A 56,942-nucleotide genomic window follows, 5' to 3' on the forward strand; every position below is an offset into this window, starting at 1 on the left:
CGCACGAGCACGGCGCGAAACTGCACCTGCACCACGGTGAGCTCACCGATTCCTCGCGCCTGGTCTCGCTGCTCTCCGAGATCGCGCCCGACGAGGTCTACCACCTCGCCGCCCAGTCGCACGTGCGCGTCAGTTTCGACGAGCCGGAGTTCACCGCGAACACCACCGGCATCGGCACCATCCGGCTGCTCGAGGCCATTCGCATGATCGGGCTCGACGTGCGCTTCTACCAGGCGTCGAGTTCGGAGATGTTCGGCGCGACGCCGCCGCCGCAGCGCGAGGACACCCCGTTCCACCCGCGGTCGCCCTACGGGGTGTCGAAGGTCCTGGGCTACTGGACCACCCGCAACTACCGCGAGGCGTACGACCTGTTCGCCGTCAACGGCATCCTGTTCAACCACGAGTCCCCGCGCCGCGGCGAGACCTTCGTGACCCGCAAGATCGCGCGCGCCGCCGCCCGCATCGCCCTGGGTCACGAGTCCGTGGTGCACCTCGGGAACCTCGACGCCGTCCGCGACTGGGGCTTCGCGCCGGAGTACGTCGAGGGCATGTGGGCGATGCTGCAGGCCGACGAGCCCGACGACTACGTGCTCGCCACCGGCACCGCCCACACCGTCGAGGACTTCGCGCGGATGTGCTTCTCCCACGTCGGGCTCGACTGGACCCGCCACGTCCGCTTCGACGAGCGCTACGTGCGCCCCACCGAGGTCGACGCGCTGATCGGCGACCCGTCGAAGGCCGCCCGCGAACTCGGCTGGCGTCCGCGCACCTTCGCCCCCGAGATCGCCCGCATCATGGTCGACGCGGAGCTGTCGATGCTGCAGGGCCCCGCCGCGCACGTCGCGCCGTTCCCGAACGCGTCCGGGTACGCCGGCCGCTCGATCGCGGGCTGACGATGTCGACAGCCCCGGGATGGTCGGCCGCCGCCGACGAGGACGCCACGCAGCGCGCCCGCCGGCGCCGCCGGTCACGGCAGGCGTGGCGGGCCGCCCTCCTGCGGACCCTCGATCGCCTGCCCCGCCCCCACCCGTTCGTCCGGCTCGACCCGCCGCGGTCGGGTCGGCGGTGACCGTCCCCCTCTCCCGACGGCGGGCCCTCGCCGGGCTCGCGCTCGGGGTCCCGGCCCTCGTGCTCGCGACGGCGTGCTCGGCGTCGGAGGCCTCGGAGGCCTCGGAGGCCTCAGCCGGTGGGCCCGACGTCCGGCTGCACACCGACTGGACGGCCCGGCCGGACGGCAGTGCCCCCGACCTCGGGGACGACGGCGTGCCGTTCCGGGTGGTCCGTGACGGTGCCGGATCGGCGCCGTCGGTCGTCGCGGGCGCACTCGTGCCGGCCCTGCCGGACCGGCTGTCCTCCTCCTCGATCGCGCAGGAGATGCGGGCGCGCGTCCGGCGGATCGGGGCCTCCTTCACCTTCGGCCCGGGGTCGGCCCAGGGTGCGCTCACCCTCGCGGCGTGGACCGCCGTGCCGTTCGTGAACGCGCACTGCCACCTCGTGCTCACCCCGGCGCAGTGGCTCCTCGGGGTGGTCGAGGAGGGGACGCTGCGGGTGGTCACCCAGGGCACCTTCCGGACGCCGCTGCCGCAGGGGCCGACCCCCTCGAGCGTCGACGTCACCGTCGCCGGCGACACCGCCACGGTGCGGCTCCCCGACGGCGGATCGACGGTGGCGCGCGACCCGCGGTTCGCCACCACCCTCGGCACCGTGCCGTGCTGGGGCTTCTACAAGACCGCGCCGGGCGGTACCGACGCCCGGCTCCTGCGCTCCTGGGCGGGCTGAACCATGACCTCGTTGTTGCAGGTGCTGCCGACCTACGACCCCGCCTTCGGCGGGCCGGTCTCCGCGGCGCTCGGCGTCTCCGCGTCCTACGAGGGCGTCGAGGACGTCACGCTGACCACCGTCGCCTGCGGCCCGGCCGGGACGGGCTGGTCGCGGCACGACACCGTGTCCTGTCGGGCGTACGCCCCGCCGGTGGCCCGGCACGTCCTGTCGGTCTCGCCCGGCCTCGTGGCGTGGCTGGTGCGGCGGCTGCGGCGCTTCGACCTCGTGCACGTCCACTACAACCGTGGCCTGGTCATGATCTGGGTGCCGCTGCTGGCGTGGCTCGCCGGCGTGCCCTACGTGCTCCAGACGCACGGCATGTGCCGCCCGTGGCGCGGCCCGCTCGCCCTGGTGGACCGTCTGTTCACCCGCCCGGCGATCCGCCGGGCCCACGCGGTGCTCGTGCTCGGCGAGGCCGAGCGCGACCAGATCCTCGGCATCGTGCCGCGGGCGAACACGGTCGTCGTGCACAACGCGGTCCGGGCCCCGGAGGCGCGGCCGGACGCCGCGCCCGAGCCCGGCGCGGGACCCCGCCTGCTGTTCTGCGCGCGGCTGCACCCGCGCAAGGGACTCGCCCGCTTCCTCGACGTCGTCGAGCGGCTCGCGCCCGAGCACCCCGGGCTGGAGGGCCACGTGGTCGGACCCGACGAGGGCGCGCTCGCCGCGGCCCGGGAGCGGGTGGCGGCCGCGGGACTGCCGGTGACCTTCCACGGCGGCCTCGACCGCGACGGGGTCGACCGCGCGATGGCGGGCAGCGACGTCCTGCTGCACCCGGCGCCCCGCGAACCGTTCGGGATGTCGATGATCGAGGCGTTCGCCGCGGACCTGCCCGTCGTGGCCGCCGCCTCCAGCGAGCTCGCCGGGGTCTTCGCGGCCGAGGGTGCGGCGCTGCTGCCCGCCGACGACGACGTCGAGGCGTGGGTGGCCGCCGTGCGACGGGTGGTGACCGACCCCGGGACCGCCGCGGACCTGCGCGCCGGGGGTCGGGCCGTGCTGGAGCGGAACTTCTCCCGGGCGTCGTTGACCCGGACCCTGGCCGGAGTCGTTCACGCAGTGTGACCGGCGCGTGCGGCGTCGTCAGGCCCGTCACCCACGCCCGACGACAGCGGTGCACCCGCCGTCGACCTGCGGATGCACCACACGGGGCGGACGTTCTCGATCGTGCCCGGAAGCGTGACGAAACGTGACCGAAAACCGACAGATACGTCACACTGCGTATGTGGGAGTCCTCCCGGCACCGACCGACCGCCGTTCCCGGTTCTCGACCGTCTCGATCGGTCGGGTCGCGGAGCGGCTCGTCGGCGTCCGCGTCGGCGCGACCGCCGCGCTGCCCGACGTCGGGGTGGGGGAGCGGGATGCCGACTACCTGCCGCGGGCGGCGGACGACCTCCTGGCCGAGCGGCTGACCGCGTCGACGCACCCCGTCGTCGTCGTGAGCGGTCCGCCCTCGGCCGGCGTCACGCGCACCGCGGCGCACGCGGTGCGGCGGCACCGCCCCGACGACCTGTTCGTCGAGATCGACGACCCGTACCGGGTGCGCCTGGAGGAGGTCGTCGAGCGCGCCCGGCGACGCGCGACCCCGTCCCGGCCGGTGCTGGTGTGGTGTGACGACGCCCCGCTGACGCTGCTCGACGAGGTCCGTGACGACCTCCTGGCCGCCTGCCGGCAGGACCGGACGACCGTCGTGCGGCTGGTCCTCACCGCGCGCTGGGGGCTGACCGCGCTCTCCCGCGGCGAGCTCGCGGCGCCGCGGTTCGCACCCGTGGTGGTCGCCCCGGTGACCGCCACCGAGGTCGTCGGCCGCGAGTCCCACGGTCTCGTCGCGGAGCTCGGGGCCGAGCGGATGACGGGCCGGCGCCTCGGTGACCTGGTCGCGCCGCTCGAGGCCGCCCGGGAGGCGTTCGCCGGGCCCTCGGGGGACGTGGTCCGGCTGGCCGCCGTCTGGCACCGCCTCGGCATCCCGACCGCGCTCGACCTCGACACCCTCGCCGCGCTGCGACCCGACGACGCGACCGGCGACGTCGCGGAGATCGTCGCCGGTCTCGTCACCGACGGGTGGCTGCGGCGCACGACCCGCGCGGGGGAGCGGCACCTCGCGCCCGCCCGCGCACTGGTCGACCTGGCCCGCCTGCCCTCCGAGGAACTCGTCCGCTGCATCGCGGGCCGCCTGGACCACCACGCGCGCTACACCGCCGCGCGCACCATGCTCGCCGGCGGCCTGGACAGCCTCGCGGCGGCGATGGTCGCCGACCTGGAGCCCGACCCGCTCGGTCCGGTCGTCGCCCTGCGGATCGCCCGCGGGTACGCCGGACTGGAGCGCGACCGGGAGGCCGCGCAGTGGTTCGCGTTCGTCATCGCGGTCGGCGACGAGGAGCAGGCCCGCGCGGCCCACCGCGGGCTCGGGCTGGTGTTCTACCGCTACGACCGCCTCGACCGCGCCCGCCGCCACCTCGACCGGGCGGCCGACCAGCTGGGCGTGCAGGTCGTGCTCGCCGACATCGCGCTGCGGCAGGGGCGGATCGCCGACGCGCGGGCCCTGCTCACCGTGCTCCGCCGCTCGCGCGACCCCGCGCTCGCCGTCGAGGCGGCCTGCCAGCTCGGCACGCTCGAGTCCTCCGTCGGCCACCTGGTCGCCGCGCGCGACGCGTTCACCGCGGCCCTGGCGGCCGCCGACCCGGCCGTGGTCGCCCGGGCCCGGACCGGGCTCGCGGCGCTGCCGCCCCTCCCCGGCGCCACTTCCGGCGCCCCTTCCGGTGACAGGAAAGCGTCGTTGCCGGCATCCAGTGGCAGTGCCGCCACATCGTCGGAGCCGGCCGACACGGAGCCCGGCCCCGACGACGAGATCGACGACGAGATCGACGACGAGATCGACGACGAGATCGACGACGAGGTCCCGCCGAGCCGCGTGGTACCCCTCGCGGCGAGATCGCGCGGCTGAACGGACCGACCCGTCGTCGGGAACGGGATGGCAGGGTGGGGCGCATGGCCGTCACGCACGTCGTCACGTTCAGCTGGGTCGAGGGCACCTCGGCCGCGACCGTCGAGGACATCCTCAAGAACCTGCAGTCCTGGATCGACCGGGGGGAGGGCCTCGAGGGCCTCGTCTCCTGGCAGGCCGGCCCGGACCTCGGGATCAACGAGGGCAACGCGTCGTTCGCGGTGTCGGGCACCTTCGCCGACCGGGACGCCTACCTGCGCTACCGGGACCACCCGGAGCACAAGCGGATCATCGCCGAGCAGATCGCTCCGCTGATCGCCGCCCGCTCCGCGGTGCAGTTCGAGCACTGACCCGGACACGCGGGAGCCCGGCGCACGACGAGGTCGTGGGCCGGGCTCCGGGGTGCTGGGGCTACTTGGCGCCCGCGGTCGGGGTGGTCTTCGGGCCGTCGGGCACGCGGGAGCCGCCGCCACCGCCGCCGGACCCGTCGTCGTCGGGACCCTCCTCGGTGGTGGGCCCCGCGGCCGGGTCGTCGACCCAGATCATGATGGTGTCGCCGGGCGTCGCGGTGGCGCCCGCCTTCGGGCGCTGGTTGGTGATGATGCTGCGCCCCGCGCCGGTGTGCCGGGCGTTCTGCGGGATCGCCAGCAGGCGCGCGTCCAGCGCGGCGTCGTGGGCGTCGGCCGCGGCGAGCCCGACGAGCTCGGGGACCGTGGTCGTGTCGGTGAGGCTGTCGGCCATGCCCCCAAGGTACCGATCGGTGACGCGTCGTGTCGGAGGGGTCGGGCCGCGTGTCCCCGGCGGTGCGACGAGGAGTTCACTCGGAAAGACTAGGACCGTCGTCACAGTGTGGACTTAGAGTAGCTGACATCGCGGGTTGACGCCGGAGTGTGCGGGTCTCGGGCCCCGGTTGACTCGCGGTCACCACCACACGTGAACGAACCGGGGGATCCCGTGATGCGCGCCGTCTACCGCGTCCTGGCCTGTCTGCTCGCCCTCGAGGTCGTCGTGCAGGCCGCCTCGATCGCCTGGGCCCTGTTCGGGCTGTCCACCTGGGTCGAGAACGGCGGGGTGCTCGACAAGGCCGGGATGGAGAGCGAGTCCGTCGTGTTCGACGGGGTCGCGGGTTTCGCCGTGCACGGCATGAACGGCACCGTCATCGTGCCGGCCCTCGCCCTGCTCTTCCTCGTGTCCTCGTTCTTCGCCCGCTTCCCCGGGGCGGTGACCTGGGCGGGAGCGGCGTTCGGCCTGGTGGTGGTGCAGGTCGCCCTCGGCATCCTCGCCCACTCGGTCCCCGCGCTCGGGATGCTGCACGGGGCGGTCGCCCTGGGCCTGCTCGTGGTCGCGCTGGTGGCCGCGCGGCGGAGCAGCACCGCGGTCGCGGTCCGGGAGCCGGCCACCGCGGGCGCCCACCACGCGCCCGTCGTCTGAGGTGCTCACCGACGCCCGGTCCGCCGCGGTGGTCGCCCCGCGCCGCCGCCGGACCCGTCGTCGCACCGTCGTCGCGCTGCTCGCGACGCTCGTCGTCCTCGCCCCGCTCGCCTGGTTCTGGGCCGCGAGCCTGCCCGCGGGCAGCTGGTCGGTGGCCGGGATGGGCGTTCCCGACGACGGCGGTGGCCCGCCGACCATGCCTGCCATGACCGCCGGGCACGACGGGACGGCCGGGCGGTCGGTGGACACCCTGCGGCTGCCGGACACGGTGCCGGCGGACGTGACCGTCACCCTGGTCGCCCGGGCCGAGGGCTCGCGGTACACCCTGAACGGGCAGACGCCCGGGCCGGAGATCCGGGCCGTCGCCGGCCAGGTGGTGGCGGTCCGTCTGGTGAACGCCGACGTCCCCCGTGGGCTCACGCTGCACTGGCACGGCGTGGACGTGCCGAACGGCGAGGACGGGGTCGCCGGGGTCACCCAGGACGCCGTGCTGCCGGGGCAGGAGTTCGTCTACCGCTTCCGCGCCGAGCAGGTCGGCTCGTCCTGGTACCACTCGCACCAGGTGGCCGACGAGCAGGTGAAGGGCGGGCTGTTCGGCTCCTTCGTGGTGGTGCCACCCGGGGGCGTGGGCGCCGAGGCGACCGCGTTGGTGCACCTGTTCGACGGCCGGCGCACCGTGAACGGCGCGCCGGGCGAGGTGACCGTGCCCGCAGCACCGGGCAGCACCGTGCGGGTGCGCGTCACCGACACCGACGACGGGCCGATGCGGGTCTGGTCCGGAACGCCCTACCGCGTGCTGGCGGTCGACGGGACCGACGTGCACGCCCCGACCCCGGTGACCGGCGCGGCCCTCGCGGTCACCGCCGGCGGGCGGGCCGACCTCGAGGTCACGGCGCCGGCCCGGGTCGAGCTCGGGGGAGCGGCGGTCGTGGTCGGCGGGGGCGGGGCGCCGGCACCCGTCCCGTCCACGACGGTCGACCTGCTCACCTACGGCTCGCCCGCGCCCCTCGGGTTCGACCCGAGCGTCCCCGACCGCGTGTTCGACTACGCCATCGGGCGTCGTCCCGGCTTCGTCGACGGCGTGCCGGGGCTCTACTGGACGATCAACGGCGGGATGTACCCCGACGTGCCGATGTTCATGGTGCGCGAGGGCGACGTCGTGCGGATGCGGATCAGCAACTCCTCCGGCGAGGTGCACCCGATGCACCTGCACGGACATCACGCGGTGGTGCTCGCCCGCGACGGCGCGCCCGCCACGGGCAGCCCGTGGTGGATCGATTCGCTCGACGTGCCCGACGGTGCGACCTACGACGTCGCCTTCGTCGCCGACAACCCCGGCATCTGGATGGACCACTGCCACAACCTGGCCCACCCGAAGCAGGGCCTGGTCGCGCACCTCATGTACGAGGGGGTCACCACGCCCTACCGGGCCGGCCCGGACACGCCGAACGACCCGGAGTAGGGCCCGACCCCCGTGGCAGGAAGGGGGAGTCAGGCCTGCACGTCCCGGGCCATCGCCAGCTCCGGCGCCGAGACCCGGACCCGCTCGGCGAGGGGGCGCCGCCCCGGAGCGGAGACGACCAGCAGGTACTCCCCGGCCCGCGGCACCTCGAGGCGGTAGTGCCCGTCGTCGGTGCGCGTGGTGCCGACCTGCGCGCCGGTGAGGGCGTCGATGAGCGTGACGGTCCCGTCGACCGGGACCTCGCCGTCGAGCACCCGCCCGGACAGCCCGGGGACGGTGACCTCCTCGACGGTCTCGGGGCCGCCCCAGGAGTCGGAGTCGCCGGCCGGCAGCTCGCGCGGCGCCGGGCCGGAGTCCGACACCGTCGCGTGCGGCCGTCCCGCGGGGACCAGCAGGCCGCAGACGACGGCCGCGACCACGAAGATCGCCGAGGCGACGAGGAACGCGCGGTCGTACCCGGCCAGGGCCGCGGCGCGGGGTGCGAGGCCGACCCCGAGTGCGGTGGCCGTCGCGGTCCCCGCGATCGACGAGAGCAGCGCCGTCCCCACCGAGCCCCCGACCTGCTGCATGGTGTTGACGGTCGCCGACGCGACGCCGGCGTCCTGCGGCGCGACGCCGAGCGTGGCGGTGTTGATCGAGGTCGACATCGCGGTGCCCATGCCCAGGCCCATGAGGATCAGCGGGCCGAGCACACCGCTCGCGTAGCTCGACCCGGGCGTGAGGTGCGAGAACCAGAACAGCGCACCCGCGCCGAGCAGGAGGCCGACGAAGATCAGCGGCTTCGGACCCAGCCGGGGCAGGACGAGCGCGGGCACCGTCGTCGACGCACTGACGATCGACGCGACCATCGGCAGGAACGCGACGCCGGTCAGCACCGGGGAGAGTCCGAGCTCGGTCTGCATCACGTAGGCGAGGAAGAGCGAGAGGCCGAACATCCCCGTCGTCAGGATGAGGATCGTCAGGTAGGAGCCGCCCCGGTAGCGGTCGAGCAGGACGCGCAGCGGCAGCAGGGGCGCGGTCCGGACCCGCTGGACGGCGACGAAGACCGCCAGCAGCACGACACCCGCCGCGAGGAACGCGTAGACGGGCCAGGAGGTCCACCCGTCGGTCTCGGCGGTGGCGAACCCGAAGACGACGCCGAAGAGGCCGGCCGAGGCGAGGACCGTGCCGACGATGTCGAGGTGCGGCCGGTCGCCCGCGGGGTGCGCCGGCATGAGCAGCAGGGCGCCGATCAGGGCGATGACCGCGAAGACCACGTTGACGTACATGCACCAGCGCCAGTCGGCGTACTCGGTGAGCGTGCCGCCGAGCAGCAGTCCGATCGCGGCGCCGGACCCGGCGAGCGCCGAGAACACGCCGAAGGCGCGGGCGCGGTCGCGGCCGGCGGGGAAGGTCGTCGTGAGCAGTGACAGCGCGGCGGGCGCGAGCACCGCGCCGAACACGCCCTGCAGCGCGCGGGCCGCGACGAGCAGCCCGAAGCCGGGCGCGAGACCGCCGAGGACGGAGGCGACCGCGAACCCGATCAGCCCCACGACGAAGGCCGCCTTGCGCCCGAACAGGTCGGAGAGCCGTCCGCCGAGCAGCAGCAGGCTGCCGAACGCGAGTGCGTAGGCGGTGACCACCCACTGGCGCTGTGCGTCGGAGAACCCGAGGTCGGCCTGCGCCGAGGGCAGCGCGATGTTCACGATCGAGTTGTCGAGGATGACCATGAGCTGGGCGACGCCGATGACGGCGAGGATCCACCAGCGGCGGGTCGGTGCTGCGGTCACGCGTTCGACGTTAGGACCTGGAGTGCGCTCCAGGTCCAGGACTTTCCCGACGTCGGGCTCGGTGGACTGGGTCACAGAGCGCGCAACAACGCTGCAACCCTTGCCCGTACCGGGCCTCGCGCGTGACCGTGGTCACCTCACCACTGGCCAACGAGAAGAGGTGCCGCGTGACGCAGACCCTGGATCGCCCCGGGAGCGAGGTGGCCGACCGCGTGGGGGCATGGGTGTCGGCGTTCCAGGACGCCCTGACCGCGCGCGACGTCAGCGCCGCGACGTCGCTGTTCGCCGACGAGTGCTACTGGCGTGACCTGGTGTCCTTCACCTGGAACATCGCGACGGTCGAGGGCAAGGACGAGGTCGCCGACCTGCTGGGCAGCGTCCTCGACCGGATCGACCCGACGAACGTCGCCGTCGACGGCGAACCGACCTCGGCCGACGGCGTCGACGAGGCGTGGCTGACCTTCGAGACCGCGGTCGGCCGGGGGACCGGGCACGTCCGGCTGAAGGACGGGAAGGCCTGGACGCTGCTGACCTCGCTCGACGAGCTCAAGGGTCACGAGGAGAACCAGCGCGAACGGCGCCCCTTCGGCACCGAGCACGGCGCGAACCCCGACCGCGTGACGTGGAAGGAGTCGCGGGAGGCCGAGGCCGAGGAACTCGGCTACACCCGCCAGCCCGAGGTCGTCATCATCGGCGGCGGGCAGGGCGGCATCGCCCTCGCGGCGCGGCTGCGCCAGCTCGGCGTCCCGACGATCGTCGTCGAGCGCAACGAGCGCCCCGGCGACTCCTGGCGCAAGCGCTACAAGAGCCTCGCCCTGCACGACCCGGTCTGGTACGACCACCTGCCCTACCTCCCGTTCCCGGACAACTGGCCGGTCTTCGCGCCGAAGGACAAGATCGGCGACTGGCTCGAGATGTACACGCGGGTCATGGAGGTCAACTACTGGGGCTCGACGACGGCGGAGTCCGCCGTGTTCGACGACGCCGAGGGCCGCTGGACCGTCACGGTGCAGCGCGACCGCGGCAACGGGCCCGAGGAGGTCGTGCTCCGACCCGCGCAGCTCGTCTTCGCGATGGGTGTCTCGGGCAAGCCGAACAAGCCCGAGTTCCCCGGCATGGAGACGTTCCGGGGCGTCATCCAGCACTCGTCGGAGCACCCCGGGCCCGCGGGCTACGAGGACAAGAAGATCGTCGTCATCGGGTCCAACAACTCCGCGTTCGACATCTGCGGGGCGGCCTGGGAGGCCGGCGCCGACATCACGATGGTGCAGCGGAGCTCCACGCACATCATCAAGTCGGACACCCTCATGGAGCTCGCCCTCGGCGGGCTGTACTCCGAGGAGGCCGTGAGGAGCGGCATCACCACCCGGACCGCCGACCTCGTGTTCGCGTCCCTGCCGTACCGGATCATGGCCGACTTCCAGCGGCCCGCCTACGACGAGGCGAAGGTCCGCGACCAGGAGTTCTACGACCAGCTCCGGGCCGCCGGCTTCGACCTCGACTTCGGCGACGACGACTCGGGCCTGTTCATGAAGTACCTGCGCCGCGGCTCGGGCTACTACATCGACGTGGGTGCCGCGCAGCTCGTGGCCGACGGCAAGGTCAAGCTGGTCAACGGACAGGTGCAGGAGTTCACGGAGACCGGCGTGAAGCTGGCCGACGGCACCGAGCTCGAGGCCGACCTCGTCGTCCTCGCCACCGGGTACCGCTCGATGATCACCTCGGTCGCCGACATCATCGGCGAGGAGATGGCCGGGCGGGTCGGGAAGGTGTGGGGCCTGGGCTCCGACACCACGAAGGACCCGGGCCCGTGGGAGGGCGAGCAGCGCAACATGTGGAAGCCCACTCAGCAGCGGAACCTGTGGTTCCACGGCGGGAACCTCCACCAGTCGCGGCACTACTCGCTCTACCTGGCGCTGCAGCTCAAGGCCCGCCAGGAGGGGATCGACACGCCCGTCTACAAGCTGGCGCCGTCGCACCACCAGGAGTGAGCGGCCCCTGATCCGTACGAATGGCACTTTCGCGCACATAGATGCTGCGAAAGTGCCGTTCGTGCGTTATCCGGCGCCTTCGGAGACGACGGGTGCCGCGGCTCGCGCCCGCGGGTAGACCGGGGACATGGAGTACACGAAACTCGGGTCGACCGGCCTGGACGTCTCCCGCATCTGCCTCGGCACCATGAGCTACGGCGTGCCGAACGACCGCTGGAAGTGGGCGCTGCCCGAGGACGAGGCGAAGCCGTTCTTCTCGGGCGCGCTCGAGGCCGGGATCAACTTCTTCGACACCGCCGACGTCTACTCGCAGGGGACGTCGGAGGAGATCACCGGTCGCTGGCTGAACGAGATGGCCGACCGCGACGAGATCGTCGTCGCGACGAAGGTGTTCAACCGGATGCGCTCCGGCCCGAACGGCGCCGGCCTCTCGCGCAAGGCGATCATGACCGGGATCGACCACTCGCTGCGGCGGCTGGGCATGGACTACGTGGACCTCTACCAGATCCACCGGTTCGACCCCGAGACGCCGCTGGAGGAGACCCTCGAGGCGTTGCACGACGTCGTGAAGTCGGGGAAGGCGCGCTACATCGGCGCCTCGTCGATGTTCGCGTGGCAGTTCGCCAAGGCGCTGCACCTGCAGGACGCGAACGGCTGGGCCCGGTTCGTGACGATGCAGAACCACTACAACCTGCTCTACCGCGAGGAGGAGCGGGAGATGAACCCGCTGTGCCTCGACGAGGGCATCGGGACGATCCCGTGGAGCCCCCTCGCGCGCGGGAAGCTCACCCGCGACTGGGACGAGACGACCACCCGCGGCGACACCGACGAGTTCGGCAAGACGCTCTACCGCGACTCCGACCGGCACATCGTGGAGAAGGTCGCCGAGATCGCCGACAAGCGCGGGGTCAGCCGGGCGCAGGTGGCGCTGGCGTGGGTGCTCGCCCAGCCCGTCGTCGACGCCCCGATCATCGGCGCGACGAAGATCGAGCACCTCGAGGAGGGCATCGCCGCGGTCGACCTGCAGCTCGACGAGCACGAGCTCACCGAGCTGTCGGAGACCTACGAGCCGCGGGGGATCGCGGGTCACAGGTGACTTCGTCGTGTGAGTAGTAGTCCGCGCTCCGACACGGATCAGTGCTCACAGGCCGGGAGGCACACCACCTGCGACGCGAACGTCAGGCCCGCCCCGAATCCGCACAGCAGTGCGAGGTCCCCGGGGCGGGCCGCACCCGTCGTCAGGACCTCGTGCATGGCGAGCGGGACGGAGGCCGCCGAGGTGTTGCCGGTGACCGCGACGTCGCGGGCCACGGTCACGTGGTCGGGGAGCCCCAGCGCCTTCACCAGGCCGTCGGTGATCCGCGCGTTGGCCTGGTGCGGGACGAAGGCGTCGAGCTGCTCGGGTTTGCACCCGGCCTTCTCCAGCGCCTCGAACACGAGCGGCACCATCCGCGACGTCGCCCACCGGAACACCGTGGGGCCCTGCATGCGCAGGGCGGGTCGCTCGCCGGTCTCGCGGGCCTGCGCCCAGGTCACCGACTGCGCGATCAGGCCCGCCTGGGTCCCGTCCGCGCCCCACGCGGCCGGCCCGATCCCGGGCTCGGTCGACGGCCCGACCACCACGGCCCCCGCGCCGTCGCCGAAGAGGAACGCCGTGGAGCGGTCGGTCGGCTCGACGATGTCGGACATCCGCTCCACCCCGACGACGAGGACCGCCCCGTGGCCCGCGTCGACCAGCGACGCCGCCACCTCGAGCGCGTAGCAGAAGCCCGCGCACGCCGCGCCCACGTCCATCGCGGCGCCGTTCACGGCCCCGATCTCCGCCGCGAGCCGGGTGCCGACCTGCGGGCACCCGGTGTCCGCCGACATCGTCGCGACCAGCGTCACGGCCACGTCGGCCGGCGCGACGCCGGCGGCCGCCAGCGCGTCCCGGGCCGCCGCGGCGCCCATCGCGACGACGGTCTCCTCGGGCCCGGCCATCCGCCGCGTCGAGATGCCGGAGCGGGCATGCACCCACTCCGCGTCGACCTCGAGGTGTTCGCACACCTCCTCGTTGGTGACCACCCGGTGGGGCCGGTAGGCGCCCAGCCCGAGGAGTGCGGCGTGGTGGCCGGTGCTGATCGAGCTGATCGAACCCAAGAGGGTGCCTCGCGAGACGGTCGGGGGCGGACGTCGGGTCCACGGTCACCCGGGGCCTCGGTTACTCGGAAGTCCTACTATCTGGTACGTCGGTGCGTCCGGTCACACCCGCGCTCCCCGACCGTGCTGTGGCCTTCCTGTGACCGGCCGCCGGCCCTGCCGCCGGATGCCCCGACCGGGCTACCGTCCGGCTCGTGACCACGCCGACGACCACGCCGATGACCACCCCCGCCCCGGCCGGCTCGACGCCGGCCGACATGTCCGCCGCCGTGCGCGCGGCCCAGGAGGTGCACACCCTGCGGGTCGAGGTCCCGGGCATCGGGGAGGTGCCGCTGCCGTCGGTCGACGAGCTGGCCTTCGTCGGCGGGCTCGTGGCGCTCGGGGCCCTCGGCGCGCTCGAGTGGCCCCTCGTGGCGGTCCTCGGGGTCGGCCGGGTGCTCAGCCACGTCCACCGGTGGCGCAGTCTCGCGGCGTTCGGCGACGCCCTCGAGCACGCCTGACCTACCGGAGCGCCGCCACCGCCGCGCACAGGTCGGCGCCCAGCTCCCGGTCCGGGTTCAGCGGTCCGTAGAGCACGTGCTCCGCGCCGGCGTCGGCGTACTCCCGCAGCCGGGCGGCGACGTCCTCCGGTGTCCCGTACGGCACGCAGGCGTCGACGATCCGGTCCATGTCCTGCCCGTAGATCTCCCGCAACCTCCGGACGGCGAGCTCGCGTGCCTCGGCTCGCGACGACGCCACCGCCGACCACGCGAGCATCCCGCCCGCGACCGGTCCCCGGCCCTGTTCGGCCGCGACGTCGTTCACCACCCGCAGCCCGCGGGCGACCCGGTCCGGCGAGCAGAGGTAGGGCATCCACACGTCGCCCGCCCGCCCCGCGCGGCGCATCGAGGCCTCGGAGCGGCCGCCGATCCAGATGGGCACGGGGCGCACCGGCGGCGGGTCCAGCGCGTGCCCGGCCACGGCGTCCCCGCGCAGGTAGGCGCGCACCGTCGGCAGCGCCTCGTCGGTCCGCCGGCCCCGCGCGCTCACCGGGACCCCGACCGCCTCGAACTCCGCCGGGAACTCCCCGCCGACCCCGACGCCGAGCTCGAAGCGCCCGTCCGAGACCCGGTCGACCGACACCGCGAGCTTCGCGGCGAGGGCTGCCGGATAGAGCGGCAGGAGGGTCACCGCCGAGAGCAGCCGGACCCGGGACGTCACGGCAGCGGCGGCCGCCAGGGAGACGAACGCGTTCGACGTGGGGCTGCCGAACAGGACGTGCTCGCCGCTCGCGACGAGGTCGAACCCGACGTCCTCGGCCCACCGGGCGACCCCGGGGACGTCCGCCGTGTCGGTGGCGAGCATCAGTCCCAGCCTCACACCTCCACGCCTGCCTTCCGCAGGGTCGCGGCCGCCATCCGCAGGTGCACGTCGTCGACCATCTCGCCGTTCACCACGCCGACGCCGCTGCGCCCCGCCTCGACGACGTCGCGCGCGTGCGCCACCTCCTCCTCGGACGGGGTGAACACCTCGTGCGCGAGCGTCACCTGCGTCGGGTGGATGCAGATCTTGCCGTCGTAGCCGAGGTCGCGGCCCTCGCCCGCGTCGCGGCGGAAGCCCTCGGCGTCCCGAACGTTCACCACCGCCTGGTCCAGGGCGCCCACGCCCGCCAGGCGGGCCGCGAGCAGGACCTCGGAGCGGGCGAAGAGCACCTCGTGGCTCGACGGCGTCCGGCGCCCGCCGATCGAGGCGATGTAGTCCTCGGCGCCGAAGTAGGCCGCGGTGACGTCCGCGCCGTCGAGCAGATCGCGGGCGCGCGCCACCCCGCGGGCGGTCTCGATCCCGACGACGACGGGCCGGTCACCGATGGTCCTCCGCAGGTCCCGCAGCTGGGCCGGGTCCTCGTACTTCGGCAGCACGACCCCCGCCGCCGTGGCGGCGACGGCCTCGACGTCGTCGTCGTGCCACGGCGTCGCGGGCGGGTTGACCCGCACCAGGACGAGCGATCCGGCGTCGGGGAGGTTCTCCGTGGCCGTCCGGCGCGCGGCGACCTTGTCGTCGGCGGCGACGGCGTCCTCGAGGTCGACGGCGATCGCGTCCGGGGACGAGCGCGGGGCCTTCGCGATCATGTCCGCGCGACCGCCGGGGACGAAGAGCAGCGACCGCGGGACGTTCACGACGAGGGCCTCCGGTGCATCAGGCCCGTCCGTCGCACGGTGCAGACGGTCTCGTCGCGCTGGTTCTGCGCGCGGTGGGCGAAGATCACGATGCCCGCGTCGGCCCGGGAGCGCGACTCGCGGGCCTCGACCACCTCCGTCGAGACCCGCACCGTGTCGCCGTGGAACACCGGCTTCGGGAAGGCGGCGTCGGTGAGGCCGAGCTGCGCGACGATCGTGCCGAGGGTCAGCTCCGGCACGCTCAGGCCGACGACCAGCGCGAGGGTGAACATGCTGTTGACCAGCGGGCGCCCGAACTCGGTCCGCGACGCGTAGTCGTGGTCGAGGTGCAGCGGTGCCGGGTTCATCGTCATCGTCGTGAACAGCACGTTGTCGGTCTCGGTGACCGTCCGCCGGGTCGCGTGCTCGACGACGAGCCCCGGCTTCAGGTCCTCGAACCACAGTCCACTCACGAGCGCACGGCCTCCCTCAGCACGTCCAGCGACGACGGGTCCTCCAGCGCGGAGGTGTCGCTGCGGGCCTCCCCGTGCAGCAGCACCTCGCGCATCAACCGTCGCATGATCTTGCCCGTGCGGGTCTTCGGCATCGCGGCGGTGACGATCACGCGGTCGGGGCGGGCGAGGCCGCCGATGGTGTCGCCGACGAGCGCGACGACCTCGCGGGCGACGTCCTCGGCCGCACCCGTCGTCGTCACGAAGGCGACCGGCACCGTGCCCTTGGTGTCGTCCGGGATCCCGACGACGGCCGCCTCGACGACACGCGGGTGCGAGCCCACCACGGCCTCGATCTCCATCGTCGAGAGGCGGTGGGCGGCGACGTTGATGACGTCGTCGGCGCGGCCGAGCACCCAGAGGTGCCCGTCGTGGTCGACGACGGCCTCGTCGTTGGTGGCGTAGCGGCCGGGGAAGCGGGAGAAGTAGGTCGACAGGTAGCGGTCGTGGTCGTCCCAGACCGTGCGGGCCAGCGTCGGGAAGGGCCGGGTCATGACCAGGTTGCCCTTCGTGCCCGCGGGCACCGGGTGCCCGTCGTCGTCGACGACCTCGCACGCGTGCCCGGGCAGGGTGGTGCCGGCCGACCCCGCCTTCAGGTCGTCGACGCCCGCGACCGGATAGGTCCACGTCGAGCCCGTCTCGGTCTGGCCGTAGGCGTTGACCACGGGCACCCCGAGCGTCCCGGTGGCCCAGGTGAACGTCTCGCCGTCGAGCGGTTCGCCCTGCACCGTGATGAGGGCGAGCCGGGGGAGGGGGTGCTCGTGGGCCAGCGAGTCGCCGAACTTGCGCAGCATCCGCAGGACCGTCGGCGCGCACAGCACCTTCGTCACGGCGTGCTTCTCGCAGACCTCGTAGAACCGCGCGGTCGACGGCGTGTCCAGCGCGCCCTCGTAGCAGGCGATCGTGGCGCCGTTCGCGAGCCCGCCGATCACGGCCTGGATGGGGAACGTCAGCCAACCGACGTCCGCGGCGACCCAATAGACGTCGTCGTCGGTGATCGCGGTCTGCCAGTGCGCGTTCGCCCAGGTGCCCAGCAGGAACCCGCCGACGGAGTGCACCACGCCCTTGGGCTTCGACTCGGTGCCGGAGGTGAAGATGAGGAACGCCGGCTCGTTCGGGTCGAGGGCGACCAGCTCGCTGCCCTCGGGGTGGGCCTCGACGAGGTCGGCGTAGCTCGTCTCGCCGTCCTGCAGCGGGACGCCGTTCCCGGTGCGGTCGACGACGACGACGTGCTCGAGCGTCGGCGCGTCGGGCCGGGCGTCGCGCAGCGTGTCGAGCAGCGGCACCGGCTTGCCGCGGCGGTAGATGGCGTCGGCGACGACGACGACCTTCGCGCGGGCGGACGCGAGCCGCGAGGCCACGGCGTCGCGGCCGAAGCCGGAGAACAGCACGGTGTAGATCGCGCCGATCCGGTTGCAGGCGTGGATGGCCGTGAACGCCTCGACGAGGTTCGGCATGTAGATCGCGACGACGTCGCCGCGTCCCACCCCGAGGGCAGCCAGGCCCGCGCCGAGCCGCGAGACCTCGTCGGCCAGCTCGGCGTAGGTCACCGTGCGGGAGTCGCCGGGCTCGCCCTCCCACACGACGGCGGGTCGGTCGGGGACGGACTCGGCCCACCGGTCCACGCAGTTGTCCGCGACGTTGATCAGGCCGCCGTCGAAGTAGCGGAAGTCGCCGAGTTCACCGGTGCGGACGGTCTCCCAGGGCCGCATCCAGCGGTGCTGCTCGGCGACCCAGGCCCAGTAGTCGTCGGGATCGGCGTCGTGCAGGGCGCGGGCGTGCGCGATCTCCTCCACGTACCGGGGTGAGCGCTGCTCCTCGCGGAGCGGGATCCGTGGTGCGGCGATCAGGGCACCGAGCGAGTCGTCCATGACCGGCTCCTCCTGGGATGGGGATCAGACGGGGCTGACGATGTGGTGCCGACGGGGCGCGGACCGGGTCCACCCGTCGGCGTGGCGGAGTCGGACGGCGAGCTCCGTGCGGAGCCCCTCCGGCGGCACGACGGTGTCGATGACGAGGTCGGAACCCATCCGGAGCAGGTTGATCTCGGCGCGGTGTTCCTCGACCCGCGCCGCGACGAAGGCCTCGCGCTCGGCCTCGTCGGTGATGTCGGCGATCTTGCGCGCGTACACGGCGTTGACCGAGGCCTCGGGCCCCATCGCGCCGATGAACGCGCTGGGCAGGGCGATGGTGGCCCGGGGCTCGAAGCCGGGGGCGCACATCGCGTAGAAGCCCGCGGCGTAGGCCTTGCGCAGGATCACCGAGAACTTCGGCACCTCGGCCGAGCTCATGGCGGCGATCAGCTTCGCGCCGTGCCGGATGATGCCCTGCCGCTCGACCGCGACGCCGACCATGAAGCCCGGGACGTCCTGGAGGAACACCAGGGGGACGTTGAAGGCGTCGCACCAGGAGACGAAGCGGGCGGCCTTGTCGGCGGAGTCGACGTGGATGGCCCCGGACCGCACGCTCGGCTGGTTGGCGATCAGACCGACCACGCGGCCCTCGAGGCGGGCGAGCCCCACCACGATCTCGGGCGCCCAGTCGGGCTTGATCTCGAAGAACGAGCCGGCGTCGACGAGGCGGTCGATCACCTCGGTCACGTCGTACCCGGTGACGGGGTCGGCGGGGATCAGGCCGTCCCAGTCGTCCTGCTCGGGCGCCCGGGCCTCGGCGACGGCGGGCCGCGCGGTCCAGTCGCTCGGCAGGTAGGAGAACAGGAGCCGGGCGGCGGCGACGGCCTGCCAGTCCTCGTCGAACACGGAGTCGCCGCAGCCGGAGACCTCGGCGTGCATGCGCGCGCCGCCCATCTCCTCCTCGGTGGTGCGCTCGCCGGTGACCTTCTCGGCCACCCGCGGGGAGGCGAGGAACATCGACGCGCGGCCCTCGACCATGCCGACCCAGTCGGTGAAGGCCGGCATGTACGCGCCACCGGCCGCGGACGGTCCGTGCAGGCAGCAGATCTGGGGGACCCGGCCCGACAGCGCCACCTGCAGGCGGAAGATCGCGCTCGCCCCGCGCCGCCCCGGGAAGAAGCCCATCTGCTCGGTGAGCCGGCCGCCCGCGGAGTCCACGAGGTAGAACACCGGCAGCAGGTCCCGGTCGGCGCGCTCGAGGATGCGGATCTGCTTCTCGCAGGTCTGCTGCCCCCACGAGCCGGCCTTGACCCCGAAGTCGTGCGCGATCACGGCGACCGGGCGGCCCTCGATCATGCCGACCCCGGTGACCACCCCGTCGGCCGGCAGGGGACCGGCGAGCAGGCCGTCCTCGACGAAGGTGCCCTCGTCGAGCAGCACCGCCAACCGCTCCCGTGCGGTGAGCGTGCCCGGGTAGCGGCTGGTGTCGCCGCCCCGGAGCGCGCGCTCCGCCGCGGCGAGGATGTCGTCCGCCGAGGGAGGTGCCGGCGCCCCAGGGGGGACGGGCGCCGACACCTCCCTCGGCGGACGGAGCCCGTTCGTCGTGCCCGTCACGGGATCAGCCGCTTCGAGAGGATCTCCAGCTGGATCTCGTCGGTGCCGCCGCCGATACGCAGGATCCGGACGTCGCGCTCGTGCCGCACGATCGGCGTCTCCTCGAGGTAGCCGGCGCCGCCGAAGAGCTGCAGCGCCTCGTCCACGACGTGGTCGGCGACCTTCGCGGCGAAGTACTTCGCGGCCGCCACCGAGCGGCCGGCCTCCGGGTGATCACGGTCGAGGCGGTCGGCGGCCTGGTAGGTCAGCGCGCGGGCGGCCTCGAGCTCGACCTCCGCGGCCGCGATGCGGTGGCGGATCGTCTGCAGGTGGGTCAGGGGGGCGCCGGCGACCTCCCGGCCCTTCACGTACTCGGTGACCATGGTCAGCGCCTCGGCCGCGTGGCCGAGGCCCATCGCGGCCAGCACGACGCGCTCGAGCTGGAACGCCGCCATGATCTGGTAGAAGCCGCGGTTCTCGGCGCCGAGCACGGCGTCGGCCGGCACCTCGACACCGTCGAGGACCACCTCGCGGGTGTCCGAGGAGTGCCAGCCGAGCTTGCGCAGCGGCTGCCCGACCGACAGGCCCGGCGTGTCGGCGGGGACGACGAACGTGGTGATCCCGCGGTGACCGGTGGCCTCCGTACGGGCCCCGATCACCAGGACGTCGGCGATGCCGGCGTTGGTGATGTACATCTTGCGGCCGTCGATCCGCCAGCCGGTCTCGGTGCGGACCGCCTTCGTCGTGATGCCCGCGACGTCCGACCCGGCCCCGGGCTCGGTCACCGCGATGGATGCGATCGCCGTGCCCGTCGCGATGCGCTCGACCCAGTCCTGGCGCTGCTGCGGGGTGCCGTGGCGCACGAGGTGCGGACCGGCCATGTAGGCGCTGACGAGGGCGCCGACCGCGATCCCGCCGCACGCCCGGGCGAGCTCCTCGGCGAGGACGGTGACGGCGGTGTTCTCGCCGCCCTCGCCCGCGGACCCGCCGAACTCGGCCGGAGTCAGCAGGCCGAGCAGTCCGGCGGCGCCCATCTCCTTCCAGAGCCCCTCCGGCGGGTGGCCCTGGCTCTCGGACTCCACGACGACGGGACGGATCCGTTCGTCGGTGAAGCGGCGGACCGCCGCGCGGAAGTCCTCGTGCACCTCGTCGAGCTCGAACGCCACGCTGCATCTCCGCACTTCGACCGACCGGTCGGACGAAAGTAGGCTGGCTCACAGGTCGAGGTCAACCGTCTAGGGTCGGTGGATGTGACACCGCGAGCGAACGGCTCCCGAGCGGAGGAGCAGCGACAGCGCATCCTCGCGGCGGCCGTCGGGGTGTTCAGCCGGCAGGGATACCGCGCGACCTCGATGAACGACGTCGCCGCCGGGGTCGGGTTGTCCAAGCCGACGCTGTACCACTACGTGCGCACGAAGCAGGATCTGCTGGTCCAGATCTACGAGCAGGTCCTCGACGAGAGCCTGGCGTCGGCCCGCGCGATCGTGGCGGCGGCCCCGACCCCGCTGGACGCGGTGCGCGACCTCATCGTCGAGCGGGTGGCCTACACCTGCGAGCACCGGGACCTGCTGAAGATCTGCTTCGAGGAGGAGTCCGAGCTCCCGCCCGAGCTCGCGTGGCCCGTCCTGGAGCGGCGGCGCGCCTTCGAGGCGGTGGTGCTCGAGGCGGTCGAGGCGCACCTGGCCGCGAGCGGCACGGTGCTGCCGATGCCGCCGAAGGTGTACGTCAACACCTGCCTCGGCGCCGCCAACTGGGCCTACAAGTGGTTCCACGCCGACGGGCCGTCGAGCCCGCGGGTGCTGGGGGAGCAGGTCGCGGCCGTGCAGCTGGCGGTGCTGGGCGGCTGAGGTGCTGGGCGGCTGATCGTGGAGTGCGGCATCCTGCGTCACCGGTGACGCACTCCGCCGCACTCACGATCAGGAGCGCGCGGCGAGGACCTGACGAAGGCCGTCGATGAACACCTCCGGCGAGCCGGTCAGCTCGTACCAGTTGGTGCGGATCACGGTCCATCCGGCGGCCGCGAGGGCGTTCTGGCGCCGCGCGTCGTGGAGGAAGGCGCGCAGATCGCGGTGGTAGGCCCAGCCGTCGATCTCCACGATGACCTTCTCGCGCCGGAACGCCACGTCGGCGACCGCCCGTCCGAACCCGGGGAGGTCCAGCTCGAGGTTCGCGGTCCACCCCCGGATGCCCTCCGCCGTCATGGTGCGGTGCGCCCGCCGTTCGGCCTCCGAGACCGCTCCGCCCGCGGCGAGGGCCAGCAGCCGGGTGACCACCGGCCGTCCTCGTCGTCGCGGTCGGGCCTCGTGGAGCCGCTCGAGGATGGGGAGCGCGACCATCCGGCGCTGCAGCGCCGTGTCCATGACCCGCGCGCCCTCGACCCGGCCCAGCGCCGCCGCCGTGTCGAGCACGGTGTGCGGGACCGTGGTCACCCGGACACCACGCTTCGTGTCGCTCGCCGCGCGGGGCACGACCCGCCGCACGATGCGGACGCCCGGTCGTGCCCGGTGCTGGTGTCTGGGAGCGACCGCGACGTCGATGACGTCCGGGCAGCGATCGATCAGCCCGTGCCACCATGCGGCTGCCGGGCCCACCAGGACGGCGTCCCCGCCCAGTGAGAGCAGGGCGGCCCGGACGAGGACGGCAGGCGTCCGGCGGTGCGACCCGAGCAGGTAGACCCGGTGGGCGAGCCGTGTCCACTCGCCGGCCGCCACCTTGCGGCGCACGGTCGTGTGGCTGTAGCCGCACTCCAGCGCCTGGCCGAGGGTGATGGCGCCGTCCTGGTCACGCACGGTCCGATGCAGACGCTTCTCGTCGAGGCTCACGTGGGTTCTGACGGTGCCCCGGCGTCCACGGATCCATCGGATCTCCAGCGCGAGCCCGGAGTGCAGCGGAATGCGCCACCAGTGACGCACTTCGCCGCACTCGACGGAGCAGGTCGCGGCGGTGCTGGGCGGCTGACCGGGCCCCGGACGGCGGGTTGCGCGCGATCGGAGCACGATCTCCGTTCGTGATGAGCCTCGGACGGCGGCTGGGTGTCGCCCTCGCAGCGGTGTCGGTGCTGGCCGGGTGCTCCACCGGCTCACCGCCTGCCCCGGCCCCGGCCCCGGCCCCGGCGACGGTCGCGCCCTACCCCGCGCCGGAGGTGCCGGCGTCCGGGGCGGGGCTGGTGCTGCCACCGATCTCCGGCGCGGCACCCGTCACCGCGGCGCCGTCCGGCGGAGTACGGCCGGGGGCGGACTGGACGACCTACCACGGGGACGCCGCCCGCGACGGCTACGTCGCGTCCGGCCCCGACCCGTCGTCGCCGGCGCTGGCGTGGCAGACCCCGCTCGACGGGAAGGTCTACGGGAGCCCCGTCGTCGTGGCCGGGGAGGTCGTCGCCGCGACCGAGGGCGGGTCGGTCTACGGCCTCGACGCGGTGAGCGGGGCGGTGCGGTGGCGGACCCACCTGGCCGACCCGTTGCCCGGGTCCGCCCTGCCGTGCGGGAACATCGACCCGATCGGCATCACCGGGTCGCCGGCGTTCGACCCGGCCACCGATCAGGTCTTCGTCGCGACCACCGAGGCCGGCGTGCGCCACGAGCTCTACGCCGTGGATCCGGCGAACGGTGCGGTCCGGAGCCGCCGCGACGCCGACGTGCCCGGCGTCGACCCGGCCACGCATCTCCAGCGCGGCGCCCTCCTCGTCTCGCGCGGCACCGTCTACGTCCCCTACGGCGGCAACTACGGCGACTGCGGGCAGTACCGCGGGAGCGTCGTCGGGCTCCCGACGACGGGTGGCGGCGCGGCGACGACGTTCGTGGTCCCGACCGGGCGCGAGGCGGGCATCTGGGCCGCGTCGGGTCCGGCCGGCCTGCCCAACGGCGACGTCGTCGTCACCACGGGCAACGGCGAGGCGACGTCCGGGGACTGGGACCACAGCGACTCGGTGCTGCGGCTCTCGTCGTCCCTGGCGCTCGTCGACGGGTTCGCTCCCGTCGACTGGGCGCAGGAGAACTCGGTCGACGCCGACCTCGGGTCGACCGGTCCGGTGCTCCTCCCGGGGACGCACCTGGCGGTCGCAGCCGGGAAGGGCGGCGGGGTGTTCCTCGTCGACCTGTCCGGGCTCGGTGGCGTCGGCGGGCAGAAGGCCGCGCTGCAGGGCTGCGAGTCCTATGGCGGTGGGGCGGCCGCCCCGGTGCAGGGCGGGGGAGCGGTGGCCTATCTGCCGTGCAGCTCCGGTCTGCTGCAGGTGCGCGTCGGTCCCGACGGGGCGTTGGCCGCCGGCTGGCGGGCGCCCGCCCAGGTGACGGGGTCGCCGGTCGTCGTCGGCAGCACGGTGTGGTCGCTCCAGCAGGACGGCGCGCTGATCGGGCTCGACGCGGCGACGGGGACGCAGCGCGCGACGCTGTCGGTCGGGGACGCGACCCGCTTCGCGACCCCGGCGGTCAGCGGCAACGCGCTCTTCCTCCCGACCTCCCGCGGCGTCTCGGCGGTCCGGCTGGCGCCGTGACCCGTCGTCGGGAAGGAGGACCGGAACCGGCCGCCTCCGTCGCTACGGTTCTCCCACCAGCGACGACCAGGGAGGAACCGTCCATGAGCACCGACCCGAGCACCCTGACCGGTGAGCGGCGCGATCTCGTCGAGACCCTGACGATGCACCGCGCCCTGTTCCTGCAGACGCTGCAGGGGCTCACCGAGGAGCAGGCGCGGACCCGGACGACGTTCTCGCTGCTCAACCTGGCGGGCCTCGTCAAGCACGTCGCGCAGACGGAGGCGGGCTGGCTGGAGTTCGCGAAGCACGGGCCGTCGGCGATGCCGATGGAGTGGCCGGACGTGGACATGACCGACCCGGTGATCCAGGAACGGATCGCGTCCGGGGACATGCGCCACGACGAGTTCAACCTGCTCGGCGACGAGACGCTCGACGGCATGCTGGCGTACTACGCGAAGGTCGCCGACGAGACCGACGCCTACGTCGCGACGGCCGACCTCGACGTGTCGTGGCCGCTCCCAAAGGCGCCGTGGTTCACCCCCGGCGCGACGAGGTCGGTGCGGCGGGTGGCGATGCACATCGTCGCGGAGACCGCCCAGCACGCCGGGCACGCCGACTTCCTGCGCGAGGCGATCGACGGGGCGCGGACGATGTGAGCCCCGGGACAGGAACGAGCGGGCCGTCCGTCACGCAAGACCGTGATGAACGGCCCGTTCGTCCGGTCAGGAGGAGGGCGTCACCGCCGTGTCGGTGACGCGCACGCGCCGGCGCAGCTCCCCGGTGTCGCGCGCGTCGAACCCCTGGCCGGCGAGCCAGGCCTGCACGCCCTCGCGGTCGGGGTGGTTCACCGGGACCACGTTGTAGACGTAGTTCAACGAGCGGGCCGCGGCCTCCTCGGCGAGCTTGTTCATCGCCCACGACCCCACCCCGTGTCCGCGGAAGGCCGGGACCACGGCGACGAGGACCTCGGCGTCGCCCCAGGTGTCGTCGAGTCGCCCGTACCCCGCGATCGAGCCGTCGGTGGTCGAGACCTGCCACCACGCGTCGCCCAGGGCGTCGCCCTCGGACGGCGAGCCGAGCCCGTGCAGGGCAGGCCCGGCGGGGGAGAAGGCGTCGGCCTTCGTGGCGTCCCACACCGGCGTCGGCTCCGCCGTCCACGTCCACTCGCCCACCGTCGACCACCTCCATGACTGTCTACGGGTCTTCCCCACTGCGTCACAGCGTCGTAGAATGTGGTCCAGACGACAAGGGGGAGGTCCCACGGTGACGGTCCTGGACGAGCCGGTCAACGCGACCGCTGCTCCCGAGCGGGTCCCGCACGTCGACTTCGACACGAGCCCGGACCGCTACCGGCACTGGCGCTTCACCGTCGACGGCGACACCGCGACGGTCTACCTCGACGTCGACGAGGCCGGCGGCCTGGTCCCGGGCTACGAGCTGAAGCTGAACTCGTACGACCTCGGCGTCGACATCGAGCTCCACGACCTCACGCAGCGGCTGCGCTTCGAGCACCCGCAGGTCCGCAGCATCGTGCTGACCAGCGGCAAGGACTCGAACTTCTGCGCCGGCGCGAACATCCGGATGCTGGCCGGGTCGAGCCACCCGTGGAAGGTGAACTTCTGCAAGTTCACCAACGAGACCCGCAACGGCATCGAGGACATGTCGGCGGCCGGCCAGACCTGGATCGCCGCGCTCAACGGCACCGCGGCCGGCGGCGGCTACGAGATGGCCCTGGCCTGCGAGCGGATCCTGCTCGTGGACGACCGGTCGAGCGCGGTCAGCCTCCCCGAGGTCCCCCTGCTCGGCGTGCTCCCCGGCACCGGCGGGCTGACCCGGGTGATCGACAAGCGCCGGGTGCGCAAGGACCGCGCCGACGTGTTCGCGACGAAGTCCGAGGGCTTCGGCGGGCGCAAGGCCGTCGAGTGGAAGCTCGTCGACGAGGCCGTCGCCCGCCGCGAGTGGGACCGGGTCGTCGCCGAGCGCGCCCAGGAGCTCAGGGGCGACCGGCCGGCCGACGCGCAGGGCGTGGCCCTCACCCCGCTGCAGCGCACCGTCACCGACGACGCGATCACCTACGACCACGTGCGCGCCACGATCGACCGGGACGCCCGGACGGCCACGCTCGTCGTCGCGGTGCCCGACACGCTCACCGACGACCCGCAGCAGCTCCACGACCAGGGCGCGCAGCACCCGCTCCTCGCGATCGTCCGCGAGCTCGACGACGCCATCCTGCGGCTGCGCACCAACGAGCTCGAGATCGGCACGTGGCTGATCCTCACCGAGGGCACCGTCGACGCCGCGCTCGCCGCCGACCGGCTGATCGCCGAGCACCAGGACGACTGGCTCGTCGCCGAGACCACCCGGTTCCTCAAGCGCACGCTCAAGCGGCTCGACGTCACCAGCCGCAGCCTCATCGCGCTGATCGAGCCGGGCAGCTGCTTCGCCGGGCCGTTCCTCGAGCTGGCCCTGGCCTGCGACCGGCAGTACATGCTCGAGGGCACCTTCGAGGAGGCCGAGGACGCGACGCTGCCCAGCGGTGCCGCCGCGACCGAGCCGGCCACGCTCGTCGTCACGCAGGCGCAGTTCGGCACGTTCCCGATGGGGAACGGGCTCTCGCGGCTGGAGTCCCGGTTCTACGGCGAGTCGCTGGACGGGATCCCGCGCGACGAGCCCCTCACGGGTGCCGATGCCGACGACGCGGGCCTCGTCACCGACGCCCCCGACGACATCGACTGGACCGACGAGATCCGCATCCTGCTCGAGGAGCGGGCCTCGCTGAGCCCCGACGCCTTGACCGGCATGGAGGCGAACCACCGGTTCGTCGGCCCCGAGACCATGGAGACCCGGATCTTCGGCCGCCTCACGGCCTGGCAGAACTGGATCTTCATCCGGCCCAATGCGAGCGGCCCCGAGGGCGCGCTGCGCAAGTACGGCACCGGCCGCAAGGCCGACTTCGACCAGAAGCGAGTGTGAGATGACGAGCGCCCGTCCGAAGATCGACTTCGACGCCAAGATCCCGAACAACGTCGACCTCGCCGGCGACCGCAAGCTCCAGCGGGCCCTCGAGCGCTGGCAGCCGAACTTCCTCGACTGGTGGGGCGACATGGGCCCCGCCGTCGACACCAAGGACGTCTACCTGCGCACCGCGGTCGACGTCGGCCGGGACGGCTGGGCGCATTTCGACCACGTCCCCATGAACGAGTACCGCTGGGGCGTCTTCCTCTCCGAGCACGACCCCGACCGCACGATCGCCTTCGGCGAGCACAAGGGCGAGCCGGTCTGGCAGGAGGTCCCCGGCGAGTACCGCGCCGACCTGCAGCGCCTCATCGTCATCCAGGGCGACACCGAGCCCGCGTCCGTCGAGCAGCAGCGCTTCCTCGGCGCCACCGCGCCGTCGCTCTACGACATGCGCAACCTGTTCCAGGTCAACGTCGAGGAGGGCCGTCACCTCTGGGCGATGGTCTACCTGCTGCACGCCTACTTCGGCCGGGCCGGGCGCGAGGAGGCCGACCAGCTGCTGGCCCGCAACTCCGGCTCGGACGACTCGCCGCGCATCCTCGGGGCCTTCAACGAGGAGACCCCGGACTGGCTGTCGTTCTACATGTTCACCTACTTCACCGACCGGGACGGCAAGTACCAGCTCGGCACGCTGAAGGAGTCGGGCTTCGACCCGCTGAGCCGGACCTGCGAGTTCATGCTCAAGGAGGAGGCCCACCACATGTTCGTGGGCACCACCGGCATCGACCGCGTGGTCCGGCGCACCGCTGAGCTCATGCAGACCCACGACACCGAGGAGGTCGCCGGCGCCGGCGGCATCCCGCTGACGATGATCCAGAAGTACATCAACTTCCACTACACCGTGTCGCTGGACCTGTTCGGCAACGAGTCCTCGACCAACGCCGCGAACTACTTCACCGCCGGCATCAAGGGCCGCTGGCAGGAGGAGCGCCGCGCCGACGACCACCTGCTCGCCGACGACGCCGGCCACGTCGACGCCTTCCGCGACGGGCAGATCACCCGCAACGAGGTCCCGGCGCTGCTCGCGCTGAACCAGGACCTGCGCCACGAGTACATCAACGACTGCAAGACGGGCCTCAAGCGCTGGAACCGCATCCTGGCGAAGGCCGGGATCGACGCCGAGCTGTACCTGCCCCACGTCGGGTTCAACCGGCAGGTCGGCGCCTTCGCGGGCGCCCACATCACCCCGGACGGCAAGGTCGTCTCCGAGTCCGACTGGAACGCCCGCAAGGACGCGTGGCTGCCCACCGAGCTCGACAAGACCCACGTCCGCAGCCTCATGCACCCGGTCCTCGAGCCCGGGAAGATCGCGAGCTGGATCGCCCCGCCGTCGACGGGGATCAACGACAAGCCCGTCGACTTCGAGTACGTGCACTTCCACTAGTCGGCCACGGAGCAAGGGCGGTTGTCGTGCTGTCCCACCACCAGCAGTTCAACGCGTCGCACTACCTGCTCGACCGGCACCTTCCTGATAGGGGGTCCAGGGTCGCCGTCCGGGCCCTGACGCCCGGGGGCGTGCGGGAGCTGACGTACGCCGAGGTCGCGGCCGAGGTGCGCACGGTCGCGGCCGGCCTGCGCGGACTCGGCGTGCGACCCGAGCAGCGGGTGGTGATGTGCTGCTCGGACGGCGTCGAGCTGTTCACGGCGATCCTCGCGGCGATGCGGATCGGGGCGGTCGCCGTCCCGGTGTCGACGATGCTGCGCGGGCCCGAGCTCGCGAAGCTCGTCATCGACTCGCGCGCCGCCGTGCTGATCTGCTCGCCGGAGTTCGGGTCGGTCACGCGGGAGGCGACCCGCCTCGCCGTCGAGAACGGGGCGCACGACCTGACCGACGTCGTCGTCACGCCGGCGGGGGTCCCGGTCGACGACGACGCGCCGATGGACGGCTATCCCGTCCGCACCCGCGACTGGACCGACCTCGCGGCGACCGGCTTCGGGTTCGACGACGGGCTCTACGCCACGTGGGACGAGTCGCCGGCGCTGTGGCTCTACACCTCGGGGACGACGGGCACGCCGAAGGCCGCGATGCACCGGCACGCCGACCTCCGCACGGTCTGCGAGACCTACGCCGCGCAGGTGCTGCGCATCCGGCCCGACGACGTGTGCTTCTCGGTGCCGAAACTGTTCTTCGCCTACGGCATCGGGAACTCGATGTTCTTCCCGATGTCGGTGGGGGCCTCGGCGGTGCTCTCGCCGGGCCGCCCGTCCCCGGCGGCGATCGCGTCGGTACTCACCGAGCACCCGGTGACCCTGTTCTTCGGCAGCCCGTCGGTGTACGGGCCGCTGCTCGCCTCCGACCTGCCCGACTCCGTGTTCGCCCGCGTCCGGCAGGGCGTCAGCGCGGGGGAGGCCCTGCCCCCGCGCATGGTGCTGGGGATGCGGGACCGCTTCGGGGTCGAGGTGCTCGACGGGATCGGGTCCACCGAGGCGCTGCACATCTACCTCTCCAACCGCCCCGGCGAGGTCGCGCCGGGCACGTCCGGCGTGCCGGTGCCCGGCTACGAGGTGGAGATCCGCGACGACGACGGCACCGTGGTCGCAGACGGCGAGAAGGGCACGCTCTACCTGCGGGCCGACTCGCTGTGCACCGGCTACTGGTGCCGCACCGACGTCAACCGCCGCGTGTTCGAGGGCGAGTGGATGCGGACGGGCGACACCTACGTCCGCAACCCCGACGGCACCTACCAGTGCCTGGGGCGGACCGACGACGTCCTCAAGGTCGGCGGGATCTGGGTGACGCCGATGGAGGTGGAGGAGCGTCTGGTGCTCCACCCGTCGGTCGCCGAGGTGGTCGTCGTGGGCGTTCCCGACGACGACGGCCTGGACCGGACCGTCGCCTGCGTGGTCCCGGCGGAGGGCGCGGTCCTCGACGCCGAGGCCCTCATCGCGTGGTGCCGGGAGGGCCTGGCGTCGTTCAAGAAGCCCCGCCACGTCCTGGAGATCGACGCCGTGCCCCGCACCGCGACCGGCAAGGTGCAGCGCTTCCTGGTGCGCGAGCTCGCGGCGGCGCGGCTGTCGGAGGTCGTCGGCGCGCGGGGGTGAGCCGGTCGCGTCGCGGGGGTCAGGCGGCCGGCCACCAGAAGGCGCACGCCAGATCGAGGTCGACGAGGTCCGGGTGGCGCCACAGCACGGCCTCGTCGCGGTCGAGGCGCCGTGGCGCAGCGGGATCGGTCGGGCAGTCCGCGCGGTGCGGGACGGGCGAGAGCCGTCCGGGACGGGCGGCGGAGCAGAACGAGCAGGTGCCGAACATCGGCCACCTCCGGCAATCGGGCCGTCGGTGGTGGACGACGACTGCAGGGGCTCCGGGCACCTCGTCGAACCCGGCTGACCTCGGAGGTTGCCCGACCGGGGGCCCGTGGTGACCGGGACGTGACCGTGCGCACGCGGTGAGCTGCATCGCCGCGGGCCCGGCCCACCGGGACGAGGGCGCACCGTTTTCCGTCGACGGCCGGTTAGGACCGGTGTGAGCCTCTCCGAGCCCCTCGCGCTGCCGTGCGGCGCGGTGCTGCCGAACCGCCTGGTGCGCGCGGCGATGACCGAGAGCATCGCCGACCGGCACGGCGACCCGTCGCCGCGCCACGACCGGCTCTACCGCGACGCCGCGGCCGGCGGGCCGGGTCTGGTGATCACGGGCAACGTCATGGTGGACCGCGCGCACCTGGAGCGGGCGCGCAACGTCGTCGTCGACTCCTGGACCGACGACGCCGCGCTGCGCCGGTGGGCGGACGCCGCGAGCGCGGTGCCGACGATCGTGCAGCTCTCGCACCCGGGGCGCCAGACCACCCGCTACGTCAACCCGCATCCCGTGGGGCCGTCGTCGGGACCGGCGGTGGCGCTCGGCGGCGCCTACGCGCGGCCGCGGGCGCTCTCGGTCGTGGAGATCGCCGACCTGCAGGAGCGGTTCGTCGAGGTCGCCCGCCGGGTGGTCGACGCCGGGTTCGCGGGTGTCGAGGTGCACGCCGCGCACGGCTACCTGCTCTCGAGCTTCCTCGACCCGGAGACCAACCGGCGCACCGATCCCTACGGCGGCTCGCTGACCGGCCGGGCCCGGTTCCTGCTCGGGATCGTCGCGGGCGTGCGCCGGGCGCTGCCGGAGTCGGCGATCGTCGCGGTCAAGCTCGACGCCCGCGACGACGACGAGCTCGTGACGCTCGGCGGGTGGCTCGACGACGAGGGCGTGGACCTGCTGGAGGTCTCCGGCGGCAACTACGAGAAGCCCGCGATGGTGGGCCTGGACGCATCCGGGGGTGACCTGGCGGGGGAGCACGAGTCGCCGTTCTGGAACTCCGCGGCGGCCCTGTCGAAGGAGGTCGACGTCCCGGTGGTGCTCACCGGGGGGTTCCGGTCGCGGCGGGAGGTGGACGAGGCGATCGGGTCGGGCGTGTGCGACGCCGTCGGCGTCGGGCGGCCGCTCGCCGTGCGACCCGACCTGGCCGGCCGCTTCGTCCGCGGGGAGGTCGACACCCTCGACCGACCGGCTCCGCGCCTGGGCGGCCCGGTCCCGGTGCGGGCGCTGCTCGGTGCGGCGGTCGGCGCGGGGTGGCACCGCATCCAGCTGGCGCGCGCCAGCCGGGGTCGGGGTCCGGCACTGCGGCTGCCCGCCCTGCTCGCCGGCATCGACTACAGCGTGGGCGACTGGGTGCGGAGCCTCGTCGAGCGGCCCGCCCGGATGCGGCGGGCGCGGCGGTTCTGACCGGGCGGTGGTTCTGACCGGGCGCGGCGGTTCTGACCGGGCGGTGGTTCTGACCGGGCGCCGTGTCGGAGGTCAGGCGCCCCAGCGGCAGCGCACGGCCGCCAGCCCTCCGTCGACGGCGTCGAGGCAGGCCGTCCGGGAGTCGGCGACCCCGATCGCCAGAGCGACCCGCCCGTCCATCACGGCCCCGGACGGCGGCGACATCCGGACCCCGGCCGGGACGAGGGGCATGACCAGGTCGACGCCGGCCGGGACGGCGCCCTCGTCGACCTCGACCGACTCCAGCAACGCGTCGGACCCCGGCGGGTAGGCGAAGCGGACGGCCGCCCACCGGTCGGTGGCCCCGCCGGGCACGACGGGGAGCTCGAGGTCCTCGCCGCAGGCGGCGGCCGCCGCGAGCGGACCGGCCGCGATGCCCGACGCGCGCTCCCCGAGGTGGGGGATGAGGTCACCGCCGAGACGGGCGTTGACCTCGATGACCCGCGGGCCGGTGTCGGAGAGCCGCAGCTCGGTGTGGGTCCAGCCGTCGCGGAAGCCCAGCGCGGCGTGCGCCTCGTCGAGGACCGAGCGCAGCACCGGGTCGGACAGGAGCGGGTCCCGACCCTGCACGACGTGGCCCGTCTCCTCGAAGTGCGGCGCGTACCCGATCTCCTTGTGCGCCAGGTACACGGGGTGGACCCGCCCGGAGCGGACGACGGCGTCCACGCTGATCTCCGGCCCGCGCACGAACTCCTCCACCAGCACCGTGGCGTCGGTGGCCGGCAGGTCCGGCGCGGTCACGCCGTCGCTCGCCGGGAGGTGCACCTCCAGCTCGTCGGCGTCGCGGACGACGGCGACCCCGTCGCTGGCGGCGCCTCCCCGCGGCTTGACCACGACCGGATACCCGAGGCGCTGCGCGGCCGCGCGCGCCTGGGCCGGTCCGGTGACCGGGACGGACGCGGGCTGAGGAACCCCCCGCGCCGCGAGGGCGGCGCGCGTCCGGGCCTTGTCCCGGCAGTTCACGGCGGCCCGGAGACCCGGTCCGGGCAGCTGCAGGGCGTCCGCCGCGGCGGCGGTCGCGACGACCCGGGCCTCGGACCAGGTCAGCACCCCGCGCACGACGTGCCGGGCGACGAGGCCGCGCAGGGCGGTGGTCACGGCGTCCGGACCGTCGAGCGGGAGCACCGTGGCGTCGTCCACGTACCGGCACTCCCAGTCCGGCGCGCGGTCGGTCACGAGGTGCACGCGGCGGTGCTCGGACAGCGACCGCAACAGGTACTCGCGGTAGAGCCGGGGTCCGGTGGCGACCACCACCAGCAGACCGTCATCCCGCACGCGTCGCACCGATCCCCACGAAGCACATGAGCGCGGGCCCCGGGCCGTCGTTGCGCCAGGCGTGCCGCGTGCCCTGCTGGACGACGCAGGTCCCCGGGTGCAGGTCGACCTCGCGCCCGTCGTCGAGGACCAGCGTCAGGGTGCCGGCGAGGCAGACGCCGTAGTCCAGGGTGTCCGTGGTGTGCATCCCCGTGGGGTCGTCGGGGTCGAACACCTCCGCGAGACCGGGCAGCCGCGCGGCGACCTCGGCGGCGCTCTCCGGGTCCGTCGGCGGCGTCGTGGTGGCGTCGGACGCCGGGAAGGTCACGAGCATGAGCCGCGACCCGCCGGTCCCGGCGAAGAACGGCAGCGTCGAGGGGCCGGGGGCGGCCGGCCCGACCACGGCGCCGCCGTCCCGGCTGCCCCACAGGAGCCGGAACTCCTGACCCGGGAAGGCGCGCACGGTGAGCGGTTCGGGGTGTTCGTCCCGCTCCACGGTGCTGTTCCCGGCCGCGTCGTGCCCGACGACCACGAGGCGGGGGACGACGCTCACGACGTGGCCCGGAGCGGCACGGCGGTCCGCAGGGTGGCGAGGAGCGCGTCCTCCGCGGCGCCCAGCTCCGCGCAACGGTCGCCGAGGCGCGCGACGTCGACGCGCCCGGTCGCCCGCCCGACCATGAGGTTGTTGCGGACGTCCCGGTAGCGGGCCACCAGATCGGCGACGGGCGCCCGGGCGGCCTCGTGCTCCGGGTGACGGTCCAGGTAGGTGCCCAGGCAGGTGCGCGAGCCCTCGAGCAGGGCGAAGGCGTCGTAGAGGAGGTCGTACACGCGGGCGGGGGTCCGCCACGGATCGGTCGCGAGGTCGGCCACCTCGCGCAGCAGGCGCCGGCTGTCGGAGAAGCCGGCGAGGAGCTCGGCGAAGGCGACGGCGCTGCCCCGGGCGGCGTCCGCCGCGTCGTAGGGGCCCGACCGGAACCAGCTGACGTGCCGCAGGCGCCCGTTGTCGTAGGCGTCCGCGACGATCTGCCCGGAGTACTCGTAGCGGCAGAGGACGCTGGCCCGGTTGTCGTCGAGCACCGACCACCGGTCGGCCGCGGCGTCGTGGTCGACGAGGGTGATCGTGTGGACGACGTGGTCGCGCCGGTACTCCGGGGTGTGGGGCAGGTAGAACACGTCGATGAAGGCGATGGCGTACCCGACGTCCCCGATCGCCGCGAGCACCGTCGGACGGGCCTCCCCGAACGTCTCGAAGGGCACGTACTCGCGCGTCACGCCGAGGCGCCCGAGGGCGTCCGGGTCGAGCAGGTCGTTCGGGAAGTCGTACTTCGGGACGCCTGCGCGGACCACGTGCTCGAGGACGGCGTCGGTGCTGATCAGGCACCGGTGGAACAGCTCCGGGAGGTCCGGCACCCGCTCGGCGAGCATCACCGCGCCCTGCCGCTGGTAGCAGTTGAGGAACGAGCGGTCGTAGAGCGCCGCGTCGTAGGGGTAGACGTCGTCCGCCACGACGATCAGAGCGCCTTGGTCATGTAGGCGCTGTGCGGGTCGTGGTCGTAGTCGCCGAACGGACCGCACGGCTCGAAGCCGTACTTCGCGTACAGGGACCGAGGGGCGAGGAAGAAGTCGGTCGCGCCCGTCTCGAGACTGAGCCGGGACAGGCCCATGTTCTTCGCCTCGGCGAGGATGTGCTCGAGCACCAGGGCCCCGATGCCCGTGCGCCGCCGGTCGGGGTGGCTGCGCATCGACTTGATCTCGCCCTCGGTCCCGTCCAGGCGCTTGAGGGCGCCGCAGCCGATCACCTCGTCGCCGTCGAGCACCGTCCAGAAGGTCACCTCGGGTGCGCGCAACGCGTCGAGGTCGAGCGCGTAGACGCTGCCCTCGGGGGTGATCTCCCGCATGTGGTCCAGGTGGGCCTGCAGGAACCGGGCGATCTCCGGACCGCGGAGATCGTCGACGATGATCTTCATGGTGTACCTCCGTCTCGGGGGGTTCGCGTGCCTGCGCGCAGGGTCGCGTAGGCGGAGAAACCCGGGGCCGACGACTGGGCGAGCAGCACCGAGCCGGGCTCCCAGCCCTCCCCGGACTCCCGGTCGATCAGGTTGAGCAGCCAGTCGGCGTTCCCGCAGTGGCCGTCGCGCTCCATGATCGTCCGGAAGTGCAGGCGGTCGCGCGGCAGGCCCACCGCCAGGGCGTTGACCCCGACGAGGGGCGCGAACAGGTTGCTCGGCAGGACGACCGCGACCTCCCCGGGCTCCACCCCCGCCGGCCGCAGCGCCCGCGCGAGGGCCGCGCGGGCCGCCTGCTGCCGGGAGCGGAAGGAGTCCTGTCCGCGCAGTCCCTCCGGGTCGACCGCGGTGGCCTGGGCCACCAGTTCCACCGTCCCCGGTGCCCCGCGGTGCAGCAGGCATCCGGCCGCGGCGTCCCCGAACACCGCGAAGCTCCGCACCCGCGCGAGGTCGTCGGGGGTGAAGTCGAGCGCGACGAGCACGACGGTCCCGACGTCCGGGTCGTCGAACATGCCCACCGCCCGCGCCAGGGCGTCGAGCGAACTGCAGCACTGCAGGTGGGACACCAGGGCGGGTACGCAGGAGCGCAGTCCCGCCCCGAGGAGGACGGCGGCGGCGAGGTCGGGGTCGAGGCGCGCGAGACAGGGGTCGGACGTGGCGAGCACCAGCCGGTCCACCTCGGCCGGCTCGGTCCCGGTCCGCTCGAGCACGTCCGCGATGCAGTCGAGGACGTACGCGAGCACCGGACGCCGGAACCGCCGGAACGTGCCGGCCCCCATCGCGGCGAAGTCGGTCGAGGGCATCAGCTCCGACCAGCGTTCCGCGAAGCCCGGCACGGACTCCGGCTTCTCGACGTCCTCGCCCACCGCGCAGGCGAACCCGGAGATCCCGATGCTCACGCCGAGCGGCTCCCGGTCGCCGCGTCGATCTCGGCGAGGACCGTCCGCAGCCCGGCGACGTCGTCGAGCAGGGGGACCCACTCCGGCTGGAGCGAGAGGCCGTCCGCGCCCCGCGACTCGATGTAGCCCGCGATCAGGATGAGCATGTCCAGCGAGCCGATGCCCAGCTCGGCGCGGGTGGCGCTCCCCGTGAGGTCCTCGTAGGTGAGGTCGTGCCCGGGTTGTCCCGCCACGAAGTCCGCGAAGGCGCGCAGGTGCCGGTCGTCCGTCCCGGCCTCCGCCGCCTCAGCCCGCATCGGACACCTTCGGGAACTCGAAGCCGTTGAGGTTGCGCTCGGCGAGGCGGTTGTAGCCGTACCGGTCCGCACCGGCCACGAGCACGCAGCTGTGGTAGTCCAGGTTGATCTCGTCGCCGAACTCCACGAGGCGGTCGACGTGCTCGTAGACCTTGACCGTGGGGGAGACGTAGCGCGAGGCGTAGCCGAGCCGGGTCTCCTGGCTGGTGTTGGGCAACGACCCGTGCACGCACTTCTCGACGAAGAGCACGAACTGTCCGGGGGCCATCTCCATGTCGACCACCCGCTCCTGCTCGGGGCTCCAGGCGGGGTCGACCTGCAGCTCCGAGTAGTCGTAGCCGAAGAAGTCGGTCTTGAGCTCGGGCCGCTTGGTCAGCCGGCGCTCCTCGTCGTAGAACCACTGCCGCTGGCTGCCGGGCAGGAAGCGCAGGCATCCCTGCTCCTTGCCCGCCGCGGAGAACGCCGTCCAGACGCTGACGTCCATGACGATCTCGGGGTCGTCGCGGTCCTCGGTGAAGGCCAGCGACGGCGTGGCCGCCGTCGTGGTCTCCCCGACGATGTACTTCTCCACCTGGTGCCAGCCGGTCCCCGCGTCCCCGGGCTTCTTCTGGAAGATGTTGGACTTCCAGCAGAGCACGTCCGGACCCATGAGGCTGCGGACCCGCCCGACGATCTCGGGATGGGCGATGTGCCGGGACAGCGTGTCGCAGTCCAGGTGGCGGTCGTAGTTGATGATGTTGGAGTTGTGGGGCTTGTTCTTCGAGAGCGCCATCTCGATCATGGCCTTGCCCCAGACCTGCTGCGCCTCCTCCGGGGAGTACAGGTCGAACGGGCCGACGAAGCCGTTCTCCTTGAACGACCGCACCTCCGCCTCGGTGAGCGCGGGACTGTAGGTCTGGGTCATGGCGTGCGGTCCTCTCCGGTCATCCGTGGCACACGATGTCGACGACATCGCGGACGTACTCGGCCTCGATGAGGCGCTCCAGACAGCTCATGGTGTCCACGCCGGTCTGCTCCTCGAGCACGAAGATCAGGCTCATCAGGCCCACCGAGTCGAGGCCGAGATCGCCCTGCAGGCTCATCGACGGTTCCACCCCGCCCTGCACGGAGGCCCGGGGCAGGACGCTCGCGATGATCGAGCAGACCGTGCTCTCGTCCACGGGCGCGGCCATCAGGCACCGCTCCCGGACGTGGCGGGGGCGAACACCGCGCGCCCGACCGCCGCGCGGTCGACCTTCAGGTTGCGGGTGAGCAGCCCGGACGCGGCGCTGAGTTCGTCGGCGGGACGGACGAGCACCTCGGCGATGCGGTGGGAGGCCGGCCGTTCGGCGTTCCGGGCCTGCACCCGGGCCCGGACCGCGGCGGCGCGTTCCTCCGTGTCGCCCGCGGCGTCGTCCAGCCAGACGACGCACACCAGGCGCCCGTCGCCCGGGCGGGCCATGACCACGGCCCGCGTCACCGGCCCGTCCGCCTCGACGGCGGCCTCGAGCGGCTCGGGGTTGATCTTGACGCCGCTGCGGGTGATGATCACGTTCTTCTTCCGGCCGGTGAGCCGGAGGAACCCGTCGCGGTCGAGGCGTCCGAGGTCGCCGGTGGCGAGTCGGCCGTCGGGTCGGAACACGGCGTCCGCGGTCTCCACCCCCTCGAAGACGTAGCCGTGGGCCTGGGGGCGGGCGACCCGCAGGAGGATCTCCCCGTCCTCCCCGGTCTCCACCTCCACACCGGGGACCGGGCGGCCGGCGGCTCCCACCCGCGCCGCGCCGGGGACGTTGCACGCGATCCACCCGCTCTCCGTGGAGCCGTAGATCTCGTGCAGCGGGGCACCGAGGACCTGGAAGGTCGCGACCATGTCCGGCGCCACGGGGGCCGAGCCGGTGAACATCAGCCGGACGCGGGGACCGTAGACCGCGGTCCACCGCCGACCGAGGCGGGCCCGCCACCGCCGTGTGAGCCCGTGCGGCGCGACCCGGAACAGGACCGCGGCGAGCCGGTAGGGCCGTCGGTCCCGCTCCTGGTCGGCGTGCAGGCGGTTGACGGCGAACTCGAAGAACGACGGCGGGCCGAGGATGATCGTCGGGGCGAGCGTCCGCATGAGGAGGAACATGCGCTCCGGGGCCACCACGGTGGCCGAGCAGCCCGCGTGGATCGCCAGGTAGACCAGGTAGCGCTGCTGGAAGTTGGAGAAGGGCAGGACGACGAGGATGTCGTCGTCGGTCCGCACCCGCCACAGCGCGGCGGACACCTCGACGGTGTTGAGGATCCCGTCGTGGGTGAGCGGCAGGCCCTTGCTCGTGCCGGACGTGCCCGAGGAGAACGCCACCGTGGCGACCTCGGACGCCAGGCCCGACGGTGGGCGGGGGATCGGGGTGAGGGCGAGCGGGCGGTCCTCCAGCCGGGCGAGCGCCGCCGGGAGCGGCGCACCGGGTGCGAGGGCCCGGGAGACCAGCGCCCCGACCAGCCCGTAGCGCTCGACGGCCCCCGCCAGCTCCTCCGGCGTGAACCCCGACTCGAGCGGCAGGGCCACCGGGACGGCGCCGAGGGCGAGCAGCGCGAGGTCCGCGAGCACCCAGTCGTAGGAGTTCGGTCCGAGCAGGCCCACGGGATCGCCCGCGCCGACGCCGCCGGCCCGGAGCTCGTCGCGGAGCAGCGCGACGTCCGCGTGCACCTCGGCGAAGGAGCGCGTCGTCGTCGACCCGTCGCGACCCACCACGCGCAGCCTCGCCTGCGGGTGCTCCAGCAGACGCTCGTGCAGGGTGTCCAGCGTCATCGGCCCTCCTCCCTCGAGAGTGCACGCGCAGAACGGGATCGCCATTCTCGGGTGGCGCGCCGGGCGCCCGGAGAGAATGGCGGAAGAATTGCGGTCGGGTGCCGCGCAGAACGGGAAAAGACGTCCCTCGGGTCCGGTCGGTCGACGATGACCCACGGACCGCGGCCACGTCGGACATTGCCACGGGCGAGACCGTCAGGCAAGGGTCCGCGAACGGTTCCGTGCGTCGGTTCGGACACTCGGACGAACCGATCCCGCCTCCTCGGAATCGCTGCCATGATGTGTCGATGACCAGCGGTCCGACAACGGTCGGAGAAGTCGACGAACGATTGCGCGCGGTGTGCGACATGATGGTCGCGCCGGTCCGGGAGGAGGCCGGGCGGCACGAGTACGACGGGGTCGTGCAACCGCTCGACGCGTCGGGCGTCGCCGCCGGACTCGCGCGGATCGGTGCCGCGGAGGCGCCCCGCGCCGACGCCGTCGTCGAGGCCCATCTCGCGGCCTTCGAGCAGGCGGCCCGCGTCCGCTTCGGGCGGCTCGAGGCCCATCGGTGGGACCCGGTGCTGCACGTGACCAACCTCGACGTGAGCTGCTACGACCGCGACTACGGGCCGGCGGAGCAGCGCGCGGCGGCCCGGGAGCGGCACCTGGCGGCGTGGCCCGCGGCGGTGGACGCGGCCGTGCGGACCCTCGACGCGGTGTCCGCGCCGGTCGCCGGGATCGTGCTGCCGATGGTCCGGGGCCTGGGCGAGGGACTGACCGGGGCCGACGGTGCCGCCCGGTCCGCCGTCGAGCGGTTCGCCGGCCACCTGGAGCACCTGGCCCGGACCGGGAACCCCGATCCGGCGCTGGGCGCCGAGACCCTCGCGGCCCTCATGAGCTGCGGGGAGGGCGACGTCCCCGACCTCGAGCTGCTCGCCCGGCGGGCGGCCGAGGAGTCCGCGCGGCTCGACGAGGCGCTCGTCGAGGCGTGCGCGGACCTCGCGCCGGGTCGCCCCGCGCGCGAGGTCGTCGCCGACCTGCACGCCGACCGGCCCGACGGGGTCGCGGCGCTCGGGTCCGAGGTCGGCGCCCTCGTCGAGGAACTCACCGCGTTCTGCCGGGCGACCGACCTGGTCCCGTACACCGACGGCGAGCTGCGGATCGGCGAGCCCCCGGCGTCGCGCCGGTTCGCCATGGCGATGATGGCGTGGGCGGCCCCGGACGAGCCGGACGGCCCGAGCTGGTACTGGATCACCCCGCCCGACCCGACGTGGCCGGACGAGGACGTCGAGGCGTGGAACGCGGTCTTCTGCCGGACCAGCCTCCCGGCCATCACGGCCCACGAGGTCGTCCCGGGGCACCTCGCGCACGCGCGCGCCCTGCGCCGGGTCGAGGCGCCCGAACGGCGGCTGCTGCACTCGCCCGCGTTCGTCGAGGGCTGGGCGCACTACGCCGAGGAGATGCTGGTCGAGGTGGGCTTCCGGGCGCAGGACCGACGCTTCCGGCTCGGCGTCGTGCTCGAGGCGCTGATCCGGGTGACGCGGTTGGAGGTGGCGATCGGCCTGCACACCGGCGAGATGTCGCCGGCGGAGGCGACCGACCGGTTCCGCGTCCGGGCGCTGCTCGACGGGGTGGCCGCCCGCTCCGAGGCGGAGCGCGCGCTGGTCGAGCCGACCTACGGTCGGTACGCCTGGGGCAAGCTCGCGATCCGGGAGGCGGCGGACGGGGCCCGCCGCCGATGGGGTGCCGACTTCTCGCTCCCGCGCTTCCACCGGTCGCTGCTCGAGCTGGGCAGTCCGCCGATCACCCTCCTCGGACGGGCCCTCGCCGTCTGACCGGGTCGCCCCCGGTTGCGGACGCCCGGTCATCCGGCGGCCGTGACGTCGACCCCGACCGTCGTCCGCACCGTCTCCAACGTCGCGTCGAGCGTCTCGCCGTCCGGGGCGGCGAGCACGACGCGACCGACCCGGTCGGCCGAGGACCGCAGGACGGGCACGGCCTGCCCGGGCACCACGTCGGCCTCGGCCAGGACCACGTGCGGGTGGGCCCGGATCTCCTCGAACCCGGTGACGGCCCGGACGGTGCCGGCCGGGGCGACGGGCAGGTGGACCGCGGCGAGGCGCGGCGGGGTCGACGGCAGCGGGGCCGGCTCCCACCCGAGCGCGAGCCGGACGAGGGCCTCGAACCAGTCGACGCCGTGAGCCAGCCCCAGGAGGTCCATGATGTGGTCGCCCGGGGTGCGTACGGCCACCTCGATGACGACCGGCCCCGCGTCGCCGAGGCGGAACTCGAGGTGCACCACCCCGGTCCGCATCCCGAGGGCCGCGACGACCGCCTCGCCGAGGCCCTCGACCGCCGGGACGTGCGCCGGGTCGAGCCGGGCGGGCAGCCGGTGCCCGATCTCGATGAAGCGCGGCGCGCCGGTGGTCTGCTTCTCGGTGACGTTCGCGAGCAGGACCTCCCCGTCGCGCACGAGGGCCTCCCAGCTGTACTCGGGACCGGCGACGACCCGCTCCACGAGCAGGCGCCCCTCGCCCTCGCGGGCGGCGACGGCCCCGGTCCAGCCCTCGGGGTCGGCCACGAGCTCGACGCCCGCGCTGCCCGCCCCGGACAGCGACTTGACCATCACCGGCCAGCGCGTGGCCGCCCACTCCGCGGCCTGCGAGAGCCGGTCCACGACGAGGTACTCGGGCCCGGGGATCCCCGCCGCGGCGAACCTCGCCCGCTGCAGGCCCTTGTTCCGCGAGGTCGTGGCCGCCCGCAGGGACGGGCCCGGCAACCCGTACTCGTCCGCCACGAGGGCGGCCGCCATCACCTGCGGCTCGCTGAAGGCGATGACCCCGTCCGGGCGGTGGGCCGCCGCGGCGGCGTGCGCCGACTCGGCCCACATCTCGTCGGCCGGGCCCCGGCACGGCAGCACCTCGTCGACCTCGCCGACGAGCCCGTCGACCCGTGCGGCCAGCTCCACGGCGTGCACCCGCACCCCGAGGCGGCGCGCCGCGGCCAGGTAGGGGCGGCCCATGCGGCCGACCCCGAGCATGAGCAGGGTGGGTGCAGCGGTCACGTCGTGGCCTCCTGGTCCTCGAGGTGCGTCGGCAGTCCCCGGGTCACGGCGACGACGGCGGGTCCGGTCACGGCGAAGACCGCGGCGAGCACCACCCACCCGAGGGTCCCGCCCCCGTCGTCGAGCACGGCCCAGGTCAGCAGGGCCGGTCCGACCGCGGAGGCCGCGCTGATCCCGAGCTCGTAGATCCCGAGGTAGTAGCTGCGCTCGGCGGGCGGGGCGAGGGCGAACGACAACCGCCAGGCCCCCGCGCCCTGCCAGATCTCCCCGAGGCTCAGGACGACCGCGACGGCGACGATCAGGACGGCCGCGGCGAGGGCCCCGGTCCACGCGGCCGCGGCGGCGAGCAGACAGCACCCGGCGAGACTCAACCCGGCCCGGAGCTGGCGGTGCGCCGCGGCGGGCGCCGAGTCCAGCCCCCGGCTCAACGGCACCTGCAGGACCACCGCGATGACCGTGTTGACCACCACGAGCACCGCGATCATTGCCGGGGGAGCGGCGGTCCGGGTGGTGATCCAGAGCGGGAGGACGACGCCCAGCAGGATGGTGTGCAGGTAGAGGACGCCGTTGAGTCCCGTGAGAGCGAGCAGGCGGGGGTTCCAGGCCCGCCGCCAGGCGCCGCGCGGGAGCGGAGGGGCCCCCGCGCGGGCGCCCGCGGGCGGCACGTCGAGGCGGGTCAGCAGCGCGGCGGTGACGACGAAGGACGCGGCGTCGAGCAGCACGAGCACCGTGAACGTGCCGGTGTCGCCGGCCGTCACGGCGATCCCGGCGAGCAGGGCGCCGACGGTGAAGCCGATGTTGCGCACGGAGAAGACCGCGGCCATCGTCGTGACCCGGTCCGCCCCGTCGTCGGTGGCTCCGACCAGGCTCTGCACGAGGGGCCCGCCGCTCCACTCCGCGACACCGATGACGAACGACAGCGCGACGAAGCCGACCGGACCGTGGAGGAACGGCAGCGCGGCGAAGCAGACGCCGCGGAGCAGGTAGAGCGCGACGAGGACCGGACGGGCCCCGACCCGGTCGGCGAGCCGACCCACGGGGACCGTGCCGAGCAGCCCGCCGACGCCCCCGGCGGACACCCCGATGCCGACCTCGACGGGGGAGAGCCCGATGGTCCGGGTCAGGAACAGCGCGGACGTGGCGAGGTAGAGACCCGTCCCGGTCGAGTCGACCAGGGCCGCGACCAGCAGCCGGCGGCCGGTCGCGTGGGGAGGTACCCACCGCCGGACGCGGGCGACGAGGCCGCCGCGCGCAGCGTCCCCCTGCCCCTCGCCCGTCGGGTCCGCTCCGTCGGCGGTCATACGGTCACCCCGACGGGCTCGACGCGGACCTCCTCGAACAGGGCGCCGAGGAAGGCGCGCAACTGGGCGGTCGAGCCCGGACCGACCAGCCCGGCCGCCGGGACGAGGTGGTCGGCGTAGGTCACCGTCGTCGAGATCGGCTCGTCGGGGTCGCGCTCCACCCAGCGCAGCATCAGCGGGTCGTCCCGGAAGCGCTCGTGGCCCCGCACCCGGCAGTGCGTCGAGCCCAGGGTGTGCCCGGGGAGGACGAACCAGCCGTACCGCGCCGACGGGTCGGTCGGGCGGGGCCGCGGGGGGTCGATCGGTCCGTCGACGAGCAGCTGCACGTGGGCGGGCGGCAGGCGCACACCGGTCGCGAGCTCGAAGGTGTCGACGACGTCGGCGCCGCCGAAGCGCGCGCCGAGCTCCAGGAACACCGGTCCGTCGGGCGTGACGATGCCCTCGAGGTGGAAGGGGCCGTCGCGCACCGCGAGAGCGTCCAGGCACCGGCGCGACCAGTCCTCGAGTGCCGGGTCGAGCTCGGTCTGCACCGAGCCCAGCGGCCGGCCCGTCGCGAACCCGAGGCAGGTGCCCACGTACTCGCTGGCCACCACCGCGACCAGCTCACCGGCGACGACGAGACCGTCCACGTGGACGATCGGACCCTCGACGAACTCCTCGACCTCGTACTCCCCGACGGCGACGTCGGTGCCCGCCGCGAGCGCGGTCGCAGGATCGGGGAAGCTCTCCACTCCCTCGCTCGAGGCGCCCGCCAGGGGCTTGAGCACGGTCGCGCCCTGCCAGCCCAACCCTCCGGGGCCGCGCCGCAGCGCCTCGGCGAGCGGGAGGAACCGCGGCACCCGCAGACCGGCCGCCGCCACCGCCCGCTTCATGACGACCTTGTCGCGGACGGGCAGGACCTCGGCCTCGGACGGCCCGGGCAGCCCGAGCCGGTCGCGCAGCCGCCCGGCGGCCAGCAGGTCGTACTCCGAGAGCGCCACCACGACGTCGGGGGTGGGCAGTCCGGCGATCGCGTCCAGCACCTCGTCGGCGGTGTCGCCCTGCCCGGGCCGCTCGAGGCGCAGGCCCCCGACCGCGGCGGCGGGCAGGGTCACGGCGCGGTCCGCGGTGTGGACGTAGGTGACGTCGTGCCGGGCGTGGTCGATGTTCTCGGCGTACCGGGCGAAGGAATCGGGAACGCGGTGCAGGACGAGGACGTGCATGGGGCCTCTCCACGTGTCGGAGTCATTCTCGTGCAGCGTGATCGTGAACTGCCGGACCGGGTCGGACACCTCCGTCGCGTGGTTCCGCAGTTCTCGTAACTCGACTTTTACACTTCGCGCTCGACTTCTCCCGGAACGCCTGGCTCGATGGAGTCGACAGCGGACACGACTTCGTGAGCGAGGCTGGCTTGACCATTTCCGGTGCTCGTCGCATCATTGATTTCCATTGTCACGTGGCGTCCGGGATGTGTTTCCCGCCCTCGTTCGGTGCCGGGGTGGTGGACAACGCGCTCGCCGCCCTGCGGGCCCGCGGACTGGCCGTGCCCCGCAGCCGGGTCGAGCGCATGCACGAGGTCACGCTGGACGACCCGTGGTGCGACCGGCTCGTGGCCGAGATGGACGAGGCGGGCATCGCCGAGGCCGTCCTGCTCGTCCCCGACTTCACCTACGCGCTGCCCGACGGCACGCACACCATCTCCGAGCTCCTGGCCCACCACCGCGCCGTCCGCGACCGGCACCCCGGACGCTTCCGCGTGTTCCCCGGCGTCGACCCGCGCTGGGGGCAGGAGGGGCTCGCGCTGTTCGAGCGGGCCGTCGTCGAGTACGGCTTCGACGGGATGAAGCTCTACCCGCCGTGCGGGTACCGGCTCTCCGACCCCGGGCTCTACCCCTTCTACGAGCTCTGCGCCGAGTGGGGGTTGCCGGTGCTCTCCCACATCGGGGCCACCTCGCCCGCGCTGGAGGCCGAGCCCGCCCGCCCGATCTACGTCGACCGGGCGGCCAAGGACTTCCCGACGGTGGACTTCGTCCTCGCCCACGGCAGCGTCAACTACACCGAGGAGTGCGCCATGCTGTGCACCAGCCGGCCGAACATCCACGTCGACGTCAGCGGCTACGAGACCGGGGGCGTCGCGGGCCTGGCCCGGCTGTTCGAGCTGGGGCTGCACCACAAGGTGCTGTTCGCCACCGACTGGCCGATCTTCCGGTTGCAGGGCCGGCAGGCGAGCTTCGTCGAGCGCCTGACCACCGAGGGCGCGTTCCCGGCGACGATGACCGAGCGCGAGTTCGACCTGTTCTTCCACGGCAACGCCGAGCGCATCCTCGGGAAGAGGCGCGTGCCCGCCGCGGCGGTCCCGAGCGGAGCGCCGGAGCGTGACCGGCCGGTGGCCTGAGCCGACCATCGTCATCCCCCCACCCCGGCCGTGGGGGGAGCGACGGGGACCCGGTCCTCCACGATCATGGACGCGCCCTTCTCGGCGATCATGAGGGTCGCGGCGTTGCTGTTGCCCGAGACCATCGAGGGCATCACGGAGGCGTCGACGATCCGCAGGCCGGTGAGGCCGTGGACCCGCAGCCGGTGGTCGACCACCGCGCCCGGATCGCGCCCCATGCGGCAGGTGCCCACCGGGTGGTAGGACGTGTCGCCGCACTCGCGGGCGTAGTCGGCGAGGTCCTCGTCGCTGGTCGAGGCCGGACCCGGCGTGAGCTCCTCGCCGCGGTAGGCGTCGAGGGCGGGGCGCCCGACGATCCGGCGGGCGAGCCGGGCCCCGGCGACCAGGAGCCGGAGGTCGTCCTCGTCGGAGAGGAAGGCGGGCTCGATCCGGGGCGGCTCCGCCGGGTCGGGACTCGACGCGTGGATCGAACCGCTCGAGCGGGGCCGCAGCGGGTAGACGCCGAGGGTCATGCCGGGGCGGTCGTCGAAGCGCCGGCTCGGTCCGGCCCCGTAGCTCGCGGGCGCGAAGTGGAACTGCAGGTCCGGGCGGTCCGATGCCGTGTCGGAGCGCAGGAAGGCGTAGGCGAGGGCCGTGGGCAGGCCGAGCACCCCGCTCCCGTCACGCAGGTAGCGGACCGTCTCGCCCAGCAGCCGGGTGCCCCGGGTGCGGTCGTTGAAGGTGACCCGGCGGCGGACCCGCCACCGCAGGCGGACGGCGTAGTGGTCCCGGTAGTCGGCGCCCACACCGTCGAGCCGGTGGCGCGTCGGGATGCCCGCCGCCCGCAGGACCTCCGGGGCCCCGACGCCGGACAGCTCGAGCAGGTGGGGCGTCTGGACCGCCCCGGCGCAGAGGACGACCTCGCGGGCCGCGCGCGCCCCGTGGAGGCGCCCGCCCCGCCGGTAGCGGACCCCCGTGGCCCGGGTGCCCGACCAGTCCACCGCGACGACGTGCGCGTCGGTGACGACCGTGAGGTTCCGACGGCGACGGGCGGCCGCGAGATGGGTGTGCACCACCGCGGAGCGCCGCCCCGCCCGGGAGGTCGCCTGGTAGTACCCGATGCCCTCCTGGTCGCCCGCGTTGTAGTCGGGGTTGTGCCCGTGGCCGAGGGAGCCCGCGGCGGCGAGGAACGCGTCGCACAGCTCGTCCGGTCCGCCGGGGAGCCCGACCGGGACGGGTCCACCGACACCGCGCGTCGGGCCGGGGAGCTCCGAGTCCTCGAGGGCGCGGAAGTGGGGCAGGACGTCCGTCCACCCCCACCCGGGGTTCCCCGCCGCGGCCCAGTCGTCGTAGTCGGCGCGCTGGCCCCGGACGTAGAGCATGCCGTTGATGGCGTTCGAGCCGCCGAGCAGGCGCCCCCGGGGGATCCGCACGGAGCGGCCGCCGATGGTCGGGTCGGAGGCAGTGTCGAAGGACCAGTCGTAGCGTGGGGAGCCCATCCAGAGCACCTCCGCGGCCGGTACCGCGAGCAGCGGGTTGCGCCGTTCGGCACCGGACTCGAGGCAGAGCACGCTGACGCCGGGGTCCTCGGACAGGCGCGCCGCGACGATGCAGCCGGCCGCGCCGCCTCCCACGACGACGTAGTCGTGCACCGCGGCATGGGCGGTCCCGGCGCTCATGCGGCGCCCGTCGTGGCCCGCGCGGCGCCGACGACCGCGGGGACGCCGCCCGCGATCGTGGTGCGGTGCATGTGCCGGTGGTAGCGCTCGCCGTCGTACCAGGAGGCCCGGTGCATGGCACTGCGGTTGTCCCACAGCACGATGTCGCCGGCGCGCCACCGGTGCCGGTAGGTGAACACCGGACGGACCGCGAACTCCTGCACGAAGGTGATCAGCGGGGCGCTCCGCTCGGGCGGCAGCCCCTCGATGCGCCAGGGCACGTTCCCCCCGCAGTAGAGCGCCCTGCGCCCCGACACCTCGTGCGTCCGCACCAGCGGGTGGGTGACGTCGGGCCACGAGGCGCGCTCGGCCTCGGTGACCGGCGGCCGGTCGGGATAGTTGTAGGGCCTCGACTGCACCCGCGAGATCACCACCCGGAGGTCCTCGATCGCGGACCTGGTGCGTGCGGACAGTGCCTCGTAGGCGGCGATCATGTTGGTGAAGCTGGTGTCGCCGCCCTCCGGGGGCACCTCGATCGCGTAGAGCATCGAGCCGGCCGGCGGGTCGGGCAGGTAGTGCCCGTCGCTGTGCCACACGCGGCCGCTGACCGGCGAGCCGATCAGGCGGCCGTCCCGCGCGATGTTGGAGAGCACGAGGATGTCGGGACTGGTGTCCTCGTTGAACTCGGGCCTGGTGTAGCTCACCACCTCGCCGAACCGCCGGGTGAACGCGACGTGCTGCTCCTGGGTCATCCGCTGACCGCGGAAGAGCAGGATCGTCGTGTCGATCCACGCCTGGTAGATCCGGTCGAGGTCCCGGGCGGGGATGGGCCCGGTGACGTCGACCCCCCGGACCTCGGTGCCGATGGTGTCGGTGAGCGGGACGAGGTCGAGCATCGGGTCCTCCTCGGTCGGGCGGGCGTTCACGCGACGGCGACGTGGTGCTCGGTGATCCAGGCGTCGGCCTCGACGAGCTGGATGAGCAGATGGGGTCCGCTCGAGCCCCCGGGGAGCTCGGACCGGAGCTGGCCGGCCTCGATCTCGTCGAGCAGGGAGCTGACCCGGGCGGTGTCGAACAGCGGCCCCAGCGGCGAGTCGCGGCTCCCGACGATGCGCCGGGCCGCCGCGATCAGCCCGCGGTCGTACTCGGGGTGGTGGACGTGCGGGTAGGCGCTCTTGCGGCGTCGCAGGCTCGACCCCGGGACGACGTCGGCCACGGCGTCCTTCAGCAACCCCTTGAGCTCGCCGGTGCCCTTCATCGACCACGGGACGTTCCACAGCAGCTCGACCAGGCGGTGGTCGCAGAAGGGGAACCGCACCTCCACGCCGTTGTGGGCGCTCATGCGTTCCTGGCGGTCCAGGATCACCGCCAGCGGGCCCGCCATCCCGAGGTACATCACCTCGCGCATGCGGGCGGACAGCGCGTCCTCCCCGGGCAGCCGGGGCACGTCCGCGAGGAGCTGGTCGTACCGGGCCGCCTCGTCGGCCCGGGGGTCGACCACGGCCCGGACCTCCGGCGACAGGAGATCGGCGAGCCGGGGGCCGTCGCCGAGCCAGGGGAACGTCGGCCGCTCCACCAGGCCGGGCTTGAAGTAGTAGGGGTAGCCGGCGAAGAGCTCGTCGGCCGCCTCCCCGGTGAGCACGACGCGGCGGTCCCGGGCGATCCGGGCGAAGAGCAGGTGCATCGAGGCGTCGAACTGGCCCCAGCCCGGGAGCCCGCGGGCGTCCCGGGTCGCCGGGATCGTCGTCAGCAGGTCGTCGAGGCCCGCGGTGACGCGGTGGTGGCGGAGCCCGAGCCCGGACGCCGCTGCGGCCGCGTAGGGCGCGTCGACCTCGGGGCGCAGCTCGGTGGCGGCGAAGTGCTCGGGGTCGCTGGCGAACTCGACGCAGTACGAGTCGAGGGCGGCCCCGGGGTCGGCCCGGCGCAGCGTCCCCACGGCGAGGGCGGCCACCGAGGTGGAGTCGACCCCTCCGGAGAGCATGGCGGCGTACCCCGCGGCGTCGTCGACCTGGCGGCCGACGACCTCGTCGAGGACGTCCCGGACGTCGCCGACGGTCTGCTCCCGGGTCCGCTCGTGCGGGCGGCTGCGCAGGCGCCACCACCGGTCGCGCCGCACTCCCGCGTCGGTGACGACCACGCGTTCACCCGGCCCGACCTCGGACAGCCCCAGCAGCGGCGTCTCTCCCGGCAGCGCCAGGCGGGGCTGCAGGAGCAACGGCAGCCGCTCGGTGTCCAGGCGGGGCTCGAAGAGGGGGTTGGCGAGGATGCCGTGCGGGTCCGAGGCGCACAGCACCCCGCCGTCGTAGGGCGCGTAGTAGAGCGGGCGGACGCCGAGCCGGTCACGGACCAGGGTGAGCCGTCGGTCGCGGCCGTCCCAGACGGCGACGGCGAAGGTGCCCTCGACACGGTCGACGAAGTCCGGACCCCAGGCGAGGTACGCGCCGAGCAGCACCTCGCCGGCGGTCCGCAGGGGGCCGCCCGACCGGTCGTGGCCGGCGCCGCGGACCGCGGCGCGCAGCCCGGCGAGGTCGTCCGGCCGCCCGGTGTGGGCGAGGACGACGTGCGTCGTGCCCGTCGCCGCGACCGCGGGTCCGCGGGCGGTGCCGCCGGGGGTCGTGACGAGTTCCCGGCGCCCGAGGGCGGCCTGCGCGGAGATCCAGCAGTCCCCGCCGTCGGGACCGCGTCGGGCCGCCGTGGCCGTCATGGCGGCCACGGTCGCGGCGTGGGCGGTGAGGTCGCGCCGATGGTCGACCCAGGCGACGAGCCCGCTCATCGTGCCCCCCGATCGGCGAGCGTCCGGACGTCACGAGCGCCGGCGACCGCCGCGCGGAGGGCGACGAGGGCCGGGCGCAGCGTGCCGGTCGGGACCGCGAGGGTCAGGCGCACGCGACCGACGCCCGGGTCGGCCCCCCGGTCGCCGGGAGCGGTCAGGTACCGCCCCGGCATCACCGTGACGGCGTGGTCGCGCCACAGCCGCCGGGCCACGTCGAGGTCGTCGGCCGTCCCGGGGAGCCGCAGCCAGAGGAAGATCCCCGCCGGTGGGCGCCGGTAGCCGGGAAGGTCCCCGAGGACCTCGTCGGCGACGTCCCAGGCCCGGGCGAGGCCCGCGCGCATCGCCGTCACGTGGACGTCGTCGGCCCACAGCGCCGCGGCCGCCGCACACACCGGGGCGGCCGAGGACACCCCGCAGGACCGGTTGTGCTCCGCGTAGCGGGCGACGGTGTCGACGTCGCCCGCGAGGAACCCGCTGCGCAGGCCGGGCGCGCCGGAGCGTTTGGACAGGGTGTGCAGGACCGCGTACGGCCCCGGTCCGGCCTCGACCGCCGACAGGAACCCGGGGACGTCGACGGCGGCGAGGTCGACGTAGCACTCGTCGACCAGGAGCAGGGCTCCCACCTCGGCGGCGGCCGCGGCCACGGCGCGCAGGACGTCGGGGTCGTGCACCTCGCCGCCCGGGCTGCCGGGGTGGCAGACGACGACCGCCGCGAGGCCCGGGGTCGACCGGACGGTGGCGGCGAGCGAGGGCACTCCGGAGGCCGGGTAGAGCACGGCCCGGGCGCCGGCGGCCGCCGTGGCCGCGAGGTACGTGGGATAGAAGGGGTTGGGGACGAGCACCGCGGGCCGGTCGGCCCCGCGGTCCCGGGCCGCCGCGACCGCGAGGGCCAGGAGCGTCGCGCTCGCCTGCTTGGTCCCCGGGGTGGGCTCGACGGCGCACCGGGCCGCGCCCGCCCCGCCGAACCGCCGCACGAGCCAGTCCCGGTACGCCGCGACGAGCGGGCCGGTGCCGCCCAGGGGCGGGTAGCTCGTCCAGGCCGCCGGGTCGCGCACCGGGGCCAGCAGGTGGTCGGGGGTCCCGAGCCGGCACTCCCCGAGGTGCAGCGCGACGGGGACGACGTCGTCGGGGGGAGCGACGTCGGCCAGCAGCGCCCGGAGGCGCGCGAAGGCGCTCGGTGCGGTCACCGGGGCGCCCGGAACACGTCGTCGAGGTCCAGCTTCGCCCGGGTGCCGGCGTCCGCGTACTTGACGATGACGGCGGCGTACGTCGCGAGCCCCGGGTCGACGGTGTCGAGGCGGGAGCCCGGGACCACGACCGCGTCCGGTGGCACCTCACCGCGGTGGACCTCCCCCGTGGCGCGGTCGATGATCGGGGTGGAGCGTCCGAGGTAGACCCCCATCGACAGGACGGCGCCGCGCCGCACCCGCACCCCCTCGGCGACCTCGCTGCGGGCGCCGACGAAGACGTCGTCCTCGATCACGACCGGCTCCTCGCCGACGGGCTCGAGCACGCCGCCGATCCCGGCGCCGCCCGCGATGTGGCACCGGCGGCCCACCTGGGCGCAGGACCCGATCGTCGCCCAGGTGTCGACCATCGTCTCCGGCCCGACGTGGGCGCCGATGTTGACCATGCTCGGCATGAGGACCGCGCCCGGCCCGAGGTAGGCGCCCCGGCGCACGACGGCACCGGGGACCACCCGGATGCGGGCGCGGGCGAAGTCCTCGTCGGTCCAGTGCTCGAACTTCAGCGGGACCTTGTCGTAGCTGACGGGGCGGGCGGGGCCGCCCCGGGCGACGACGTTGGACCGCAGGTGGAAGGAGAGCAGGATCAGCTTCTTCACCCCGGTGTCGACCACCCAGTCGTCCCCGACGGGCCAGGCGGCGCGCAGCCGGCCGGCGTCGAGGTCGACGAGCCCGGCCTCCACGACCGGCGCCAGGTCGGCCGCCTCGGCCGGGGTCAACTGGTCGCGGCGGGCGTACGCGTCGTCGAGGCGGGCGCGGTCCAGGGGAGCCCCGGGCAGGTCGGCGAGGTCGACGGGGGTCACCGCACACCCGCCGGGAGGACGGACGCGGGCGACCAGCGCACCGTGCTGACGTAGTCGTCGAACGTCTCGGCCCGACGGATCTCGACGACGTCGCCGTCCGCCGTCAGGAGGAGTTCGGCGGGCCGGAGCCGTCCGTTGTAGGTGAAGCCCATGGCGTGCCCGTGGGCGCCGGTGTCGTGGACGAGGGCGATGTCGCCGGGCCGGGGGTCGGGCAGGTGTCGGTTCACCGCGAACTTGTCCATGTTCTCGCAGAGGCCCCCGACCACGTCGACGGCGCGGAGCGGTCGGTCGTCGGTCGACGGCAGGGTGATGTGGTGGTAGGCGCCGTAGAGCGCGGGACGCATCAGGGCCGACATGGAGGCGTCGAGCCCCACGACCTCGCGGTGCTTGCGGCTCCGGTTGATCACGCGGGTCACGAGCACGCCGTGCGGCCCCGTCACGATGCGCCCGAGCTCGGTGCGCAGCTGCGGCGCCCGGTCGGGGAACCACCGGTCGCGGGAGGCGATCACGGCCCCGGCCCAGCGCCGGACGTCGAGGGGCTCCTCGCCCGGCCGGTAGGGGATGCCGAGGCCGCCGCCCACGTTGACCACGTCGAGGTCGATGCCGTGGTCGCGCAGCCCGGCCCCCACGGCGAGGACGTCGTCGGCGGCCTGCGCCGCCCGCTCGGCCGAGGACTCGTTGGCGCAGCTCATCCCGTGCAGCCCGAACGAGGTGACGCCCCGCGCCCGGACCGACCGGTAGGCCGCCGGGAGGTCGTCGACCGGCACCCCGAACTTCGAGCCGGCCGCGTCCCCCATCAGGTGGGAGCCGGCCGCCCCGTGGGGGGCGACGCGGAACGACACCGTGTGCGGCAGGGTGTCCAGACGCTCGGCGAAGGGTCGGTCGTCGAAGGTGATCGCCGCGCCCGCCGCCAGCGCCTGGTGGTACTCGGGCAGGGCGGTGTTGTTCGACGTGAAGACCAGGTCGTCCCCGCGGACGCCCAGGCGTTCGGCGAGGTGCAGCTCCGTCCCCGACGCGCAGTCGAGGCCGCTCCCCGCGTCGCGCAGCAGGGCCAGGACCGCCGGGTTGGGCAGGGCCTTCACGGCGAAGTACTGGCGGTGCCCGGCGCCGGCGAACGCCTCGGTCACCTCCCGGTGGGAGGCGACGATGCCCGCGGCGTCGTAGAGGTGGAACGGGGTGCCGTAGGTGCGCACGAGGTCGTCGAGCAGCGGCAGCAGCCGCGCCGAGAAGGCGGGGGAGAGGGGCACGTCAGGGGACCCGGGCGATGCAGATCGTCCGGTTCCGCATCCCGCTGATCGGCCGGAAGTAGGGGAAGTAGTACGACTCGACCGGGTCGAAGCCGGCCCCGGCGAGCTCCTCGGCCAGGTAGTCCCGCGAGACGAACCAGAAGTTCGCGACACGCTCGTGCGGTGCGAAGGCGGCGGTCGCGTCGCGCGGGGAGTCGTTGGAGAACACCAGCTGGGTCCCGGGCGGGAGCGCGAGGCTCTTGATCTTCTGGAGGGCCGGTCGCACGTGCTCGGCCGTGTCGAAGAGGTGCCCGAGCAGACCGTCGGCGTAGAGCGTGGTCGTCCCCACCACGTCGTCGGCCGAGAGCTCGAAGAAGTCGGCGGAGAAGGCGTCCACCCCCTTGGTCCGGGTCAGACGCACCGCCTCGTCGTTGCAGTCCATGGCCCGCACGGCACGGGAGTGGGCGATCAGATCCGCCTCCACGAACCCGTTGCCGCAGCCGATGGAGAACACGGAGCCGTCGTCGGGGGTGACCGACAGCAGCTTCAGCACGATGTGGGACCGGTACTCCGGGACGTAGGTCGACGGCGTGATCGAGTCGTTGAACGCGCCGCCGGACTCCCATATCTCGTACACCGTGGCGTCCTCGCGCTCCGTGCGCGGCGCGCAGTAGTAGTCGTGCACGCTGTCCAGGTCCTGCTTCACGGGGTCCTCCTTCAGCGGGTGGGGGTGGCGGCCGAGAGTGCTTCCTGGAGGTAGTCCACGGTCGGGAGCGCCCCCGGGCGCAGGGCGTCGACCAGGGGGGCCAGGGCCCCGTTCCGGGGCCCGAAGGTCCGCCAGAGGGCCACGGCGGGCTCGGCCGTGCCGGTGAGGACCGCGTCCGCGAGGACCCGGGCCAGGGACCGGAGCCCGGCGACGACCGCCCCGGGCTCGCCGGCGAGGCGGACGCCGTCGTCCTCGGTGAGGTCGAGGGCGCCGACCTCGACGAGGTAGGACAGCTGCAGGAGCATCCCGTCGCTGTCGGGGAAGGAGCCCGACCCGCGGTCGGCGTACCGCAGGCACTCCGCGAGGTAGTAGGCGATCGCGTCGTCCTGGTCGACCCCCAGCTCGCGGACCCAGACGTCGGCGAGCACGAGCGCGCCGAAGACGTCGGCGAGGACCTCCTGCAACACCACCGAGGCCCACCGGTCGGCGGCGTTGAGCGGCTTGAACCGCGTGCCGGGCCGCCTCACCCCGTGCCCGATCTCGTGTCCCAGGACGCCGAGTGTCGGAATGTGTCGAGAACCGGGTTCGGTGGGGTCGAAGAGGTGTCCGACGGCGAGGTGGCGCTCGGCGAGGGACCTGCCCACGGTTTCGAGCAGAACTCGGTGGGTGTTGCCGAAATAGTATGTCTTCTTGAACGGCGAGCGCTTGATCCCCTCGTCCTCGGGAAGGAAATAGGCGATGTGCTTGGGGTGGCGCTCGCCTTCTCCGGCCATGAAGAACAGTCGGCAGGCGACGAAGGCGGGAACGGGGGAGAGTTCCAGGTCCGGGTGCAGGTCGCGCACGTAGGCCCGGACCGCGTCCAGGGTCGCGAGGGCTGCGGTCACCTGCTGCTGCTGCTCGGGCTCGCGCACCGCCGCGAAGGCCGTCGGGAGGCCGGTGTTCTCCTTGCCGATCCACGTCGCGATCCGGCCCGCGACGACGACGACGTCCTCCTCGATCCCGACGAGGGCCTGGAGGTCCTCGTCGGAGTAGCCCTCGAGCAGGGCGCGAGCCCGAATCTCGAGCGCGGTGCGGTCGGGTCCGGGCGGCATGAGCGCGGCGATCCGGCGCATGGCCTCCGCCGCCGGAGCGGGACGCGGGAACCGGGTGCGGCCCGGGTCCTCGCCTCCGCGCACGGCCGTCCACTGGTCCTCCACCGCGTCGCGGAGATCCGCGAGCCCGGTCAGCAGGTGCGGTCCGAGTTCCGCGACGACCTCCTGCGCCGCGGGCCCGAGATCGAGTGGGATCACCGAATAGGAATGCGCCGGGGGCCAGAAGTCTCCGCGCCAGCCGTGATAGCGGCCCGCCCGGACGACGTTGATTTCGTGGTCGAAACGGTCGGCGAGCACCAACTGTCTCCCCCATCCTCGCAGTGACCCGATGGATCTCATCAAGCAATTGCGAGGTTTCGAGAGACGGCGCGACCGGTGAACTTGTCGTTACGTCAGGAAACGGGCGCCGACCACTCCATCGGAGCATCGAGTTCCGTGCATTGTTCGTGTAAGCGGATCTCGAGCGGAATGGCATCGCCGCGATGCTGGACGGGACGGCGGCGGATCTGCGTCCCTTCGGGCACTTGCCATCCCGCGCGGACCGTGTAGATCCGCCCCGACCCCGATCCGTGCACCACAGCGGCGCTTCGTCCGGACTCGTCCGATCGTGTGTCCACCGGGAGCGGTGGGTGATCGCGGCCAGGGGGCGGCGCAGCGGCGCAGGGGGCGCTCGGAGCCCGGCCGCGCCGGCGCCCGGGGGCGGTCAGAGCCCCAGCTGCGCCAGCGCCGACTCCGCCTGCGCCACGATGGCCTCGGGTCCGGTGACCTCGTCGGCGTCCGCGGCATCGCCCATGTCGCCGGCCTGGTAGCGGGTCCACACCCCCGCGTGGATGCAGGCCGCGCGCCAGCGGGCGAAGGCGATGTAGAAGTCGATGTCCGGCAGCTTCGCCCCCGTCGCCTGCTCGTAGCGGGCGATCAGGTCCTCCCGGGTGGGGAAGCCGCCGAGCTCCGTCGGGTTGGGCAGCGCGGCCGGGACCTCGTCGCCGGGCTGCGACCACGAGACGAGGATGTGCCCCAGGTCGCAGTAGGGGTCGCCGATGGTGGCGAGCTCCCAGTCGAAGACCGCGGCGGCGGACCCGTCGTCGAGGTAGGAGATGTTCCCGGAGCGGAAGTCGCCGTGCGCGATGCGGTTGGCGGGCGGCTCGGGGACGCGCTCGGACAGGGCCTGATGGGCGCGATCGATGGCCGCCAGGTCCTCGACGGCGGACTGGTGGGCCTGACGGTGCCAGCGCTTGAGCTGGCGTTCGACGAAGTTGCCGGGCCGGGCGAGGTCGTCGAGCCCGACCTCCGCCGGCTCCACGGCGTGCAGCGCCGCGAGGACGTCCATCGTCGACTCGCCGATCCGGCGCTTGACGTCGTCGGAGGTCACCCACGCGGCGTCGGACACGCTGTTCAGCACGCGCCCCGGCGCGAAGTCCATGACGTAGAAGTCGACGCCGGCGACGTCGCGGTCGTCGCAGAACGCCACCGGCGGCGGCACCGGGACGTCGGTCGGGGCGAGGGCGGACAGGAACCGCCACTCGCGGCCCATGTCGTGCGCGGTCTCGAGCACCCCTCCGAGCGGGGGACGCCGCAGCGCCCACGTGGTGCCGTCCTCGTCGGTCACCCGGTAGGTCAGGTTCGACCGACCCCCCGTGATCCGCTCGAACAG

Annotated in this window: 53 protein-coding genes (2 of these 53 running past the window's edge); 20 read left to right on the forward strand and 33 right to left on the reverse strand. The window is 73.8% G+C overall.

The window, feature by feature from the left end; translation table 11 throughout:
* The 6 genes from gmd to QSK00_RS07350 all read left to right on the forward strand — a co-directional run.
* A protein-coding gene (gmd, locus tag QSK00_RS07325) for a GDP-mannose 4,6-dehydratase (RefSeq protein WP_285589054.1) crosses the window boundary here: on the forward strand, positions 1–893 show its 3' portion. Its footprint begins 163 nt before the window's first position; 893 of the gene's 1,056 nt are visible here — the last part of the coding sequence; its start codon lies beyond the left edge, outside the window; its stop codon occupies positions 891–893.
* A 2-nt stretch (positions 894–895) separates the two neighbouring features.
* Positions 896–1,069, forward strand: coding sequence for a hypothetical protein (locus QSK00_RS07330; RefSeq protein WP_285589056.1), 174 nt, complete (start codon positions 896–898; stop codon positions 1,067–1,069).
* Entirely contained in the window at positions 1,066–1,779 is a 714-nt protein-coding gene (locus QSK00_RS07335; protein ID WP_285589057.1) for a hypothetical protein, read from the forward strand. Before QSK00_RS07330 ends, QSK00_RS07335 begins: the two co-directional genes overlap by 4 nt.
* 3 nt (positions 1,780–1,782) lie before the next feature.
* The gene (locus tag QSK00_RS07340) at positions 1,783–2,880 is read left to right on the forward strand and encodes a glycosyltransferase family 4 protein (protein ID WP_285589059.1); all 1,098 of its coding nucleotides are present in this window, start codon (positions 1,783–1,785) and stop codon (positions 2,878–2,880) included.
* 160 nt (positions 2,881–3,040) lie between these two features.
* Positions 3,041–4,759 carry a hypothetical protein gene (locus tag QSK00_RS07345; RefSeq protein ID WP_285589061.1) on the forward strand — a complete coding sequence of 573 codons (1,719 nt, stop codon included), beginning with the start codon at positions 3,041–3,043 and terminating at the stop codon, positions 4,757–4,759.
* Positions 4,760–4,803: 44 nt separating this feature from the next.
* Positions 4,804–5,109 (forward strand): Dabb family protein, encoded by a 306-nt coding sequence (locus tag QSK00_RS07350; RefSeq protein WP_285589063.1) that lies wholly within the window; start codon positions 4,804–4,806, stop codon positions 5,107–5,109.
* A gap of 61 nt (positions 5,110–5,170) precedes the next feature.
* Here the strand turns inward: QSK00_RS07350 and QSK00_RS07355 are convergent, their stop codons facing one another.
* The gene (locus QSK00_RS07355; RefSeq protein WP_285589064.1) at positions 5,171–5,500 is read right to left on the reverse strand and encodes a PASTA domain-containing protein; all 330 of its coding nucleotides are present in this window, start codon (positions 5,498–5,500) and stop codon (positions 5,171–5,173) included.
* Between the two features lie 216 nt (positions 5,501–5,716).
* Here QSK00_RS07355 and QSK00_RS07360 point away from each other — a divergent pair, with 216 nt between their 5' ends.
* Positions 5,717–6,190, forward strand: coding sequence for a DUF6220 domain-containing protein (locus QSK00_RS07360; protein ID WP_285589066.1), 474 nt, complete (start codon positions 5,717–5,719; stop codon positions 6,188–6,190).
* Position 6,191: 1 nt separating this feature from the next.
* Positions 6,192–7,652, forward strand: a complete 1,461-nt coding sequence (locus QSK00_RS07365) for a multicopper oxidase family protein (protein WP_285589068.1) — start codon at positions 6,192–6,194, stop codon at positions 7,650–7,652.
* 29 nt (positions 7,653–7,681) lie between these two features.
* Here QSK00_RS07365 and QSK00_RS07370 read toward each other — a convergent pair whose 3' ends face one another.
* Positions 7,682–9,421 carry an MFS transporter gene (locus tag QSK00_RS07370; RefSeq protein WP_352231098.1) on the reverse strand — a complete coding sequence of 580 codons (1,740 nt, stop codon included), beginning with the start codon at positions 9,419–9,421 and terminating at the stop codon, positions 7,682–7,684.
* Between the two features lie 167 nt (positions 9,422–9,588).
* Here QSK00_RS07370 and QSK00_RS07375 point away from each other — a divergent pair, with 167 nt between their 5' ends.
* On the forward strand, positions 9,589–11,412 hold the full coding sequence (locus QSK00_RS07375) for an NAD(P)/FAD-dependent oxidoreductase (protein WP_285589070.1): 1,824 nt from the start codon (positions 9,589–9,591) through the stop codon (positions 11,410–11,412).
* A gap of 127 nt (positions 11,413–11,539) precedes the next feature.
* Positions 11,540–12,508, forward strand: coding sequence for an aldo/keto reductase (locus QSK00_RS07380; RefSeq protein WP_285589071.1), 969 nt, complete (start codon positions 11,540–11,542; stop codon positions 12,506–12,508).
* Between the two features lie 38 nt (positions 12,509–12,546).
* Here the strand turns inward: QSK00_RS07380 and QSK00_RS07385 are convergent, their stop codons facing one another.
* Complete coding sequence (locus QSK00_RS07385; protein ID WP_285589073.1) at positions 12,547–13,551, reverse strand: beta-ketoacyl-ACP synthase 3; 1,005 nt, start codon at positions 13,549–13,551, stop codon at positions 12,547–12,549.
* A gap of 194 nt (positions 13,552–13,745) precedes the next feature.
* Here QSK00_RS07385 and QSK00_RS07390 point away from each other — a divergent pair, with 194 nt between their 5' ends.
* Entirely contained in the window at positions 13,746–14,051 is a 306-nt protein-coding gene (locus tag QSK00_RS07390; protein ID WP_285589074.1) for a hypothetical protein, read from the forward strand.
* 1 nt (position 14,052) lies between these two features.
* On the opposite strand, the gene QSK00_RS07395 is transcribed toward QSK00_RS07390, so the two are convergent.
* From QSK00_RS07395 to QSK00_RS07420, 6 genes are read right to left on the reverse strand one after another with little or no spacing between them, the layout of a single operon-like run.
* Positions 14,053–14,895, reverse strand: coding sequence for an LLM class flavin-dependent oxidoreductase (locus QSK00_RS07395; RefSeq protein WP_285589076.1), 843 nt, complete (start codon positions 14,893–14,895; stop codon positions 14,053–14,055).
* A gap of 11 nt (positions 14,896–14,906) precedes the next feature.
* A complete protein-coding gene (locus QSK00_RS07400) occupies positions 14,907–15,707 on the reverse strand; it encodes an HpcH/HpaI aldolase/citrate lyase family protein (protein ID WP_285589078.1) in 801 nt (266 codons plus the stop codon).
* On the reverse strand, positions 15,704–16,159 hold the full coding sequence (locus QSK00_RS07405; RefSeq protein ID WP_285589079.1) for a MaoC family dehydratase: 456 nt from the start codon (positions 16,157–16,159) through the stop codon (positions 15,704–15,706). The genes QSK00_RS07400 and QSK00_RS07405 overlap by 4 nt, the downstream gene beginning before the upstream one ends.
* The gene (locus QSK00_RS07410; protein WP_285589080.1) at positions 16,156–18,069 is read right to left on the reverse strand and encodes an AMP-binding protein; all 1,914 of its coding nucleotides are present in this window, start codon (positions 18,067–18,069) and stop codon (positions 16,156–16,158) included. Before QSK00_RS07410 ends, QSK00_RS07405 begins: the two co-directional genes overlap by 4 nt.
* 24 nt (positions 18,070–18,093) lie before the next feature.
* Positions 18,094–19,626 (reverse strand): acyl-CoA carboxylase subunit beta, encoded by a 1,533-nt coding sequence (locus tag QSK00_RS07415; protein ID WP_285589095.1) that lies wholly within the window; start codon positions 19,624–19,626, stop codon positions 18,094–18,096.
* A gap of 35 nt (positions 19,627–19,661) precedes the next feature.
* Entirely contained in the window at positions 19,662–20,810 is a 1,149-nt protein-coding gene (locus tag QSK00_RS07420) for an acyl-CoA dehydrogenase family protein (protein ID WP_285589100.1), read from the reverse strand.
* 84 nt (positions 20,811–20,894) lie between these two features.
* Between QSK00_RS07420 and QSK00_RS07425 the strand changes: the two genes are divergently transcribed.
* Entirely contained in the window at positions 20,895–21,491 is a 597-nt protein-coding gene (locus QSK00_RS07425) for a TetR/AcrR family transcriptional regulator (RefSeq protein ID WP_285589103.1), read from the forward strand.
* Positions 21,492–21,560: 69 nt separating this feature from the next.
* On the opposite strand, the gene QSK00_RS07430 is transcribed toward QSK00_RS07425, so the two are convergent.
* Complete coding sequence (locus tag QSK00_RS07430) at positions 21,561–22,466, reverse strand: DUF559 domain-containing protein (protein WP_285589105.1); 906 nt, start codon at positions 22,464–22,466, stop codon at positions 21,561–21,563.
* Between the two features lie 188 nt (positions 22,467–22,654).
* Between QSK00_RS07430 and QSK00_RS07435 the strand changes: the two genes are divergently transcribed.
* Together QSK00_RS07435 and QSK00_RS07440 are read left to right on the forward strand one after the other, a co-directional pair.
* Positions 22,655–24,136 carry an outer membrane protein assembly factor BamB family protein gene (locus QSK00_RS07435; RefSeq protein ID WP_285589520.1) on the forward strand — a complete coding sequence of 494 codons (1,482 nt, stop codon included), beginning with the start codon at positions 22,655–22,657 and terminating at the stop codon, positions 24,134–24,136.
* 83 nt (positions 24,137–24,219) lie between these two features.
* Entirely contained in the window at positions 24,220–24,774 is a 555-nt protein-coding gene (locus tag QSK00_RS07440) for a DinB family protein (protein ID WP_285589107.1), read from the forward strand.
* Between the two features lie 66 nt (positions 24,775–24,840).
* Here the strand turns inward: QSK00_RS07440 and QSK00_RS07445 are convergent, their stop codons facing one another.
* Entirely contained in the window at positions 24,841–25,290 is a 450-nt protein-coding gene (locus QSK00_RS07445) for a GNAT family N-acetyltransferase (RefSeq protein WP_285589108.1), read from the reverse strand.
* A 91-nt stretch (positions 25,291–25,381) separates the two neighbouring features.
* Here QSK00_RS07445 and boxC point away from each other — a divergent pair, with 91 nt between their 5' ends.
* Genes boxC through QSK00_RS07460 form a run of 3 tightly spaced genes read left to right on the forward strand, consistent with a single transcriptional unit; the run spans position 25,382 to position 30,178 of the window.
* On the forward strand, positions 25,382–27,091 hold the full coding sequence (boxC, locus tag QSK00_RS07450; RefSeq protein WP_285589111.1) for a 2,3-epoxybenzoyl-CoA dihydrolase: 1,710 nt from the start codon (positions 25,382–25,384) through the stop codon (positions 27,089–27,091).
* Between the two features lies 1 nt (position 27,092).
* Entirely contained in the window at positions 27,093–28,520 is a 1,428-nt protein-coding gene (gene boxB / locus QSK00_RS07455) for a benzoyl-CoA 2,3-epoxidase subunit BoxB (protein ID WP_285589114.1), read from the forward strand.
* A 26-nt stretch (positions 28,521–28,546) separates the two neighbouring features.
* Positions 28,547–30,178, forward strand: coding sequence for a benzoate-CoA ligase family protein (locus tag QSK00_RS07460; protein WP_285589117.1), 1,632 nt, complete (start codon positions 28,547–28,549; stop codon positions 30,176–30,178).
* A gap of 19 nt (positions 30,179–30,197) precedes the next feature.
* On the opposite strand, the gene QSK00_RS07465 is transcribed toward QSK00_RS07460, so the two are convergent.
* Positions 30,198–30,386 (reverse strand): hypothetical protein, encoded by a 189-nt coding sequence (locus QSK00_RS07465; RefSeq protein WP_285589119.1) that lies wholly within the window; start codon positions 30,384–30,386, stop codon positions 30,198–30,200.
* 213 nt (positions 30,387–30,599) lie between these two features.
* Here QSK00_RS07465 and QSK00_RS07470 point away from each other — a divergent pair, with 213 nt between their 5' ends.
* Positions 30,600–31,829: an oxidoreductase gene (locus QSK00_RS07470; protein WP_285589122.1), complete on the forward strand. Its 1,230-nt coding sequence runs from the start codon at positions 30,600–30,602 to the stop codon at positions 31,827–31,829.
* A gap of 72 nt (positions 31,830–31,901) precedes the next feature.
* On the opposite strand, the gene QSK00_RS07475 is transcribed toward QSK00_RS07470, so the two are convergent.
* The 9 genes from QSK00_RS07475 to QSK00_RS07515 are packed head-to-tail and all read right to left on the reverse strand — an operon-like array spanning position 31,902 to position 39,090.
* A complete protein-coding gene (locus tag QSK00_RS07475) occupies positions 31,902–33,143 on the reverse strand; it encodes an ATP-grasp domain-containing protein (RefSeq protein WP_285589124.1) in 1,242 nt (413 codons plus the stop codon).
* Positions 33,133–33,675 (reverse strand): cupin domain-containing protein, encoded by a 543-nt coding sequence (locus QSK00_RS07480; RefSeq protein ID WP_285589127.1) that lies wholly within the window; start codon positions 33,673–33,675, stop codon positions 33,133–33,135. Before QSK00_RS07480 ends, QSK00_RS07475 begins: the two co-directional genes overlap by 11 nt.
* Entirely contained in the window at positions 33,672–34,628 is a 957-nt protein-coding gene (locus QSK00_RS07485; protein WP_285589129.1) for a hypothetical protein, read from the reverse strand. The genes QSK00_RS07480 and QSK00_RS07485 overlap by 4 nt, the downstream gene beginning before the upstream one ends.
* A 5-nt stretch (positions 34,629–34,633) precedes the next feature.
* Positions 34,634–35,089: a GNAT family N-acetyltransferase gene (locus tag QSK00_RS07490; RefSeq protein WP_285589132.1), complete on the reverse strand. Its 456-nt coding sequence runs from the start codon at positions 35,087–35,089 to the stop codon at positions 34,634–34,636.
* Complete coding sequence (locus QSK00_RS07495) at positions 35,086–36,027, reverse strand: hypothetical protein (RefSeq protein WP_285589134.1); 942 nt, start codon at positions 36,025–36,027, stop codon at positions 35,086–35,088. Before QSK00_RS07495 ends, QSK00_RS07490 begins: the two co-directional genes overlap by 4 nt.
* Positions 36,024–36,323 carry a hypothetical protein gene (locus QSK00_RS07500; RefSeq protein WP_285589135.1) on the reverse strand — a complete coding sequence of 100 codons (300 nt, stop codon included), beginning with the start codon at positions 36,321–36,323 and terminating at the stop codon, positions 36,024–36,026. Before QSK00_RS07500 ends, QSK00_RS07495 begins: the two co-directional genes overlap by 4 nt.
* Complete coding sequence (locus tag QSK00_RS07505; protein ID WP_285589136.1) at positions 36,313–37,227, reverse strand: chlorinating enzyme; 915 nt, start codon at positions 37,225–37,227, stop codon at positions 36,313–36,315. The genes QSK00_RS07500 and QSK00_RS07505 overlap by 11 nt, the downstream gene beginning before the upstream one ends.
* A 19-nt stretch (positions 37,228–37,246) precedes the next feature.
* A complete protein-coding gene (locus QSK00_RS07510; RefSeq protein ID WP_285589137.1) occupies positions 37,247–37,495 on the reverse strand; it encodes an acyl carrier protein in 249 nt (82 codons plus the stop codon).
* Positions 37,495–39,090, reverse strand: a complete 1,596-nt coding sequence (locus QSK00_RS07515) for an AMP-binding protein (protein WP_285589141.1) — start codon at positions 39,088–39,090, stop codon at positions 37,495–37,497. Before QSK00_RS07515 ends, QSK00_RS07510 begins: the two co-directional genes overlap by 1 nt.
* 347 nt (positions 39,091–39,437) lie before the next feature.
* On the opposite strand from QSK00_RS07515, the gene QSK00_RS07520 reads away from it, so the two are divergent.
* Positions 39,438–40,907: a DUF885 family protein gene (locus QSK00_RS07520; protein ID WP_285589144.1), complete on the forward strand. Its 1,470-nt coding sequence runs from the start codon at positions 39,438–39,440 to the stop codon at positions 40,905–40,907.
* Positions 40,908–40,936: 29 nt separating this feature from the next.
* Here QSK00_RS07520 and QSK00_RS07525 read toward each other — a convergent pair whose 3' ends face one another.
* Genes QSK00_RS07525 through QSK00_RS07535 form a run of 3 tightly spaced genes read right to left on the reverse strand, consistent with a single transcriptional unit; the run spans position 40,937 to position 44,639 of the window.
* A complete protein-coding gene (locus QSK00_RS07525) occupies positions 40,937–42,136 on the reverse strand; it encodes an ATP-grasp domain-containing protein (protein ID WP_285589147.1) in 1,200 nt (399 codons plus the stop codon).
* Positions 42,133–43,437 carry an MFS transporter gene (locus QSK00_RS07530; RefSeq protein ID WP_285589149.1) on the reverse strand — a complete coding sequence of 435 codons (1,305 nt, stop codon included), beginning with the start codon at positions 43,435–43,437 and terminating at the stop codon, positions 42,133–42,135. The genes QSK00_RS07525 and QSK00_RS07530 overlap by 4 nt, the downstream gene beginning before the upstream one ends.
* The gene (locus QSK00_RS07535; RefSeq protein WP_285589150.1) at positions 43,434–44,639 is read right to left on the reverse strand and encodes an ATP-grasp domain-containing protein; all 1,206 of its coding nucleotides are present in this window, start codon (positions 44,637–44,639) and stop codon (positions 43,434–43,436) included. The genes QSK00_RS07530 and QSK00_RS07535 overlap by 4 nt, the downstream gene beginning before the upstream one ends.
* Before the next feature lie 233 nt (positions 44,640–44,872).
* On the opposite strand from QSK00_RS07535, the gene QSK00_RS07540 reads away from it, so the two are divergent.
* Positions 44,873–45,811, forward strand: a complete 939-nt coding sequence (locus tag QSK00_RS07540; protein WP_285589152.1) for an amidohydrolase family protein — start codon at positions 44,873–44,875, stop codon at positions 45,809–45,811.
* An 11-nt stretch (positions 45,812–45,822) separates the two neighbouring features.
* On the opposite strand, the gene QSK00_RS07545 is transcribed toward QSK00_RS07540, so the two are convergent.
* The 9 genes from QSK00_RS07545 to QSK00_RS07585 all read right to left on the reverse strand — a co-directional run.
* Positions 45,823–47,469 (reverse strand): GMC family oxidoreductase, encoded by a 1,647-nt coding sequence (locus QSK00_RS07545; protein ID WP_285589154.1) that lies wholly within the window; start codon positions 47,467–47,469, stop codon positions 45,823–45,825.
* Positions 47,466–48,344, reverse strand: coding sequence for a TauD/TfdA dioxygenase family protein (locus QSK00_RS07550; RefSeq protein WP_285589156.1), 879 nt, complete (start codon positions 48,342–48,344; stop codon positions 47,466–47,468). The genes QSK00_RS07545 and QSK00_RS07550 overlap by 4 nt, the downstream gene beginning before the upstream one ends.
* 26 nt (positions 48,345–48,370) lie before the next feature.
* Positions 48,371–50,221 (reverse strand): asparagine synthase (glutamine-hydrolyzing), encoded by a 1,851-nt coding sequence (gene asnB, locus QSK00_RS07555; RefSeq protein ID WP_285589158.1) that lies wholly within the window; start codon positions 50,219–50,221, stop codon positions 48,371–48,373.
* Positions 50,218–51,408: an aminotransferase class I/II-fold pyridoxal phosphate-dependent enzyme gene (locus QSK00_RS07560; protein ID WP_285589160.1), complete on the reverse strand. Its 1,191-nt coding sequence runs from the start codon at positions 51,406–51,408 to the stop codon at positions 50,218–50,220. The genes asnB and QSK00_RS07560 overlap by 4 nt, the downstream gene beginning before the upstream one ends.
* Positions 51,405–52,268 (reverse strand): 2,3,4,5-tetrahydropyridine-2,6-dicarboxylate N-succinyltransferase, encoded by an 864-nt coding sequence (locus tag QSK00_RS07565; RefSeq protein ID WP_285589166.1) that lies wholly within the window; start codon positions 52,266–52,268, stop codon positions 51,405–51,407. Before QSK00_RS07565 ends, QSK00_RS07560 begins: the two co-directional genes overlap by 4 nt.
* Positions 52,265–53,515 carry a diaminopimelate decarboxylase gene (locus QSK00_RS07570; RefSeq protein WP_285589167.1) on the reverse strand — a complete coding sequence of 417 codons (1,251 nt, stop codon included), beginning with the start codon at positions 53,513–53,515 and terminating at the stop codon, positions 52,265–52,267. Before QSK00_RS07570 ends, QSK00_RS07565 begins: the two co-directional genes overlap by 4 nt.
* Before the next feature lies 1 nt (position 53,516).
* Positions 53,517–54,200: a class I SAM-dependent methyltransferase gene (locus QSK00_RS07575; RefSeq protein ID WP_285589168.1), complete on the reverse strand. Its 684-nt coding sequence runs from the start codon at positions 54,198–54,200 to the stop codon at positions 53,517–53,519.
* 11 nt (positions 54,201–54,211) lie between these two features.
* A complete protein-coding gene (locus tag QSK00_RS07580) occupies positions 54,212–55,630 on the reverse strand; it encodes a DUF8614 domain-containing protein (RefSeq protein ID WP_502872018.1) in 1,419 nt (472 codons plus the stop codon).
* 364 nt (positions 55,631–55,994) lie between these two features.
* Positions 55,995–56,942 carry the 3' portion of a phosphotransferase family protein gene (locus QSK00_RS07585; protein WP_285589170.1) on the reverse strand. Its footprint extends 84 nt past the window's final position, so the window shows 948 of its 1,032 coding nt (coding positions 85–1,032); the start codon falls outside the window, past its right edge — the gene reads right to left on this strand; it ends in the stop codon at positions 55,995–55,997.

The organism is Actinomycetospora sp. NBRC 106378, assembly GCF_030269685.1.
Lineage (GTDB): Bacteria > Actinomycetota > Actinomycetes > Mycobacteriales > Pseudonocardiaceae > Actinomycetospora.

Excerpts from the sequence above, each read along its gene's own strand:
- QSK00_RS07330 (WP_285589056.1), top strand. The coding sequence starts at position 896 with ATGTCGACAGCCCCGGGATGGTCGGCCGCCGCCGACGAGGACGCCACG.
- QSK00_RS07340 (WP_285589059.1), top strand. The coding sequence starts at position 1,783 with ATGACCTCGTTGTTGCAGGTGCTGCCGACCTACGACCCCGCCTTCGGC.
- QSK00_RS07350 (WP_285589063.1), top strand. The coding sequence starts at position 4,804 with ATGGCCGTCACGCACGTCGTCACGTTCAGCTGGGTCGAGGGCACCTCG.
- QSK00_RS07355 (WP_285589064.1), bottom strand. The coding sequence starts at position 5,500 with ATGGCCGACAGCCTCACCGACACGACCACGGTCCCCGAGCTCGTCGGG.
- QSK00_RS07360 (WP_285589066.1), top strand. The coding sequence starts at position 5,717 with ATGCGCGCCGTCTACCGCGTCCTGGCCTGTCTGCTCGCCCTCGAGGTC.
- QSK00_RS07380 (WP_285589071.1), top strand. The coding sequence starts at position 11,540 with ATGGAGTACACGAAACTCGGGTCGACCGGCCTGGACGTCTCCCGCATC.
- QSK00_RS07395 (WP_285589076.1), bottom strand. The coding sequence starts at position 14,895 with ATGCTCGCCACCGACACGGCGGACGTCCCCGGGGTCGCCCGGTGGGCC.
- QSK00_RS07410 (WP_285589080.1), bottom strand. The coding sequence starts at position 18,069 with ATGGACGACTCGCTCGGTGCCCTGATCGCCGCACCACGGATCCCGCTC.
- QSK00_RS07435 (WP_285589520.1), top strand. The coding sequence starts at position 22,655 with ATGAGCCTCGGACGGCGGCTGGGTGTCGCCCTCGCAGCGGTGTCGGTG.
- QSK00_RS07440 (WP_285589107.1), top strand. The coding sequence starts at position 24,220 with ATGAGCACCGACCCGAGCACCCTGACCGGTGAGCGGCGCGATCTCGTC.
- boxB (WP_285589114.1), top strand. The coding sequence starts at position 27,093 with ATGACGAGCGCCCGTCCGAAGATCGACTTCGACGCCAAGATCCCGAAC.
- QSK00_RS07465 (WP_285589119.1), bottom strand. The coding sequence starts at position 30,386 with ATGTTCGGCACCTGCTCGTTCTGCTCCGCCGCCCGTCCCGGACGGCTC.
- QSK00_RS07490 (WP_285589132.1), bottom strand. The coding sequence starts at position 35,089 with ATGAAGATCATCGTCGACGATCTCCGCGGTCCGGAGATCGCCCGGTTC.
- QSK00_RS07500 (WP_285589135.1), bottom strand. The coding sequence starts at position 36,323 with ATGCGGGCTGAGGCGGCGGAGGCCGGGACGGACGACCGGCACCTGCGC.
- QSK00_RS07505 (WP_285589136.1), bottom strand. The coding sequence starts at position 37,227 with ATGACCCAGACCTACAGTCCCGCGCTCACCGAGGCGGAGGTGCGGTCG.
- QSK00_RS07510 (WP_285589137.1), bottom strand. The coding sequence starts at position 37,495 with ATGGCCGCGCCCGTGGACGAGAGCACGGTCTGCTCGATCATCGCGAGC.
- QSK00_RS07515 (WP_285589141.1), bottom strand. The coding sequence starts at position 39,090 with ATGACGCTGGACACCCTGCACGAGCGTCTGCTGGAGCACCCGCAGGCG.
- QSK00_RS07520 (WP_285589144.1), top strand. The coding sequence starts at position 39,438 with ATGATGGTCGCGCCGGTCCGGGAGGAGGCCGGGCGGCACGAGTACGAC.
- QSK00_RS07530 (WP_285589149.1), bottom strand. The coding sequence starts at position 43,437 with ATGACCGCCGACGGAGCGGACCCGACGGGCGAGGGGCAGGGGGACGCT.
- QSK00_RS07535 (WP_285589150.1), bottom strand. The coding sequence starts at position 44,639 with ATGCACGTCCTCGTCCTGCACCGCGTTCCCGATTCCTTCGCCCGGTAC.
- QSK00_RS07545 (WP_285589154.1), bottom strand. The coding sequence starts at position 47,469 with ATGAGCGCCGGGACCGCCCATGCCGCGGTGCACGACTACGTCGTCGTG.
- QSK00_RS07550 (WP_285589156.1), bottom strand. The coding sequence starts at position 48,344 with ATGCTCGACCTCGTCCCGCTCACCGACACCATCGGCACCGAGGTCCGG.
- asnB (WP_285589158.1), bottom strand. The coding sequence starts at position 50,221 with ATGAGCGGGCTCGTCGCCTGGGTCGACCATCGGCGCGACCTCACCGCC.
- QSK00_RS07580 (WP_502872018.1), bottom strand. The coding sequence starts at position 55,630 with ATGAGATCCATCGGGTCACTGCGAGGATGGGGGAGACAGTTGGTGCTC.